The following is a 53,709-nucleotide window of genomic DNA, read 5'->3' on the forward strand; positions in this document are numbered from 1 at the left end:
CCAGGTCCCAGAGCGCGCGGTGGAAGGGCACGTACTGGTTGGCCTGGTCGTTCAGGGCGCGGCCGGTGGGGCCGAAGGGATAGGTGCCGCGCAGCGCCCAGGCCGAGCAGAAGGCGGCCGAGGTGAGCAGGAAGGCCAGCAGGGGACCGTACAGCCGCCGCGGTCGGCGGCGGCGCGGCGGATCGTCGTCGGGGGGCGGAGCGCCGATCCTGGTCTGCTCCGGTGCCACGGTCCCCAATGTCCTCTCCCTGCTGATCGACTCCCGCGCCCGCGCCGGGGCAGTCTGCAAGTCTAGGTCGCCGGGCGCCGCCGCCGGGGCGGCCCGGGGGTGGGCCGCCCCGGCGGGTGGGGCACGTCCTACTGGGTGGTGATCTGCCAGGCCGTGACGGCGACCGCGGAGACGGCCGCGAGCGTGGTCATGCTCGCCAGCGGCCAGCGGCCAGCGCGCCCGCTCAAGCGAGTCCAGCCGCGACTCGTGGTCGGCGACCGGGCGGTCCGTCTGTCGCTGCGCTGCACCAGCAGGGCCAGCGAGCCGTCGACCCGGGCGAAGCCCGCCTCCATGGTGCCGCGCAGGCGTTCCAGTTCCACGGCGACGGACAGCGGATCCGCCTGGTGCGCCTGGTGCGGGTCGCTCATGCACGGTCTCCCTCGTCGCGCGGGTCGCGCGGGGCGCGCGCGAGCAGGCCGCGCAGCTCGCGGTCGGCGTCGTAGGGCGGTTCGGTACGCAGTCAGCCCGGCAGCAGTGCCTGCACCCCGGGCACGGCCATCAGGCGGGTGAGGACGGCGGCGGCGAGCGCGCCGGCCACCCAGGGGAGCGTCGCCGGGATGCCGGAGGCGTCCACGGCGGCGGGCAGCAGGACGGCTATGGCCAGCGCGGTCTGTACGACCGTGCGAAGGGTGCGCTTCGCGGCTTCGGACATGGGGGACCTTCTTTCGTGTGGTGTTCGGGGGTGCGGACGGTTCAGCCGGAGCGCGGAACCTTGAGGGCGTCCCGGGGGGCGGGGGGGCAGGAAAGCGGTGGGGGTGGTGGAGCGGTGGGGAGCCGGATATCGGGCGCGCGTGCCGCGATGCCGCCGGGGGCTTCGCCCCGGGTCTCCCGGTCAGGGTTGACGCGGCCTTTCTGCCCGGGCGGGTGGCCGGGGTTCGGCGCGCTTCCCGGTCCGGAGGGGCGGTCAGGGTTGATGCGCGGGGCGCGGAGGCCGGGCGGGCGGGTCCGGCGCGGCTACGGGGTCTCGCCGGTGGGTCCGGCGCGGCTCTGGGGTCTCGCGGGCGGGGCCGGGCGGGTGCGCGCGGTTTCCGGGTTCGGGCGGGCGGGCTCGGCGCCATTTCCGGAGCCGGCCCGGGCGGCGGGCGCGGGGCGGGCCGGGGCGGGGCGGGCTCGGCGCGGCTCCGGGGTCCGAGCGGGCGCCCCGGGGCGTCAGCTCTGGGTGCCGTACATCATCAGCGGCTGCGCGTAGACGACTCCGGTGCCGGTGGTGACCTGGGCCTGGATCTCCACCTTGAGCAGGCTGCCGAAGCGCGCGTTGAAGTCCTCGGCGACCAGAGCCGTCCGGTCGAAGACCGCGCCGGTGGTCACCGGGTCGCCCCACTGGACGCCGTCGACGAGTACCCGGACCTGCCCGGTGGTGCCCGATCCGGCGGCGGTGTAGAGGTAGAGCCGCATCCGGGGCTGCCAGTGCGCGACGCCACCCGCGGCGGCACCACCGCCCGGGCCCGCGGCCCGCTGGCTCGGCGTCCCCGAGTCGCGCCGCGAGGTCTTCGTCAAGGTGGTCAGCCAGTTCCTGGAGCCCGAGGACGCGCAGGGTGACGCCCCCGCTGAGGTCTCCCCGGACGAGTCGGGCACCCCTCAGGCCCGCCGCGGGGCGAGGGACTGAGACCGCCGCCGGGCCCGCCCAAGATCGCGTCCGCTGATCCACTGGTGGCGGCGGGGTCCGGCGGTGCGTCCCGCTTGCGTCCGGGATGTTTTCGTGCTGGGCATTTGTTTTGACCTACCTCTGTGAGGTAGGTACGCTCTGACCTTGTGCCTGGGGTGTGCCTGGGCTCATGTGCGTGTCCATCAACCGCATGCGAGCCACATCAGACCCACCGCGATCCATGCGTTTCCGTGCTTGCGCGGAGGTCCGCCGGATCCGACACACCCGACCGCGTGGGTCGGCAAATGTTCCAGGTTAGCTTCACTACACGGCACACAGAAACCGGAGAAGTAGTGCCTACGATCCAGCAGCTGGTCCGGAAGGGCCGGCAGGACAAGGTCGAGAAGACTAAGACCCCCGCGCTTGAGGCTTCGCCCCAGCGTCGCGGCGTCTGCACGCGTGTGTTCACGACCACCCCGAAGAAGCCGAACTCGGCGCTGCGCAAGGTCGCGCGTGTGCGTCTGACCTCCGGCATCGAGGTCACCGCTTACATTCCGGGTGAGGGACACAACCTGCAGGAGCACTCGATCGTGCTCGTGCGTGGTGGCCGTGTGAAGGACCTGCCGGGTGTTCGTTACAAGATCATCCGCGGTGCGCTTGACACCCAGGCTGTCAAGAACCGCAAGCAGGCCCGCAGCCGCTACGGCGCCAAGAAGGAGAAGTAAGAATGCCTCGTAAGGGCCCCGCCCCGAAGCGCCCGGTCATCATCGACCCGGTCTACGCATCTCCTCTGGTGACGTCGCTCATCAACAAGATCCTCCTGAACGGCAAGCGCTCCACCGCCGAGCGCATCGTCTACGGCGCCATGGAAGGCCTCCGCGAGAAGACCGGCAACGACCCGGTCATCACGCTGAAGCGCGCGCTGGAGAACGTCAAGCCGGCCCTTGAGGTCAAGTCCCGCCGTGTCGGTGGCGCGACCTACCAGGTCCCGGTCGAGGTCAAGCCGGGCCGCCAGTCCACCCTCGCGCTGCGCTGGCTCGTGGGTTACTCCCGCGCCCGCCGCGAGAAGACCATGACCGAGCGCCTCATGAACGAGCTGCTCGACGCCTCCAACGGTCTTGGCGCTGCCGTCAAGAAGCGCGAGGACACGCACAAGATGGCCGAGTCCAACAAGGCCTTCGCGCACTACCGCTGGTAGTCCCACCCCACATCGAGACCGAGAGAAGACCGAAGCCTTATGGCTACCACTTCGCTTGACCTGGCCAAGGTGCGCAACATCGGCATCATGGCTCACATCGACGCGGGCAAGACGACCACCACCGAGCGGATCCTGTTCTACACCGGTGTGTCGTACAAGATCGGTGAAGTCCACGACGGCGCTGCCACGATGGACTGGATGGAGCAGGAGCAGGAGCGCGGCATCACGATCACGTCCGCCGCGACGACCTGCCACTGGCCGCTCGAAGACGTCGACCACACCATCAACATCATCGACACCCCGGGTCACGTCGACTTCACGGTCGAGGTGGAGCGTTCGCTCCGCGTCCTCGACGGTGCCGTCACCGTGTTCGACGGTGTCGCCGGTGTGGAGCCGCAGTCCGAGACGGTCTGGCGTCAGGCCGACCGTTACGGCGTCCCGCGGATCTGCTTCGTCAACAAGCTGGACCGCACCGGCGCCGAGTTCCACCGCTGTGTCGACATGATCAAGGACCGCCTCGGTGCGGTTCCGATCGTCATGCAGCTCCCCATCGGCGCCGAGATGGACTTCCAGGGCGTTGTCGACCTGGTCACCATGAAGGCGTTCGTCTGGTCCGCCGAGGCGACCAAGGGCGAGATGTACGACATCGTCGACATCCCCGACACGCACACCGAGGCCGCTGAAGAGTGGCGCGGGAAGCTCATCGAGGCCGTCGCCGAGAACGACGACGAGATCATGGAGCTGTACCTCGGCGGCGAAGAGCCGTCCGTGGAGCAGCTGCACGCCGCCGTCCGCCGCATCATCATCGGCTCCGGCAAGGGCCAGGGCGCCACGATCACCGCGGTGTTCTGTGGCACGGCGTTCAAGAACAAGGGTGTTCAGCCCCTGCTCGACGCCGTCGTGCGCTACCTCCCCTCGCCCCTGGACATCGAGGCCATCGAAGGCCACGACGTCAAGGACCCCGAGGTCGTCGTGAAGCGCAAGCCTTCCGACGAGGAGCCCCTCGCGGCGCTCGCGTTCAAGATCATGAGCGACCCGCACCTCGGCAAGCTCACCTTCGTCCGGGTTTACTCGGGCCGCCTGGAGGCCGGCACTGCGGTGCTGAACTCCGTCAAGGGCAAGAAGGAGCGCATCGGCAAGATCTACCGCATGCACGCCAACAAGCGTGAAGAGATCGACGCGGTGGGCGCCGGTGACATCGTCGCCGTCATGGGCCTGAAGCAGACCACCACCGGTGAGACGCTGTGTGACGACAAGGCACCCGTGATCCTGGAGTCCATGGACTTCCCGGCTCCGGTCATCCAGGTCGCCATCGAGCCCAAGTCCAAGGGTGACCAGGAGAAGCTGGGTGTCGCCATCCAGCGTCTCGCGGAGGAGGACCCCTCCTTCCACGTTCACTCGGACGAGGAGACCGGCCAGACCATCCTCGGCGGTATGGGCGAGCTGCACCTTGAGGTGCTGGTCGACCGTATGAAGCGCGAGTTCAAGGTCGAGGCCAACGTCGGTAAGCCGCAGGTCGCGTACCGTGAGACGATCCGTAAGTCCGTCGAGCGTCACGACTACACCCACAAGAAGCAGACCGGTGGTACCGGTCAGTTCGCCAAGGTGCAGATCGCGATCGAGCCGATCACCGAGTCGGACGGCCCGGCGTACGAGTTCGTGAACAAGGTCACCGGTGGCCGCATCCCGAAGGAGTACATCCCTTCGGTCGACGCGGGTGCGCAGGAAGCCATGCAGTTCGGCATCCTCGCCGGCTACGAGATGACTGGCGTCCGCGTCATTCTTCTCGACGGTGGCTACCACGAGGTCGACTCCTCCGAGCTCGCCTTCAAGATCGCCGGTTCGCAGGCCTTCAAGGAGGCCGCGCGCAAGGCCAACCCCGTACTGCTTGAGCCGATGATGGCCGTCGAGGTCACCACGCCCGAGGACTACATGGGTGACGTCATCGGCGACATCAACTCCCGCCGTGGCCAGATCCAGGCCATGGAGGAGCGTCACGGCGCTCGCGTCGTGAAGGGCCTCGTGCCTCTTTCGGAGATGTTCGGCTACGTCGGAGACCTCCGCAGCAAGACCTCGGGTCGCGCCAGCTACTCGATGCAGTTCGACTCCTACGCCGAGGTTCCCCGGAACGTCGCTGAGGAGATCATCGCGAAGGCCAAGGGCGAGTAACTCTTCCGAGTACACGCTTTAGGCTTGTCACCGGAGCCTCTGGGGCAACAGGAGCAACCCTCCCGTCGCCCCCGGGGAACCGGCTATCCAGCAAAGATCACCTGGCGCCGATGAGCAAGGCGTACAGAACCACTCTCCAGGAGGACCCCCGTGGCGAAGGCGAAGTTCGAGCGGACTAAGCCGCACGTCAACATCGGCACCATCGGTCACATTGACCACGGTAAGACGACCCTCACGGCCGCCATTACCAAGGTGCTGCATGACGCGTACCCGGACCTGAACGAGGCCTCGGCCTTCGACCAGATCGACAAGGCTCCTGAGGAGCGCCAGCGCGGTATCACCATCTCCATCGCGCACGTCGAGTACCAGACCGAAGCGCGTCACTACGCCCACGTCGACTGCCCCGGTCACGCGGACTACATCAAGAACATGATCACCGGTGCCGCGCAGATGGACGGTGCCATCCTCGTGGTCGCCGCCACTGACGGCCCGATGCCGCAGACCAAGGAGCACGTGCTCCTGGCCCGCCAGGTCGGCGTCCCCTACATCGTCGTCGCCCTGAACAAGGCCGACATGGTGGACGACGAGGAGATCCTTGAGCTCGTCGAGCTCGAGGTCCGTGAGCTGCTCTCCGAGTACGAGTTCCCGGGCGACGACCTTCCGGTCGTCCGCGTCTCCGCGCTGAAGGCCCTTGAGGGCGACAAGGAGTGGGGCGAGAAGCTTCTCGGCCTCATGGCTGCCGTCGACGAGGCCATCCCGACCCCGCCGCGTGACACCGAGAAGCCGTTCCTCATGCCCGTCGAGGACGTCTTCACGATCACCGGTCGCGGTACGGTCGTCACCGGCCGTATCGAGCGTGGTGTCCTGAAGGTCAACGAGACCGTCGACATCATCGGTATCAAGGAAGAGAAGACCACCACCACGGTCACCGGTATCGAGATGTTCCGCAAGCTCCTCGACGAGGGCCAGGCGGGCGAGAACGTCGGTCTGCTCCTCCGTGGCATCAAGCGCGAGGACGTCGAGCGCGGCCAGGTCATCATCAAGCCCGGCTCGGTCACGCCGCACACCGAGTTCGAGGCCCAGGCCTACATCCTGTCGAAGGACGAGGGTGGCCGTCACACCCCGTTCTTCAACAACTACCGCCCGCAGTTCTACTTCCGTACCACGGACGTGACCGGCGTCGTGACCCTCCCGCAGGGCACCGAGATGGTCATGCCGGGCGACAACACCGAGATGTCGGTCGCGCTGATCCAGCCGGTCGCCATGGAGGAGGGCCTGAAGTTCGCCATCCGTGAGGGTGGTCGTACCGTGGGCGCCGGCCAGGTCACCAAGATCACGAAGTAATTCGTGTTCTGACCTGGTAGCCCGTCCACCGGGCACCAAGTTCCACTGAAGGGCCCCGTCCCACCGCTCCGGCGGTGGGGCGGGGCCCTTCGGCGTGCGTGTCCCCACCCCCGGCTCCTTCTCCCGGGTCGGCCGCCTCGCCACGGGGGGTACGGAAAAGGGCCGCACCCCGACGGGTGCGGCCCTTTCTGCTCTGCTCCGGCGCGCTCAGCCCGCGCGCAGCGACTCGGTGAATTCCTTGCAGACGGCGTAGTCCGGCAGCAGGTCCGACGCGATGGCGTCCTGCAGCGACGGGGCGGCCTCGTCGCGGGCGGACAGCAGCGGGACGTCGGCCGGCCAGTCGATGCCCAGGTCCGGGTCCAGCGGGTGGACCGAGTGCTCGCCGGTCGGGTTGTACGTCTCCGAGCAGAGGTACGAGAGCGTGGCGTCGTCGGTCAGCGCGCAGAAGCCGTGACCGAGGCCCTCGGAGAGGTAGACCGCGCGGCGGTCCTCGTCGTCCAGCCGGACGCCCTCCCACCGGCCGAAGGTCGGCGAGCCCACGCGCAGGTCCACGATGACGTCGAGGACGGCGCCGCGCACGCAGGTCACGTACTTGGCCTGGCCGCGCGGCACGTCGGCGAAGTGGATGCCGCGGACCACGCCGCGCGAGGAGACCGAGAGATTGGCCTGCGCCAGGTTCAGCGGGTGTCCGACGACCTCGGCCAGCCGGTCGAAGCGGTACCACTCCGTGAACAGGCCTCGCGGGTCCCCGTGCAGCTGCGGGGTGATTTCGAAGGCGCCCTCGATGGACAGCTCACGGAACTTCATCGTGCCTCCTCCTCGTCGAGCAGCGTCACCAGGTAGTCCCCGTAACCGCTCTTGAGCAGCGGCTCGGCGAGCGCGCGCAGCTGCGCGGAATCGATCAGGCCGGCCCGCCAGGCCGCCTCCTCGATGCACCCGATCTTGAAGCCCTGCCGCTCCTCGATGACGCGGACGAACTCGGAGGCCTGCACCATCGATACGAAGGTGCCGGTGTCGAGCCAGGCGGTTCCGCGGTCGAGGATGGTGACATTCAACTCGCCGGCCTGGAGGTACGCGTCGTTGACCGCGGTGATCTCCAGCTCGCCGCGGGCGCTGGGCTTCAGCTCGCGGGCTATCTCCACGACGCGGTTGTCGTAGAAGTAGAGGCCCGGTACCGCGTAACGGGACTTGGGCTTGGCCGGCTTCTCCTCGATGGATATCGCCTGGCCGTTCTCGTCGAACTCGACCACGCCGTACGCCGTCGGGTCCGCCACCGGGTACGCGAAGACCCGGCCGCCCTTGGAGTCGGTGTGCTGGGCGAGCCGGGTACCGAGGCCGCTGCCGTGGAAGATGTTGTCGCCGAGGATGAGTGCGACGGATTCGTCGCCGATGAAGTCGGCGCCGAGCACGAAGGCCTGGGCGATGCCCTCCGGACGCTCCTGGACGGCGTATTCGAGCTTGAGACCGAACTGCGAACCGTCGCCGAGCAGTCGCTCGAACTGGTCGCGGTCGTCCGGGGTGGTGATGATCAGGATTTCGCTGATCCCCGCCATCACCAGGGTGGAGAGCGGGTAGTAGATCATCGGCTTGTCGAAGACGGGCAGCAGCTGCTTCGAAACGGCCCGGGTCAACGGCCAGAGTCGCGATCCGGTGCCACCGGCCAAAAGGATTCCACGCATGGGGAGCACCCTATGCGAGAGGGCGCGGGGGAGCCGAGCCACGGGAATGTGACGTTCAGCGGGCCGCTAGACTCTTCGTATTATGCGCATCCTCGTGACCGGCGGCGCCGGCTTCATCGGTTCAGAATTCGTCCGCCAGCAGCTCGGCGCGGACGCCACGGCTCAGATCACGGTCTTCGACAAGCTGACCTACTCGGGCGTCGAGGCCAACCTGGCACCGGTCGCGGACCACCCCGGTTACGCCTTCGTCAAGGGCGACATCTGCGACGCCGAGGCCGTCGACCAGGTGATGCCCGGTCACGACGTGGTGGTGCACTTCGCCGCCGAGTCCCACGTGGACCGCTCGATCGCCGGCGCCGGACCGTTCGTCACGACCAACGTCCTGGGTACGCAGGTCCTGCTGGACTCCGCCCGCAAGCACGGGGTCGGCCGCTTCGTCCACATCTCCACCGACGAGGTCTACGGCTCGATCAGCGAAGGCTCCTGGACCGAGGAGTGGCCGCTGGTCCCCAACTCCCCGTACTCCGCCTCCAAGGCGTCCTCCGACCTGCTGGCGCTGGCCTACCACCGCACCCACGGCATGGACGTGGTGGTCACGCGCTGCTCCAACAACTACGGGCACTACCAGTTCCCGGAGAAGGTCATCCCGCTGTTCGTCTCGAACCTGATGGACGGCCGGAAGGTCCCGCTCTACGGCAACGGCGGCAACGTCCGCGACTGGCTCCACGTCTCCGACCACTGCCGCGGCATCGACCTCGTGATGCGCAAGGGCCGCGCCGGCGAGGTCTACAACATCGGCGGCGGCACCGAGCTCACCAACAAGGAGCTCACGGGCGTCCTGCTGGAAGCCGCGGGCCTGGGCTGGGACATGGTCGAACAGGTCGAGGACCGCAAGGGCCACGACCTGCGCTACTCCATCGACATCAGCAAGATCGGCTCCGAGCTGGGCTACGCCCCGCAGGTCACCTTCGAGGACGGCATCAAGGCCACCATCGACTGGTACCGCGAGAACCGTGCCTGGTGGGAGCCCCTGAAGGCGAAGGCGGCCCTGCAGAAGTGAGCGCCGACCCCGCCGCCGGGCGCTGGCTCGTCACCGGCGCCGCCGGAATGCTGGGCCAGGACGTCCTGACCGAGCTGAAGAAGGCCGGGATCGAAGCCGTCGGCCTCGGCCGCGCCGACCTCGACATCACCGACGCGGACGCCGTCCGGGCCGCCGTGGCGGGCATCGCCGTCGTCGTCAACTGCGCGGCATGGACCGACGTGGACGGCGCCGAGACGGCCGAGGAGGCCGCCACCGCCGTCAACGGCACGGGCGTTCGCGTCCTGGCCGCGGCCTGCGCGGCGGCCGGTGCGCGCCTGCTGCACGTCTCCACCGACTACGTGCTGCCCGGCGACGCCGCCCAGCCGTACCCGGAGGACGCCCCCACCGGCCCGGTCAACGCCTACGGGCGCTCAAAGCTCGTCGGCGAACGGGCCGTGGCCGAACTGCTGCCGCGGGACGGGTACGTCGTCCGGACGGCCTGGCTGTACGGCGAGCACGGGCCGAACTTCGTCGCCACCATGCTGAAGCTCGCCGCCCAGCGGGACACCCTGGACGTCGTCGACGACCAGCACGGCCAGCCCACCTGGTCGTACGCGCTCGCCCGCCGCCTGGTCGAACTCGGCCTGGCCGCGCTCGCCGGCCGCGCCCCCGGCGGCGTCTACCACGGCACCGCGAGCGGCCGCACCACCTGGTGCGGGCTGGCCCGCGAGACCTACCGGCTCAGCGGCCTGGACCCCGAGCGCATCCGCCCGACCACCTCCGCCGCCTTCGTACGCCCCGCCGTGCGCCCCGCGTTCAGCGTGCTGGCCCACGACCGCTGGGCCGAGGCGGGCCTGGAGCCGCTGGCCGACTGGCGCGAGCAGCTCGCCGAGGCCCTGCGAGCCCCCGCCTTCACCGCACTGGCCGTCCCGGCCCGGGACGGCACCGCGGGATGAGGACCCTGCTGACCAAGCTCACCGCGGCGCTGCCGCCGGGCACCGTCGCGGTGGCCGGCGGCACCGTCGTGCTCGGCGCGGCCTCGTACGTCCACCTGGGCGTGGCCGGGCACAGCCTGGCCGGGCAGGGCATGGAGATGGCGAACGTCTCGGTGCTCTGGACGGTCGTGATGTCCATCGGCATCGGCGTGTTCTTCCCCATCGAGCAGGAGCTGACCCGGATCGTCTCCGCCCGTGTGGTGCTGGGCCAGGGCGCCGCCCCCGTGCTGCGCCGCGCCACCCTGCTCACCGCCGGGATCCTGGGCGCGACCCTGCTCGTACTGGGGCTGGGCGCGGGCCCGATCGCCGATCTGCTGTTCCAGGGCGACCGCGCCCTGGTGGCCGCGCTCGGCGGCGCCTTCACCGGCATGGCCGTCTGCTACCTCACCCGCGGTGTGCTCGCCGGCCTCGGCCGCTTCGGCGCGTACGGAACCCAGCTGGCCGTCGACGGCGGGCTGCGCATCCTGCTCGCCTTCGGCTGCGCGGTGTTCGGACTGCACTCGGCGCTCGCCTTCAGTCTGGTCCTGGCCATCGCGCCCGTCGCCGCGACCCTCGTCACGCTGCCCGCGCTGCTGCGCGCGGTCGGCCCCGGCGAGCCGGTCGCCTGGCGGGAGTTGTGCGGCGGGCTCGGTCTGCTCGTCTGCTCGACCCTGCTGTCCCAGGTCGTCGTCAACGCGGCGGTCATCAGCACCAAGCTGCTGGCTCCCGCCGACAGCGTGCTGATCGCGGCACTGCTGAGCGCGCTGGTGCTGGCCCGGGTGCCGCTCTTCGTCTTCGGCTCGCTCCAGGCATCGCTGCTGAGCGGCCTCACCACCGCCTTCACGGCCGGGGACCGGGCCGCGTTCTGGGCGATGCTGCGCCGGATCGGCATGGTCGTCGGAGCGCTCGGGCTGCTCGGCGGCCTGCCCGCCACCGTGCTCGGCCCGTGGCTGATCGAGGTCCTCTTCAAGGCGCAGCCGGCACTGGGCTGCCTCGACTTCTTCCTGTTGTCCGCGGGCACCGTGGCGTACATGTTCGCGATGGTCCTCGGACAGGCGCTCATGGTATTCAAGCGGCACAACCTGCAACTGCTCTGCTGGGCCGTGGGTACCGCGGTGCTGATGGGCATCACCTTCATGCCGGGTGAGGTGGCCGTACGTGTGATCGTGGCCTACGCTCTCGGCTCCGTCGCCACCGTGCTGGCTATGCTGACAGCGCTGAGGCTGAACTTCCCCCGGGCGGCCGCCGCCGGCACCGAAGGACCCGGGCACACGGGCGTCGCAAGCCGGCCGGTCGCCGGTGCGGTCGGAGACTGACCATGCGGGCCCACGACGTCACACCGATCACCGCGCACGCAGACGTGCCACATTCCGCTGGAGCTACCGTGTCCCAATACGACGATGTCTGGCTGGTCATACCGGCCTATAACGAGGGCCAGGTGATCGCCGGCGTGGTCGAGGGGGCCCGCAAGACGTTCCCCAACATCGTCGTCGTCGACGACGGCAGCACGGACGACTCGGCCGAGCACATAGCCTCCACCGGCGCCCACTTGGTGCGCCACCCGGTCAACCTCGGCCAGGGCGCCGCCCTGCAGACCGGCCTCACGTACGCGCTCGCCCAGCCCGGTGCCCGGTACTTCGCCACCTTCGACGCGGACGGCCAGCACCAGACCAAGGACGTCGAGACGATGGTCGCGGTGCTGCGCGCCGACGAGGCCGACGTGGTCCTCGGCTCCCGCTTCATCGAGCAGAACGGCCAGGTGCCGTGGATCAAGCAGGTGGTGCTGCGTACGGCCGCCGCCGTCAGCCCGACCGCCCGCAAGCTCAAGCTCACCGACGCGCACAACGGACTGCGCGTACTGAGCCGCAAGGCCGCCGAGCAGCTGAACATCACCATGAACGGCATGGCCCACGCCTCCGAGATCGTCGGCTACCTGGCGGGCTCCGGCCTGCGGGTCACCGAGGTCCCCGTGGACATCCTGTACACCGACTACTCACGCGCCAAGGGTCAGTCCCTGATCAACGGCGTCAACATCCTTTTTGACATTTCGCTGCGGGAGCGTGGGCGTCGATGAAGTACTTCTGGATCCAGCTGCTGCTGATCGTGGGCTCGGTGTCCATGGCACTGATGTTCATACGGACCTGGGGACAGGCGAAGAACCGGGCCTGGAAGCGCATCGCCTTCTCCGTGTTCGTCGTCGTCAACGTGTACGCCGTGCTCCGCCCGACCGACGTCACCTGGGTCGCCCAGCAGCTCGGCGTCGGCCGCGGCACCGACCTGGTGCTGTACGTGATGGTGCTGGCGATGGGCTTCCTCACCCTCAACACCTTCCTGCGCTTCCGCTCGCTGGAGAAGAAGATCACTGACCTCGCCCGGACGGTGGCCATCAACGAGGGCGTGCGGCACAACGACGAGCGCCTCGGCGCGGAGGTCGTCGCCCCGCTCGCGCCCTCCAAGCCCGCATCCGAGGCTGCCTCCGGGCCGGTGTCCAAGGCCGAGTCCCAGCCCGAGTCCGCGTCCGAATCCGTGAAGGCCTGACGCCCGTGGTGACCTTCGACTTCATGCTCCCCTACTACGGGGACGTGCGGCTGATGCAGGACGCCGTGCGCAGCGTCCTGGCGCAGACCGACCCGGACTTCCGGCTCGTCGTGATCGACGACGGCCGCGAGCCCGAGGTACCGGGCTGGTTCGAGCAGCTCGCCGACGAGCGGGTCCACTACACCCGCAACGAGCGCAACCTCGGCATCACCAAGAACTTCCAGAAGTGCGTACGGCTCTCCGAGGCCGACTACGTCGTCATCATGGGCTGCGACGACCTGCTGCACCCGCACTACCTGGAGACCGTCCGCGGGATCATCAAGGACAGCCCGGCCATCGGCATGGTCCAGCCCGGCGTCGAGGTGATCGACGGCGACGGCCGGGTGACGCAGGGGCTCGCGGACAACACCAAGAAGCGGCTGTACTCCCCGCAGGTCAAGGGACGCAGGGAGATGGGCGGTGAGGAGCTGGCCGCCAGCGTGCTGCGCGGGAACTGGCTCTACTTCCCGTCGATCGCCTGGCGCGGCGAGGCGCTGCGCGAGGTGAACTTCCGCGACGACTACTCGGTGATCCAGGACCTCGCGCTCGTGATCGACCTGCTGGAGGAGGGGGAGCGGATGGTGATCGACAACTCCACCACCGTCTTCCAGTACCGCCGGCACGCCGTCAGCGAGTCCTCGGTCCAGGCCTTCTCCGGTACCCGCTTCACCGAGGCGGAGCGGTACTTCTCCGCGGTGGCCCGGCGCATGGACGCCCGCGGATGGCCCAAGGCGGCCCGTGCGGCGCGCTTCCACAGCGCCTCACGCCTGCACGCGCTCACGATGCTCCCCGGCGCGCTGCGCCGCGGACAGCGCGAGGGCGCCCGCACCCTGGCCCGGCACGCCTTCACACCGGGGCAGAGCTGAGCCGTCCCGCAGCGACGTGAACGGCCCGCCACGGCCACTGGACAGCGGTGACATCCGCGACGGAAATGGACTGAGATGACACACCTGGCCCCCGAGGCCGTCGGAGAGGCCGGCCCGGCGCACCGCGGGACCGAGACGCCGCCGGCCGCGCCGGCCGAGCCCGTCTCCCGCAGCCGCGCGTGGACCTCCCGGCGCTGGGTGCTCGCCCTCGCCGAGGTCGTGGTCAGCGTCGCGGCGGCCCTCGGCTTCACGCTGCTGTCCACGCACATCAGCGCCAACCCGATGAACCGCATCGGCCAGGTGAGCGGCCTCGCCAAGATCCAGCAGTACGTGGCCTTCCTCGGCCTGCCGCTGCTCGCCCTGCTGCTGTACACCGCGTACCGGGGCACACCGCGCCGCCACCAGCTGGTGAAGCGCCTGGTCTGCGCCGCCCTGGCCGGCCTGTCCACCGCCGTGGTGGCGGCCGGCGTGGTCGTCGCCCTGCGCGGCACGCCCTGGCCGCTGGGCGGTCAGGAGGGCGACCCGGGCGTCCTCATCGCCATGGCCAACTCGTTCATGCACGGCGAGAGCATGTCCGGCATCTACCCGCCCGGCTTCCCGGCGCTGATGGCGCTGTGGTCCGAGATCCGCTACGGCGGGGTCGGCGGGGCCGGCTTCGCCCTGCACGACCTGCAGATCCTCTTCAGCGCCCTGGTCGGCCCCATGGCCTACCTCGCCTGGCGGCTGCTGCTGCGGCCGTTCTGGGCGCTGCTGATCGCCGTTCCGTCGGCCGTGCTCTTCCTCGACCCGATCCGCCCCTACAGCCACGTCGTCATGATCGTGCTGCTGCCGCTGCTCGGCTTCTGCCTGCGCGAGATGCGCCGCCCCGGCGGGCGCTCCGTACGCTCCCAGCTGCTGCGCGGCGCGGGCCTCGGGCTGATCTTCGGGATGCTGTTCCTCTGGTACTCCGGCTGGTACGTATGGGCCGCGCCCGGTGTCGGCGTGCTCGCGCTGTTCCTCTTCCCCTGGCGCGGCGGCCCCGCGGTGGTGAAGCGGGCCCTCGCCTTCGTCGGCGCCGTCCTGGTGACCGCCGGGATCGTGGGCGCTCCGCTGCTCTACCAGATGCTCCGCCTCGGCGCGCAGACCCCGGACCGCTACGCCTACCTCTCCGTGTACGCGGACCCCGCCTACGTCATGGGCTGGGCCTCGGACCGGTCCGGGAAGACGACGTACCTGGACTGGCCGGTGGCGGGGGAGATGGCCGGGCAGAGCGGCTTCGCGCTGCTGCTGCTCTTCGGCGTGGGCCTCGGTGTGGGGCTGGGCATGCGGCACGTCATGGTCCGCACCGCGGCGGCCACCCTGGCCGGCGCGTGGCTGGCCCGGTTCTGGTTCGCCTCGCACATGGCGCACGAGAAGTCCGTACAGCTCTACCCGCGCACCACCTGGATCATCATGTACTGCCTGATGATCCTGGCTGTGCTGGGCATGATGGCGGTGGTCCAGCGCGGCAGCGGCTGGGTCGAGCGCTCGCTGCGGCCGCGCGCCGCGCAGGGGGCCGAAGGCGCCGCCCCGGTCATTCCGCGGCGGGTGGTCCGGCAGCTCGCGGCCGGCATGGTGTGCGTCACCGCGCTGTTCGCCACGATGGGGGCGTCCTGGTCGGTGAACCGGTACATGCCGGCGCACGAGTCCGGAAACACCATGGGCATCGACGCCTGGCGGGCGCACACCATCAAGAAGGCCGACGGCAGTTGCCCGCGCTACTCCCCGGTCAAGGAGTGCGCGGACATCAGGATCAAGGACTGGAAGCAGGAAGAGGACCGCGGCTACATCTGGTGCGCCGGATTGCTGGCCAAGGACTGGCCCCACGTCTGCGGCCGCAAGGCGAACTTCAAGGACGACGAGTAGAACCCCGTCCCGGACCGGTGCGGCTCAGTCCGCACCGGGTGGGACCGGGCGTTCTCCCGGCTGGGTGCGGTGAGGTTTGACCACGCAGCGTGGCCGGGTATTGTCTTCGCCCCGATTGGCGCAGTACGCACCTCGTGTGGCAGACTGTTCAAGTTGCTCGGTTGAGTGCCGATGCTGCGCGCCTCCCGCCGGGAGGACCGGAAGCGAGTCCCACAGTACTCGTCGTCCTTAATCTGCCTTTCGGGGCAGCAATGAGGGCGGACGTACGGGAATCTTCTGGGAAGTGTCAGCGAGGCGTTCACCAGGCGCTCGGTGGGTGTTTCTCCCCCGCAGCGCGGTCTTGGGACCGCACCCCTTGGAGAGGGAATTTCCGTGTGGGAATTTTCTGTAGAGGAAGTGCGACACGCCCGACCGCGTGGGTCGGAGGAGGAGCCGCGGGATCCGTTCCGCAGCCAGCCGGGAGCCAGAGCGTTTCCACATAGAGACAGGACTACGGAGTAGCCATGGCGGGACAGAAGATCCGCATCCGGCTCAAGGCCTACGACCACGAGGTCATCGATTCCTCGGCGAAGAAGATCGTCGAGACGGTGACGCGAACTGGTGCGTCGGTCGCGGGCCCGGTGCCGCTGCCCACTGAGAAGAACGTGTACTGCGTCATCAAGTCGCCGCACAAGTACAAGGACTCGCGCGAGCACTTCGAGATGCGCACGCACAAGCGCCTGATCGACATCCTCGACCCGACGCCCAAGACCGTTGACTCGCTGATGCGCCTGGACCTTCCGGCCGGCGTTGACATCGAGATCAAGCTCTGAGAGGCACGGAGAAGATGGCAAAGCAGATCAAGGGCGTCCTGGGCGAGAAGCTCGGCATGACCCAGGTCTGGGACGAGAACAACCGTGTCGTCCCGGTGACCGTGGTCAAGGCCGGGCCCTGCGTTGTTACCCAGGTCCGTACCAACGACATCGACGGCTACGAGTCGGTCCAGATCGCCTTCGGCGAGATCGACCCGCGCAAGGTGAACAAGCCCCTCAAGGGCCACTTCGCCAAGGCCGACGTGACCCCCCGCCGCCACCTGGTGGAGCTCCGCACCTCCGACGCCAGCGAGTACACGCTCGGCCAGGAGATCACTGCTGAGGTGTTCGAGTCCGGCGTCAAGGTCGACGTCACGGGCAACAGCAAGGGCAAGGGCTTCGCCGGTGTCATGAAGCGGCACAACTTCCGGGGCCTCGGCGCCGGTCACGGTGTGCAGCGCAAGCACCGCTCCCCCGGTTCGATCGGTGGCTGCGCCACCCCTGGGCGTGTCTTCAAGGGCATGCGCATGGCCGGTCGCATGGGCAACGAGCGCGTCACCACCCAGAACCTGACCATCCACGCGGTCGACGCGGAGAAGGGCCTGCTCCTCATCAAGGGCGCGGTCCCCGGTCCCAACGGCGGCCTCGTCCTGGTCCGTACCGCGGCCAAGGGGGCTTGAGGTAATGAGCACCATTGACATCCTTTCGCCGGCAGGCGACAAGGCCGGTACCGTCGAGCTCCCCGCGGAGATCTTCGACGCGAAGACCAGCGTTCCGCTGATCCACCAGGTCGTTGTCGCCCAGCTGGCAGCTGCCCGTCAGGGCACGCACAAGACCAAGCGTCGCGGCGAAGTCCGTGGTGGTGGCCGCAAGCCTTACCGCCAGAAGGGCACCGGCCGCGCCCGTCAGGGTTCGACCCGCGCTCCGCAGTTCGTCGGCGGCGGCGTCGTCCACGGCCCGCAGCCGCGTGACTACTCGCAGCGGACCCCCAAGAAGATGAAGGCCGCCGCTCTGCGCGGTGCGCTTTCGGACCGCGCGCGTCACTCCCGCATCCACGTCGTCACCGGCGTGGTCGAGGGTGCCGCCTCCACGAAGGCAGCCAAGACGCTGTTCGGCAAGATCTCGGAGCGCAAGAACCTGCTCCTGGTCGTCGACCGCGCCGACGAGGCCGCGTGGCTGTCCGCCCGCAACCTGCCCCAGGTTCACATCCTGGAGCCGGGCCAGCTGAACACGTACGACGTGATCGTCTCTGACGACGTGGTCTTCACTCAGGCCGCTTTCGAGTCCTTCGTGTCTGGCGCGCCTTCTGGCCGGAACGATGAGACCGAAGGGAGCGACGCCTGATGTCTGAGGCGACCGTTACCAGCAAGACCTTCACTGACCCGCGCGACCTGCTGATCAAGCCGGTTGTCTCGGAGAAGAGCTACGCGCTGCTGGACGAGAACAAGTACACGTTCATCGTCGCGCCCGGCGCCAACAAGACCCAGATCAAGCAGGCCGTGGAAGCGGTCTTCTCGGTCAAGGTCACCGGGGTCAACACGATCAACCGTCAGGGTAAGCGCAAGCGCACCAAGACCGGTTTCGGCAAGCGCGCGAACACCAAGCGCGCCATCGTGACCCTCGCTGAGGGCGACCGAATCGACATCTTCGGCGGCCAGGCCTCCTAACGGAGTCCTGAGTCGTCCGGAATCGGACGAGGACTGAGAAATGGGTATCCGCAAGTACAAGCCGACGACCCCGGGCCGTCGTGGCTCCAGCGTCGCCGACTTTGTCGAGATCACGCGGTCCACGCCGGAGAAGTCGCTGGTTCGCCCGCTGCACAGCAAGGGCGGCCGTAACAACACCGGTCGGATCACCGTTCGCCACCAGGGTGGTGGACACAAGCGCGCCTACCGCGTGATCGACTTCCGTCGTCACGACAAGGACGGCGTGCCGGCCAAGGTCGCGCACATCGAGTACGACCCGAACCGCACCGCGCGCATCGCGCTGCTGCACTACGCCGACGGCGAGAAGCGCTACATCATCGCGCCGCGCGGCCTGCAGCAGGGTGACCGGATTGAGAACGGCCCGACGGCCGACATCAAGCCCGGCAACAACCTGGCGCTGCGCAACATCCCGGTCGGTACGACGATCCACGCGATCGAGCTGCGTCCCGGCGGCGGTGCGAAGTTCGCCCGCTCCGCGGGTGCGTCCGTGCAGCTGCTGGCGAAGGAGGGCACCATGGCCCACCTTCGTATGCCGTCCGGCGAGATCCGTCTCGTCGACGCCCGCTGCCGCGCCACGGTCGGCGAGGTCGGCAACGCCGAGCAGTCGAACATCAACTGGGGCAAGGCCGGCCGCATGCGCTGGAAGGGCGTTCGCCCGTCCGTCCGCGGTGTCGCGATGAACCCGGTTGACCACCCGCACGGTGGTGGTGAGGGCAAGACCAGTGGTGGTCGCCACCCGGTCTCCCCGTGGGGTCAGAAGGAGGGTCGTACTCGCTCGCCGAAGAAGGCTTCGAGCAAGTACATCGTCCGCCGCCGCAAGACGAACAAGAAGCGCTAGGAGCGGGTTTAGATGCCGCGCAGTCTCAAGAAGGGGCCCTTCGTCGACGACCACCTCGTAAAGAAGGTGGACGTCCAAAACGAAGCCGGCACCAAGAACGTCATCAAGACCTGGTCCCGTCGCTCGATGATCATCCCCAGCATGCTGGGTCACACCATCGCGGTGCACAACGGCAAGACCCACGTCCCGGTGTTCGTCACCGAGTCGATGGTCGGCCACAAGCTCGGCGAGTTCTCGCCGACTCGCACCTTCCGCGGCCACGTCAAGGACGACCGGAAGTCGAAGCGCCGCTAAAGGCGGGGTGGTTACGACTATGACTTACACCGAAGGGACAACCATGGAAGCCAGGGCCCAGGCGCGGTACATCCGCGTCACGCCCATGAAGGCCCGCCGAGTGGTGGACCTTATCCGTGGCATGGATGCCACGGAGGCTCAGGCGGTCCTGCGTTTCGCCCCGCAGGCCGCGAGCGTGCCGGTCGGCAAGGTGCTTGACAGCGCCATTGCCAACGCCGCACACAACTACAACCACCCGGACGCCACTTCGCTGTTCATCAGCGAGGCGTTCGTGGACGAGGGCCCGACCCTGAAGCGGTTCCGTCCGCGTGCGCAGGGCCGTGCCTACCGGATCCGCAAGCGGACCAGCCACATCACCGTGGTCGTCAGCAGCAAGGAAGGTTCCCGGTAATGGGCCAGAAGGTAAACCCGCACGGGTTCCGGCTCGGCATCACCACCGACTTCAAGTCGCGTTGGTACGCCGACAAGCTGTACAAGGACTACGTCAAGGAAGACGTCGCCATCCGTCGGATGATGACGTCCGGCATGGAGCGCGCCGGCATCTCGAAGGTTGAGATCGAGCGCACCCGTGACCGCGTGCGTGTGGACATCCACACCGCTCGTCCGGGCATCGTCATCGGCCGCCGTGGCGCCGAGGCCGACCGCATCCGCGGTGACCTCGAAAAGCTCACGGGCAAGCAGGTCCAGCTGAACATCCTCGAGGTCAAGAACCCCGAGCTCGACGCTCAGCTGGTTGCTCAGGCCGTTGCCGAGCAGCTCTCCTCCCGCGTCTCCTTCCGTCGCGCCATGCGTAAGAGCATGCAGGGCACGATGAAGGCCGGCGCCAAGGGCATCAAGATCCAGTGTGGCGGCCGTCTCGGCGGCGCCGAGATGTCCCGGTCCGAGTTCTACCGCGAGGGCCGTGTGCCGCTGCACACGCTGCGCGCGAACGTGGACTACGGCTTCTTCGAGGCCAAGACCACCTTCGGCCGCATCGGCGTGAAGGTCTGGATCTACAAGGGCGACGTCAAGAACATCGCCGAGGTTCGCGCCGAGAACGCTGCGGCCCGTGCGGGTAACCGCCCGGCCCGTGGCGCGCAGGGCGCTGGCGACCGTCCCGCCGGCCGTGGTGGCCGCGGTGGCGAGCGCGGCGGCCGTGGTGGCCGCAAGCCGCAGCAGGCTGCTGGTGCCGAGGCCCCCAAGGCCGACGCTCCCGCCGCCGCTCCGGCCGAGAGCACCGGAACGGAGGCCTGACCGACATGCTGATCCCTCGTAGGGTCAAGCACCGCAAGCAGCACCACCCGAAGCGCCGCGGTATGGCCAAGGGCGGTACTGAGGTCTCGTTCGGCGAGTACGGCATCCAGGCGCTCACCCCGGCCTACGTGACGAACCGCCAGATCGAGGCGGCTCGTATCGCGATGACCCGCCACATCAAGCGTGGCGGCAAGGTCTGGATCAACATCTACCCGGACCGTCCGCTGACGAAGAAGCCCGCCGAGACCCGCATGGGTTCCGGTAAGGGTTCTCCTGAGTGGTGGATCGCGAACGTGCACCCGGGCCGGGTCATGTTCGAGCTGTCCTACCCGAACGAGAAGATTGCTCGTGAGGCGCTCACCCGCGCTGCTCACAAGCTTCCGATGAAGTGCCGGATTGTTCGGCGCGAGGCAGGTGAGTCGTGATGGCGACGGGAACCAAGGCGTCCGAGCTGCGAGAGCTCGGCAACGAGGAGCTCGTTGGCAAGCTGCGCGAGGCCAAGGAAGAGCTGTTCAAGCTGCGCTTCCAGGCGGCCACGGGCCAGCTCGAAAACAACGGCCGGCTCAAGTCCGTCCGTAAGGACATCGCTCGCATCTACACCCTGATGCACGAGCGTGAGCTCGGTATCGAGACGGTGGAGAGCGCCTGATGAGCGAGAACAACGTGACTGAGAACAAGACCGACCGCGGTTTCCGCAAGACCCGTGAGGGTCTGGTCGTCAGCGACAAGATGGACAAGACCGTCGTCGTCGCCGTCGAGGACCGCGTGAAGCACGCCCTGTACGGCAAGGTCATCCGCCGTACGAACAAGCTCAAGGCTCACGACGAGCAGAACTCTGCCGGCGTCGGCGACCGCGTCCTCATCATGGAGACGCGTCCGCTGTCGGCGAGCAAGCGCTGGCGCATCGTCGAGATCCTCGAAAAGGCCAAGTAAGTATCTGAGGCCCCGGGCAACAAGTCCGGGGGCCCCTCAGGTTCGTTCCGCCAGGCTCGGTGGGGGCCCAGCTCCTCGGAGTGAAGCCCCCGCCGGGAACCGGCAGACAATCAGGAGATAGACGTGATCCAGCAGGAGTCGCGACTGCGTGTCGCCGACAACACTGGTGCCAAGGAGATCCTTTGCATCCGTGTTCTCGGTGGCTCCGGTCGCCGCTACGCGGGCATCGGTGACGTCATCGTTGCCACCGTCAAGGACGCGATCCCCGGTGGCAACGTGAAGAAGGGTGACGTCGTCAAGGCGGTCATCGTTCGCACCGTGAAGGAGCGCCGCCGCCAGGACGGCTCGTACATCCGCTTCGACGAGAACGCCGCCGTCATTCTGAAGAACGACGGCGACCCTCGCGGCACCCGTATCTTCGGCCCGGTGGGCCGTGAGCTGCGCGAGAAGAAGTTCATGAAGATCATCTCGCTCGCGCCGGAGGTGCTGTAAGCATGAAGATCAAGAAGGGCGACCTGGTCCAGGTCATCACCGGTAAGGACAAGGGCAAGCAGGGCAAGGTCATCGTTGCCTTCCCCGCTGAGAACCGCGTCCTCGTCGAGGGTGTCAACCGGGTCAAGAAGCACACCAAGGCCGGCCAGACCGCTGGTGGCTCGCAGACCGGTGGCATCGTGATCACCGAGGCGCCGATCCACGTCAGCAACGTTCAGCTGGTTGTGGAGAAGGACGGCCAGAAGGTCGTTACCCGCGTCGGTTTCCGCTTCGACGACGAGGGCAACAAGATCCGCGTTGCCAAGCGGACGGGTGAGGACATCTGATGGCTACCACTCCGCGTCTCAAGACGAAGTACCGCGAGGACATCGCGGGCAAGCTGCGTGAAGAGTTCTCCTACGAGAACGTCATGCAGATTCCCGGCCTCGTGAAGATCGTGGTCAACATGGGTGTGGGCGACGCCGCCCGCGACTCCAAGCTGATCGACGGCGCCATCCGCGACCTGACGACGATCACCGGTCAGAAGCCGGCCGTCACGAAGGCCCGCAAGTCCATCGCGCAGTTCAAGCTGCGCGAGGGTCAGCCGATCGGCTGCCACGTCACCCTCCGTGGTGACCGCATGTGGGAGTTCCTGGACCGTACGCTGTCGCTCGCGCTTCCGCGTATCCGTGACTTCCGTGGTCTGTCGCCGAAGCAGTTCGACGGCCGTGGCAACTACACCTTCGGTCTCACGGAGCAGGTCATGTTCCACGAGATCGACCAGGACAAGATCGACCGTACCCGGGGTATGGACATCACCGTGGTCACCACGGCGACCAACGACGACGAGGGCCGCGCCCTCCTTCGTCACCTCGGCTTCCCCTTCAAGGAGGCGTAAGCGAGATGGCGAAGAAGGCTCTCATCGCGAAGGCTGCCCGTAAGCCCAAGTTCGGTGTGCGTGCGTACACCCGCTGCCAGCGCTGCGGTCGCCCCCACTCCGTGTACCGCAAGTTCGGCCTGTGCCGCGTGTGCCTTCGTGAGATGGCTCACCGTGGCGAGCTGCCGGGCGTGACCAAGAGCTCCTGGTAATTCCCCTCGGTCCTCAGGGACTTGGGAACCTCCAGAGACTCTCGGTAAGCATCTGGTCGGTGGGTGCCCTGCTCCGCATGCCGTAGGCTTGTGGGGTTGGGCGTCCGCCGTCCATAACGACTTACTACGCCGTAGGTCCCCGCACCGCACCCGTCCCGCCACTGAGTGGGGAGAGGGATGGCGCATACAGGAAACCCCGGCGAGAGAGGCCGAAGGCCACTTCATGACCATGACTGACCCGATCGCAGACATGCTCACGCGTCTGCGTAACGCTAACTCGGCGTACCACGACACCGTCGTGATGCCGCACAGCAAGATCAAGTCGCACATCGCGGAGATCCTCAAGCAAGAGGGCTTCATCACCGGCTGGAAGGTCGAGGACGCCGAGGTCGGCAAGAACCTCGTCCTCGAGCTGAAGTTCGGGCCGAACCGTGAGCGCTCCATCGCGGGCATCAAGCGGATCTCCAAGCCCGGTCTGCGCGTGTACGCGAAGTCCACCAACCTGCCGAAGGTCCTCGGCGGCCTGGGCGTGGCGATCATCTCCACGTCCCACGGTCTCCTGACCGGCCAGCAGGCAGGCAAGAAGGGCGTAGGTGGGGAAGTCCTCGCCTACGTCTGGTAGTCGGGAAAGGAAGGAAAGCTCATGTCGCGAATCGGCAAGCTCCCCATCCAGGTTCCCGCCGGTGTGGACGTCACCATCGATGGCCGCACGGTCGCGGTGAAGGGCCCCAAGGGTTCCCTCTCGCACACCGTCGCTGCGCCCATCGCCGTCGTGAAGGACGAGGACGGCGTTCTGAACGTCACCCGCCCGAACGACGAGCGTCAGAACAAGGCCCTGCACGGCCTGTCCCGCACGCTGGTGGCGAACATGATCACCGGTGTGACCACGGGATACGTCAAGGCTCTTGAGATCAGCGGTGTCGGTTACCGCGTGGCCGCGAAGGGCTCCAACCTGGAGTTCCAGCTCGGCTACAGCCACCCGATCCTGGTGGAGGCGCCCGAGGGCATCTCCTTCAAGGTCGAGTCGCCGACCAAGTTCTCGGTCGAGGGCATCGACAAGCAGAAGGTCGGCGAGGTCGCCGCCAACATCCGCAAGCTGCGGAAGCCCGACCCGTACAAGGCCAAGGGTGTCAAGTACGCCGGCGAAGTCATCCGCCGCAAGGTCGGAAAGGCTGGTAAGTAGCCATGGCATACGGTGTAAAGATCGCCAAGGGCGACGCGTACAAGCGTGCCGCCAAGGCCCGCCGCCACATCCGCATCCGCAAGAACGTCTCGGGTACGGCGGAGCGTCCGCGCCTCGTCGTGACGCGTTCCAACCGCAACATCGTTGCTCAGGTCATCGACGACCTCCAGGGTCACACCCTGGCGTCCGCGTCGACCCTGGACGCTTCGATCCGCGGTGGCGAAGGCGACAAGAGCGCCCAGGCCCAGCAGGTCGGCGCACTCGTCGCCGAGCGTGCGAAGGCTGCCGGCGTGGAGACCGTCGTGTTCGACCGCGGTGGCAACCGATACGCCGGGCGCATTGCCGCTCTGGCTGACGCCGCCCGCGAAGCCGGGCTGAAGTTCTAAGCCCCGGTTCCGGGACTCACGGACGTAACAGAGAGAGGTAATCCAATGGCTGGACCCCAGCGCCGCGGAAGCGGTGCCGGTGGCGGCGAGCGGCGGGACCGGAAGGGTCGCGACGGTGGCCCTGCCGCCGAGAAGACCGCCTACGTTGAGCGCGTCGTCGCGATCAACCGCGTCGCCAAGGTTGTCAAGGGTGGTCGCCGCTTCAGCTTCACCGCGCTGGTCGTGGTGGGCGACGGTGACGGCACTGTAGGTGTCGGTTACGGCAAGGCCAAGGAAGTTCCCGCGGCCATCGCCAAGGGTGTCGAGGAAGCCAAGAAGAACTTCTTCAAGGTTCCGCGCATCCAGGGCACCATCCCTCACCCGATCACGGGCGAGCGTGCCGCGGGCGTCGTGCTCCTGAAGCCGGCTTCCCCCGGTACCGGTGTTATCGCCGGTGGCCCGGTGCGCGCCGTTCTGGAGTGCGCCGGCGTTCACGACATCCTGTCGAAGTCGCTTGGCTCGTCCAACGCGATCAACATCGTGCACGCGACCGTGGCGGCCCTCAAGGGCCTGCAGCGTCCCGAGGAGATCGCGGCCCGCCGCGGTCTGCCCCTTGAGGACGTCGCCCCCGCGGCTCTGCTTCGTGCACGTGCTGGGGCGGGTGCGTAATGGCTCGCCTCAAGATCACGCAGACGAAGTCGTACATCGGCAGCAAGCAGAACCACCGTGACACTCTGCGTTCGCTCGGGCTCAAGCGCCTGAACGACGTGGTCGTCAAGGAGGACCGCCCCGAGTTCCGCGGAATGGTGCAGACCGTCCGCCACCTCGTGACGGTTGAGGAGGTTGACTAATCATGGCTGAGAACAGCCCGCTGAAGGCCCACAACCTCCGTCCCGCCCCCGGCGCCAAGACCGCGAAGACCCGTGTCGGTCGTGGTGAGGCGTCGAAGGGTAAGACGGCCGGTCGTGGTACGAAGGGCCAGAAGGCCCGTTACCAGGTTCCGGAGCGCTTCGAGGGCGGGCAGATGCCCCTCCACATGCGTCTCCCGAAGCTCAAGGGCTTCAAGAACCCCTTCCGCACCGAGTACCAGGTCGTGAACCTGGACAAGCTCGGCGCTCTCTACCCCGAGGGTGGAGAGGTCACGGTGGCCGACCTGGTCGCCAAGGGCGCGGTGCGCAAGAACAGCCTCGTCAAGGTCCTGGGCCAGGGCGAGATCTCCGTGGCGCTGCAGGTTTCGGTTGACGCCGTTTCCGGCTCCGCCAAGGAGAAGATTGCCGCCGCCGGCGGCACTGTCACCGAGCTCGTCTAAGACGAATAAAGTGACTAAATAGCTCGAAACCCGACCGGGGATGCCTCACATATGGGGCATCCCCGGTTGGTCGTTCCACGGGGGGCGCAGTCGCCGGTAAGGTGGCCTGCACCTTTGGTTGTACGTATTCGTCGATCCCTCAGACCGTCACCTCTGACGCAGTAGCGCGGGGGTCGCAGGAGGCACCGTGCTCACCGCGTTCGCCCGGGCGTTCAAGACGCCCGACCTGCGCAAGAAGCTGCTCTTCACGCTCGGCATCATCGTGCTGTTCCGGCTCGGGTCTCATATCCCGGTACCCGGCGTGAGCTACAAGAACGTTCAGATCTGTGTCGAAGGGGCCGGGGCGAGCAATAGCCTCTTCGGTCTCGTCAACATGTTCAGCGGCGGTGCGCTGCTGCAGATCACGATCTTCGCGCTCGGCATCATGCCGTACATCACGGCGAGCATCATCCTGCAGCTGCTGACCGTGGTCATCCCGAAGCTGGAGACCCTCAAGAAAGAGGGCCAGTCCGGCACGGCGAAGATCACTCAGTACACGCGCTATCTGACGGTCGCACTCGCGATCCTGCAGGGCACGGGCCTCGTGGCCACTGCCCGCAGCGGCGCCCTGTTCCAGGGCTGCCAGGTCGCCAACCAGATCGTCCCGAACCGGTCGATCTTCACCACCGTCGTCATGGTCGTCACCATGACCGCCGGTACCTGTGTCGTGATGTGGCTCGGTGAGCTCATCACCGACCGCGGCATCGGCAACGGTATGTCGATCCTGATGTTCATCTCGATCGCCGCCGGCTTCATCGGCGCCCTGTGGACCATCAAGGAGCAGGGCAAGATCGCCGACGGCTGGGTCGAGTTCGGCGTCGTCATGCTCGTCGGACTCGCGATGGTGGGTCTGGTGGTCTTCGTTGAGCAGGCGCAGCGCCGGATTCCCGTCCAGTACGCGAAGCGCATGATCGGTCGCCGCGCCTACGGCGGCACCTCGACCTACATCCCGCTCAAGGTGAACCAGGCGGGCATCATCCCCGTCATCTTCGCCTCGTCGCTGCTGTACATCCCGGCGCTCGTCGTGCAGTTCAGCGGTTCCACCGCCGGCTGGGCCACCTGGATCAACAAGCACTTCGTCAAGGGCGACCACCCGTACTACATCGCGGTGTACTTCCTCCTGATCGTCTTCTTCGCGTTCTTCTACGTGGCGATTTCCTTCAACCCCGAGGAAGTTGCAGACAACATGAAGAAGTATGGTGGGTTCATCCCGGGTATCCGCGCCGGTCGACCTACCGCCGAGTATCTGAGTTACGTACTCAACCGGATCACCTGGCCGGGGTCGCTGTACCTGGGTCTCATCGCTCTTGTGCCGACGATGGCGTTGGCCGGCTTCGGAGCGAACCAGAACTTCCCGTTCGGCGGGACGAGCATCCTGATCATCGTGGGTGTGGGTCTGGAAACCGTGAAGCAGATCGAGAGCCAGCTCCAGCAGCGTAATTACGAAGGGTTCCTCCGCTGATGCGAATCGTCCTCGTCGGACCGCCCGGTGCGGGCAAGGGAACGCAGGCCGCGTTCCTTGCCAGGAACCTGTCGATCCCGCACATCTCCACGGGCGACCTGTTCCGGGCCAACATCAGCCAGAACACCGAGCTCGGCCGGCGCGCCAAGGCCTTCATGGACGCCGGTGACCTCGTCCCCGACGAGGTGACCATCGGCATGGCCAAGGACCGCATGGAGCAGCCCGACGCCGCGGGCGGCTTCCTGCTCGACGGCTTCCCGCGGAACGTGGCCCAGGCCGAAGCCCTCGACGTGATGCTCCAGGCCGAGGGCATGAAGCTCGACGCCGTCCTGGACCTGGAGGTCGAGGAGGACGAGGTCGTCAAGCGGATCGCCGGTCGGCGCACCTGCCGCAACGACTCCTCCCACGTCTTCCACGTGACGTACGCCCCGCCGAAGACCGACGGTGTCTGCGACACCTGCGGCGGAGAGCTGTACCAGCGCGGCGACGACTCCGAGGGCACGGTCCGCAACCGGCTGGAGGTCTACCACACGCAGACCGAGCCGATCATCGACTACTACAAGGCCCAGGGCCTGCTGGTGACCATCCCGGCCCTCGGCGAGGTCGCGGACGTCACGCAGCGCGCGATGGAAGCCCTCAAGAAGTAGTCACCCTTCGTGGCGCGCACGCGGCCGCGGTGCCCCTCGGGGCGCCGCGGCCGTCTGCGTGGCGCGGGTTCGCTCGACATCAGCCGATAATTGGGAACCACGGCGGAGAGCACCACCTCCGCGAGAGCGGCGGCGGCCGAGCCGCACAAGACGGAGGCAGGTTCATGGTCCAGATCAAGACGCCCGAGCAGATCGCCAAGATGCGCGAGGCGGGGCTGGTGGTCGCCGCCATCCACGCGGCGACCCGTGAGGCGGCCGTGCCGGGTGCCACGACGCGGGATCTGGACATGGTCGCCCGCAAGGTCATCGCCGACGCCGGTGCCAAGTCGAACTTCCTCGGCTACGGCGGCTTCCCCGCGACGATCTGCACCTCGGTGAACGAGGTCGTGGTCCACGGCATCCCGGACGACAAGACGGTGCTCAAGGACGGCGACATCATCTCGATCGACGCCGGCGCGATCGTCGACGGCTGGCACGGCGACGCCGCCTACACCGCCTTCGTGGGCTCTGGACACGCCCCTGAGCTGCTGGAGCTCTCCCGGGTGACCGAGGAGTCCATGTGGGCCGGTATCGCCGCCATGAAGCTCGGCAACCGCCTCGTGGACATCTCCAAGGCGATCGAGCAGTACATCCGCCGCCAGCCGCGGCCCTCGACCGGCAAGTACGGGATCATCGAGGACTACGGCGGCCACGGCATCGGGTCCGAGATGCACATGGACCCGCACCTGCTGAACTACGTCTCGCGCAAGCGGGGCAAGGGGATCAAGCTGGTCCCCGGCGTGTGCCTGGCCATCGAGCCGATGGTTTCCCTGGGCACCGCGCAGACGGAGGTCCTGGCGGACGACTGGACGGTCGTCACCACGGACGGCACCTGGTCCTCGCACTGGGAGCACTCCATCGCGCTGACCGAGGCCGGTCCCATCGTCCTGACCAGCCCGGACTGCGGCAAGGCGAAGCTGGCGGAGTACGGGGTCACCACGGCCCCGGACCCGCTGGCGTAATGATCTACAATGCGGGGCAAACTTTCCGGATTCGTCTTTCAGGGAGCCCTGACGTAGACTGACTCGTCGGCTCTCGTGCACATCCATGCCTGGGAGCCGATCAAGGTAGCCGATTCGAAAGGCGAAGCGTGGCCAAGAAGCAAGGTGCCATCGAAATCGAGGGCACCGTGATCGAGTCCCTCCCGAACGCGATGTTCAAGGTGGAACTGCAGAACGGTCACAAGGTCCTCGCGCACATCAGCGGCAAGATGCGGATGCACTACATCCGCATCCTCCCGGATGACCGGGTCGTGGTGGAGCTCTCCCCGTACGACCTGACGCGTGGCCGGATCGTCTACCGATACAAGTAGATCTTGTCTCTACTCCCGCCCGGACATTCCGTCCCGGCGCGGGTGGTGGCACTGACCCGGAGAACCTCACCCACATGAAGGTCAAGCCGAGCGTCAAGAAGATCTGCGACAAGTGCAAGGTGATCCGCCGTCACGGTCGGGTCATGGTCATCTGCGACAACCTGCGCCACAAGCAGCGCCAGGGCTGACGCACGCCGACCGACCTGCACTCCGCAGTTCTTCGCGCGACGTAAGAAAACGTACATACGCAGAACCCGCCCAGCCCTGAACGGGGCCGGCGGCACCTCCGGCGGGGGCCGGGGACCCGGACGTACCATCACCCACTTCGGGTGGTCGGCGGTCGGGAACGGTTCTGCGGAAGACCCCCGAACACACAGGAGCCATTGAATGGCACGCGTTTCCGGTGTTGACATCCCGCGCGAAAAGCGTGTGGAGATCGCACTTACCTACGTCTTCGGTGTCGGTCGCACCCGGTCCAAGGAAATCCTTGAGGCCACCGGTGTGAACCCGAACACCCGCGTTCGTGACCTGGCCGAAGAGGACCTCGTCAAGATCCGCGAGTACGTGGACGCCAACCTCCGCACCGAGGGTGACCTCCGCCGCGAGATCCAGGGCGACATCCGCCGCAAGATCGAGATCCAGTGCTACCAGGGCATCCGCCACCGTCGTGGCCTGCCCGTGCACGGTCAGCGCACCAGCACGAACGCCCGTACCCGCAAGGGTCCGCGTCGCGCGATCGCCGGTAAGAAGAAGCCGGGCAAGAAGTAGTCCTGTTCAGCGGTCTTGCGCTGTAGGACCGACCACCTCCCGTAGGAGATTTAGATGCCCCCCAAGGGTCGTCAGGGCGCTGCCAAGAAGGTGCGCCGCAAGGAAAAGAAGAACGTCGCTCATGGGCACGCCCACATCAAGAGCACGTTCAACAACACCATCGTGTCGATCACGGACCCCTCGGGCAACGTGATCTCCTGGGCCTCCGCCGGCCACGTCGGCTTCAAGGGCTCGCGCAAGTCCACCCCCTTCGCCGCGCAGATGGCCGCCGAGTCGGCCGCCCGCCGCGCGCAGGAGCACGGCATGCGCAAGGTCGACGTCTTCGTCAAGGGTCCGGGCTCCGGCCGCGAGACCGCGATCCGCTCCCTCCAGGCCACCGGCCTTGAGGTCGGCTCGATCCAGGACGTCACCCCCACCCCGCACAACGGCTGCCGTCCGCCGAAGCGCCGCCGCGTCTGACGCGTGGCGCCTGGCGTACTCGTACGCCGTGCGTTCTTGAGGTTCCGGGCGGCACGACCCCCTTCCGGGGACGTGTCGCCCGTACCCTTGCAATAGCCGTACTCCGGTACGGCGTCCCGTCGGGCGTCAAATAGTGGGCGTCCACGAATGAAGGAACACAGACATGCTGATCGCTCAGCGTCCCTCGCTGACCGAAGAGGTCGTCGACGAATACCGCTCGCGGTTCGTGATCGAGCCGCTGGAGCCGGGCTTCGGCTACACCCTCGGTAACTCCCTGCGCCGCACGCTCCTCTCCTCCATCCCGGGTGCCGCCGTCACCAGCATCCGCGTGGACGGCGTCCTGCACGAGTTCACCACCGTGCCGGGTGTCAAGGAGGACGTCACCGACCTCATCCTCAACATCAAGCAGCTGGTCGTCTCCTCGGAGCACGACGAGCCGGTCGTGATGTACCTGCGCAAGCAGGGTCCCGGCCTGGTCACCGCTGCCGACATCGCGCCCCCGGCCGGTGTCGAGGTGCACAACCCGGACCTCGTCCTGGCCACGCTCAACGGCAAGGGCAAGCTGGAGATGGAGCTGACCGTCGAGCGCGGTCGCGGCTACGTCTCCGCCGTCCAGAACAAGCAGCTGGGCCAGGAGATCGGCCGCATCCCGGTCGACTCCATCTACAGCCCGGTCCTCAAGGTCACCTACAAGGTCGAGGCGACCCGAGTCGAGCAGCGCACCGACTTCGACAAGCTGATCGTCGACGTCGAGACCAAGCAGGCCATGCGCCCGCGCGACGCCATGGCGTCCGCCGGCAAGACCCTGGTCGAGCTGTTCGGCCTGGCGCGCGAGCTCAACATCGACGCCGAGGGCATCGACATGGGCCCGTCCCCGACGGACGCGGCGCTCGCCGCCGATCTCGCCCTGCCGATCGAGGAGCTTGAGCTCACCGTCCGGTCGTACAACTGCCTCAAGCGTGAGGGCATCCACTCCGTGGGTGAGCTCGTGGCCCGCTCCGAGGCGGACCTGCTCGACATCCGCAACTTCGGTGCGAAGTCGATCGACGAGGTCAAGGCGAAGCTCGCCGGCATGGGCCTGGCCCTCAAGGACAGCCCGCCCGGATTCGACCCGACCGCCGCTGCCGACGCCTTCGGCGCGGACGACGACGCCGACGCCGGTTTCGTCGAGACCGAGCAGTACTGATTCTTCCCGCCGCCGGCGGCCGGGGCTCTGGCCCGGGCCGCCGGCCGGGTTCGACCGCTCCGGCCCGCAAGGGCCTGACGTGACTTTCCCGGGGCAGCCGCTCCGGGGGAACTGACACCGGTACCTGACACGGCCGGTGCAGATATGAAGGAGTATCACCATGCCGCGTCCCGCAAAGGGTGCCCGTCTGGGCGGCAGCGCCGCGCACGAGAAGCACCTTCTCGCGAACCTCGCGAAGGCGCTCTTCGAGCACGGCCGCATCACCACCACCGAGGCCAAGGCCCGCCGCCTGCGTCCCTACGCCGAGCGTCTGGTCACCAAGTCCAAGAAGGGCGACATCCACAACCGTCGCCTGGTGCTGCAGACGATCACGGACAAGAGCATCGTGCACACGCTGTTCACCGAGATCGCCCCGCGCTACGAGAACCGCCCCGGTGGTTACACGCGCATCACCAAGATCGGCAACCGTCGTGGCGACAACGCCCCGATGGCCGTGATCGAGCTGGTCGAGGCCCTTACGGTCGCCCAGCAGGCCACCGGTGAGGCCGAGGCCGCCACCAAGCGCGCGGTCAAGGAGTCCGAGGCCGAGACCAAGGCCGAGACCACCGAGGCGCCCGCCGCCGAGGAGACCAAGGAGGCCTGATCCTCCGGGATCTCGTCTGCTTGAACGGCTCTGACGGGCCCGCCCCTTCCCGGGGCGGGCCCGTTCCGCGTTTCCCTGGCGTTTTCAAGGTTTCTGAGAGGATCGGTCACGTGAGTGACGAGGTGGGGCCCGGGCACGTCCGGGTGCGGCTGGACCTGTCGTACGACGGCAAGGACTTCTCCGGCTGGGCGAAGCAGCGCGTGCTGCGGACCGTGCAGGGCGAGCTGGAATCGGCTCTGCGGACCGTCATGCGGCTGTCCGAGCCGGTGGAGCTGACGGTGGCCGGGCGTACGGACGCGGGCGTGCACGCCCGCGGCCAGGTGGCGCAGTTCGACCTGCCCGCGGAGGTGTGGGCGGAGCACCACGACAAGCTCCTGCGGCGCCTCGCGGGCCGGCTGCCGCACGACGTACGGGTGTGGAGGGCAGCCGAGGCCCCGGAGGGCTTCAACGCGCGTTTCTCGGCCATCTGGCGCCGTTACGCCTACCGCGTGTCCGACCACCAGGCCGGGGTGGATCCGCTGCTCCGCGGCCACGTGCTGTGGCACCCGTGGCCGCTCGACGTGGACGCCATGAACGAGGCCGCCGCCGCGCTGGTCGGCGAGCACGACTTCGCCGCGTACTGCAAGAAGCGCGAGGGCGCCACGACCATCCGTACGCTCCAGCAGCTGAGCTGGGAGCGCGGCGAGGACGGGATCATCACCGCGACCGTCCGCGCCGACGCCTTCTGCCACAACATGGTCCGCTCCCTGGTGGGCGCGCTGCTGCACGTCGGGGACGGTCACCGGCCGGCCGACTGGCCCGGCCGGGTGCTGGCAGCGGGCGTACGGGACTCCTCCGTGCACGTGGTCAAGCCGCACGGGCTGACCCTGGAGGAGGTCGGCTACCCGGCGGACGAGCTGCTGGCCGCGCGCAGCGAGCAGGCGCGGAACATGCGGACGCTGCCGGGTGCGGGCTGCTGCTGACCGCCGGCCGTCCTCGATCCGCCGTTTATGGGTTTGGGCCCGGGCCTGACGGGCGGCGACAATGCCCGGCATGGGACATCTCGAAGCCGGCCACCTGGAGTACTACCTTCCCGACGGACGGGTCCTGCTCCCCGACGTCTCCTTCCGGGTGGGGGAGGGGGCGGTGGTCGCCCTCGTGGGGGCGAACGGGGCCGGCAAGACCACCCTGCTGAAGCTGATCTCCGGAGAGCTCCAGCCGCACGGCGGCGGGGTGAGCGTCAGTGGCGGGCTCGGCGTGATGTCGCAGTTCGTGGGTTCCGTGCGGGACGAGACGACCGTGCGGGACCTGCTGGTATCGGTGTCCCAGCCGCGGATCCGGGAGGCCGCGAAGGCCGTGGACCGCGCCGAGCACCTGATCCTCACGGTGGACGACCAGGCCGCCCAGATGGCGTACGCGCAGGCGCTCAGCGACTGGGCCGACGTGCGCGGGTACGAGGCGGAGACCCTCTGGGACGTCTGCACCACGGCCGCGCTGGGCATCCCGTACGACAGCGCGCAGTTCCGCGAGGTGCGCACGCTCTCCGGCGGTGAGCAGAAGCGGCTCGTCCTGGAGGCGCTGCTGCGCGGGCCGGACGAGGTGCTGCTGCTCGACGAGCCGGACAACTACCTGGACGTCCCGGGCAAGCGGTGGCTGGAGGAGCAGCTGAAGGCCACCCGCAAGACCGTGCTGTTCGTCTCGCACGACCGGGAGCTGCTGTCCCGCGCGGCCGAGAAGATCATCAGCCTGGAGCCGGGGCCGGCGGGTACGGACGTGTGGGTGCACGGTGCGGGCTTCGCGACCTACCACGACGCCCGCAAGGAGCGCTTCGCGCGCTTCGAGGAGCTCAAGCGGCGCTGGGACGAGGAGCACGCCCGCCTGAAGGCGCTGGTCCTGCGGCTGCGCAACCAGGCGGCCAGCAGCCCCGACATGGCCTCGCGGTACCGGGCGATGCAGACCCGCTTCCAGAAGTTCGAAGAGGCGGGTCCGCCGCCGGAGCCGCCGCGGGAGCAGGACATCCGGATGCGGCTCAAGGGCGGCCGTACGGGGGTGCGCGCCCTGACCGTCGAGAACCTGGAGCTGACCGGCCTGATGAAGCCGTTCTCGCTGGAGGTCTTCTACGGGGAGCGGGTCGCGGTGCTCGGCTCGAACGGCTCCGGGAAGTCGCACTTCCTGCGGCTGCTGGCCGGCGAGGACGTCAAGCACGCCGGCACGTGGAAGCTGGGCGCGCGGGTGATCCCCGGCCATTTCGCGCAGACGCACGCCCATCCCGAGCTGTTCGGCCGCACGCTGGTCGACATCCTGTGGTCGCAGAGCGCCAAGGACCGGGGCGCGGCCATGTCCGTACTGCGGCGCTACGAGCTGGAGCGCCAGGGCGACCAGCCCTTCGAGAAGCTCTCGGGAGGCCAGCAGGCGCGCTTCCAGATCCTGCTGCTGGAGCTGGCGGGGACCACGGCGCTGCTGCTGGACGAGCCGACGGACAACCTGGACCTGGAGTCGGCGGAGGCGCTGCAGGACGGCCTGGAGGTGTATGACGGCACCGTGCTGTGCGTCACGCACGACCGGTGGTTCGCGCGCACATTTGACCGTTACCTGGTCTTCGGTTCGGACGGCGTTGTGCGGGAGACTCAGGAACCCGTCTGGGACGAACGTAGAGTCGAGCGCAAGCGCTAGGGGGAGACCACCCCCTCGGCCGAGTGAGGGGGAGTCGTTGTGGGGCTGCGGCCTAGCATCTGGCTGATGAAGTGGGAGAAGCAGACGACCCGTGACCAGACCACCCGTGACCGGGCCGCCGGGAAGCGGGCCCCCGGGCAGCGGAGCTCCGGCAGCCGGCTGGTCGACTGGCTGCTGCTCCCGGCGCCCCGGTCCTGGCAGGCCGTATCGCTCGCGGTGATCCTCGGGATCGCCGTCTCCACGAGCCTGCGGGCGAACTGGGGCTCGGACAACGCCTTCGTCGTCAAGGCGGCCCAGACGCTCCTGGACGGCGGCTCACCGTACGAGGACAAGCGTTTCCTCTACCTGCCCAGCGCCGTGCTCATGGCCGTCCCGGAGGCGCTGCTGCCGCAGGCGGTGCTGCGCTGGGTCCTGCCTCTGGGCATGTCCGGGCTGCTGGGGACCGGCTGGTGGGCGGCGCTGAGGCTGTTCTCGGTGCCCCTGCGCTCACGTTTCGCCGTGGGCGGCTTCGCGCTCCTCGCCATCGGTTACAAGCCGTACGTGAACCTCGTCCTGATCGGGAACTGGACGGCCATCTCCGCCGCGGCCCTGCCCGTGGCCCTGCTGCTGGCGCACCGGCGGTCGTGGGGGGCGGCCGGGCTGGTGGTCGGGCTGGCGATCGCCTGCAAGCCGATGCTGGTGCCGATCGGGCTGCTGTTCCTGCTCGCGCGGCAGTGGCGGGGGCTGGCCGCGGCCGTGCTGGTACCGCTGGGGCTCTCGCTGGCGGGCGCGCTGATGATGCCGAGCCCGTCGCTGTTCTTCACCAAGACCCTGCCGTTCCTGCTCCAGGGGCAGGACTCGTACGCGCTGCCGTGGGACGCCTCGCCGATCGCGGTGCTGCCGCGGCTGGGGGTGCCCGAGCCGCTGGCGGTGCTGGTCGCGTTCGTGGGGGCCGGGGTGGGCCTGTGGGCGGCCTGGACGCGGTGGCGGGGTACGGACGCGGAGAGGAGCGGGGACGGCGACGGCGACGGCGGCGAGCTGAGGCTGGTGGAGACGGCCTGCATGGTGATGCTCGCCGCATTCCTGGTGTCCCGGCCCTCCTTCGACCACTACCTGCTGGTGGTGCTTCCGCTGCTGCTGGCCTCGGCGGTGCGGCCGGGCTCGATGCCGCGCTCGCCGTGGTTCTGGGCGGCGATGGGGCCCCAGGTGGCGGGTGTTCCTTGGCCCTCGGAGCTGGAGGCCAAGCGGCGGGCGTTCAAGGACTGCGCCACACTGTGCGGGCTCGCGATTCTGCTGGCGCGTCGTGCGCTGCGCCCGGGACGGGTTATTCTGGGGCCCGTAACAACTGCGGGGTCCCTACCCAGGACCGAACCGGAGTGCGCCGCGACGTCAGCAGAATCGGCATCGCGGACCGCGTTTTGACCCATACGGGTCTGCTTGGGTACTCTGCTGGTTTGTTATGCGTATTGGCTTGCTCATTCTCACGTGAAAGGGCCTTGCGCCGGTCCACCGGACCGATGACCAGCAGTTCACACGGGTTGCGTCCCCGATGTGAACGAGGGCTGTCGTGATCGTCCGTGGTGACCCTGTCAGGACCTTCCCATGGGGCTTGCGCCCTTGGGATACCACCACTGAAGAAGCGAAGGCATACGCGTGCGTACGTTCAGCCCCAAGCCCGGCGACATCTCGCGCCAGTGGCTCGTCATCGACGCCCAGGACGTTGTCCTCGGCCGTCTGGCGACCCAGGCCGCTGCCCTCCTGCGGGGTAAGCACAAGCCGACTTACGCCCCCCACATGGACATGGGCGACTTCGTCATCATCGTCAACGCCGACAAGGTTCACCTGTCCGGCAACAAGGCGTCCCAGAAGATGGCGTACCGCCACTCCGGCTACCCGGGCGGTCTCCGTTCGGTGCGCTACGACGACCTCCTGGCGAACAACCCGGAGAAGGCCGTGGAGAAGGCCGTCAAGGGCATGCTCCCCAAGAACACCCTGGGCCGTCAGATGCTCTCGAAGCTGAAGGTCTACTCGGGCGACCAGCACCCCCACGCTGCCCAGCAGCCGGTGCCGTTCGAGATCACCCAGGTCGCGCAGTAGTTCCGGCCACCCCCTAAGACGTAGAAAATTCTGAGGAGCATCGTGGCCGAGACCACCGCCGAGACGACCCCCGTCGACGAGTTCGAGGGCAACGTCGAGGAGTACACCAGCGAGTCTGAGGTCGCCGTCGAGGGCGACTACACCTCCGAGTCCCTTGCCGGCCGCTTCGGCGACCCCCAGCCGGCCGCCGGCCTGGGCCGTCGCAAGAACGCCATCGCCCGCGTCCGGATCGTTCCGGGCACCGGCAAGTGGAAGATCAACGGTCGCACCCTTGAGGACTACTTCCCCAACAAGGTGCACCAGCAGGAAGTCAACGAGCCGTTCAAGCTCCTTGAGCTGGACAACCGCTACGACATCATCGCCCGCATCGCGGGTGGCGGCGTCTCCGGCCAGGCCGGCGCCCTGCGCCTCGGTGTGGCCCGCGCGCTGAACGAGGCGGATGTCGACAACAACCGCCCGGCGCTGAAGAAGGCCGGCTTCCTTTCCCGCGACGACCGTGCGGTCGAGCGCAAGAAGGCCGGTCTCAAGAAGGCCCGTAAGGCTCCGCAGTACAGCAAGCGTTAATCTGCGCCTGCTGTTCTGCACGAAACCGCCCCGGCAGCACTCTCTGTGCTGCCGGGGCGGTTCGTTTACCGCCATAAGCGGCACATACCTGTCACATGCGGTCACAAGTGAAGCGTGAACTCGGGAGGACAACAGTGGGACGACTTTTCGGGACGGACGGTGTACGCGGCGTAGCCAACGCGGATCTGACGGCTGAGCTCGCGCTCGGCCTCTCCGTGGCGGCTGCCCACGTACTGGCCGAAGCGGGCTCTTTCGCGGGCCACCGGGCGACCGCCGTCGTCGGCCGCGACCCGCGGGCCTCCGGCGAGTTCCTGGAGGCCGCCGTCGTCGCGGGCCTCGCGAGCGCGGGCGTGGACGTCCTGCGCGTCGGTGTGCTGCCCACCCCGGCGGTGGCGTATCTCACCGGTGCGCTGGGCGCCGACCTCGGCGTGATGCTCTCCGCCAGCCACAACGCCATGCCCGACAACGGCATCAAGTTCTTCGCGCGGGGCGGCCACAAGCTCGCCGACGAGCTGGAGGACCGGATCGAAGCCGTCTACGAGGAGCACCGCACCGGCGCGCCCTGGGACCGGCCCACCGGCTCGGGCGTCGGCCGGGTCTCGGACTACGACGAGGGCTTCGACAAGTACGTCGCCCACCTCATCGGGGTCCTCCCCAACCGCCTCGAAGGCCTGAAGATCGTGCTGGACGAGGCGCACGGCGCCGCGGCCCGCGTCTCGCCCGAGGCCTTCACCCGCGCGGGCGCCGAGATCATCACGATCGGCGCCGAGCCCGACGGCCTGAACATCAACGACGGCTGCGGCTCCACCCACCTCGGCCTGCTCAAGCAGGCCGTGATCGAGCACGGCGCCGACTTCGGCATCGCGCACGACGGCGACGCCGACCGCTGCCTGGCGGTGGACGGCACCGGCGCGGAGGTCGACGGGGACCAGATCCTCGCGGTGCTGGCGCTGGCCATGCGCGAGGCGGGCCAGCTGCGCGAGAACACCGTGGTCGGCACCGTGATGTCGAACCTGGGCTTCAAGCTGGCCATGGAGGGCGAGGGGATCCAGGTCGTGCAGACCGGGGTCGGTGACCGCTACGTCCTGGAGTCGATGAAGCAGCACGGCTACGCGCTGGGCGGCGAGCAGTCCGGCCACGTGATCATCCTCGACCACGCGACGACCGGGGACGGCACGCTGACCGGTCTGCTGCTGGCGGCGCGGGTCGCGGCCACCGGCCGGTCCCTCGCGGAGCTGGCGGGCGTCATGCGGCGGCTGCCGCAGGTGCTGATCAACGTTCCCGACGTGGACAAGTCCCGGGTCACGACCTCGGCGGAGCTGGCCGCGGCGGTGGTCGAAGCCGAGCGCGAGCTGGGCACCACCGGACGGGTGCTGCTGCGTTCGTCCGGTACGGAGCCGCTCGTACGGGTGATGGTCGAGGCCGCCGACATCGAGCAGGCCCGCGCGGTCGCCGGGCGGCTCGCGGACGTCGTGAAGGCGGCGCTGGGCTAGACCGCCGGTCCCGGTCCCGAAGAGCGCCTCGGCCCCGCCGCCCCGGATGTCCGGGCGGCGGGGCCGAAGCGTTTCCGGCGCGGACGGGTGGTACCGCCCCGTCAGCAACACCTCTCCACAGGTCTGATGCGACCACCGACCGTCGAACTGGCGCCTGTGAAGACAGTCAGACTCACCGCGGCCGCCGGCTGAGCCCTGCTCGCCGCCGCCTGCGGCCCGTCCGGGACGAAGGCCGAGCACGCCACGGCTTCCCCGAGCCCGTCCACCGCACGCCCCGAGCCGCCCGCCGACAAGGGGCCCGAGTGCGCCGGCGACCCGGCCGCCAAGGGATTCCACGTCCTGCGCGGCGGCTTCGTCCAACTGCCCGGCGCCGGTCCGGTCCTGTACAAGGAGGCACAGGCGGACGGCACGTCCCGTACCGCCGTGCTGACGAACGGCACCGGTTCCGGTACGGCGCAGGCCGGAACCGAGTCCTGGACCGTGACGCCGGGCCAGCCCCTGACGGTCGGCAGTAGCGCGTTCACCGTCTCGCAGATCTGCACCTACCGGGTCGTACTCACGCCGAAGGACCACAAGAACGTGACCGGGTCGCCGCAGCCCAGCTCCGATGCCACCTGGCCGTCCCTGGTCGACGGGCGGTTCCGCCTGCGCTGGCACGTGCCGAACAACGAGTACGGCGGGCAGTACAGCGCCGTGGTCACCGAGATCGGTTCCGGCCCGCGCGCCGACATCAGCATCGCGAGCCGGGACGGCGGGGACGCCTTGTACCGGGACGCCAGGGTCGGTGACACCCTGGAGTTCGCCGGACGGCTCTGGAAGATGTCCGTGATCGAGGCCGGTGACGGCGATCCCGCCGGCAGCAACCCGAACTCCGGCTACGTGGACCTGCAGCTCATCGGCCCGGCCGGCGGCTGACGCGGAGGCCGCCGCGCACGGCTCCGCGGCGCATCGGCCCCCCGGGGCCTCGGTACCGCTGCCGAGCGGGTCCGGGCCAGGCCTCAGACCTTCGGCGTACGGGTCCGGCGGCCGGGCGGGGTGCGCCACAGCAGTTTCTGGATCACGAGCGTCAGGGTGCCGGCGAGCATGATCCCGGCCAGGTTCAGCAGCAGCTGCTCGGCGGAGCCCCACATCTGGCCCACGTCGCCGTAGCTGAGCGCCACGGCGGCGTTGGCGGCGGCCGGGACGGTGGTGACCGAGATCGCCACGCCGACCAGGGCCCCGGACTTCGCCGAGGTCAGCGACAGGACCCCGGCCGCGCCGGCCAGCACGGCCACGATGAAGGAGAACGGGTCCGGCTGCCAGATGAAACGCGTGTTGGGGCGGGGATTGTCCAGCATGCCCTGGTCGAACTGGCCGAGGGCGTCCATCAGCAGGCTGAACCCGGTGGTCGCCACGATGGCCGCCGCGAAGCCCGCCAGCAGGGCGATCAGGGAGCGTGCCGCCAGCCGGGGGGCGCGCTGGACCAGGCCGGTGCAGACCCCGGCGAGCGGGCCGAACTCCGGACCGACCGCCATCGCGCCCACGATCAGGACCGCGTTGTCGAGCACCACACCGCAGGCCGCGATCATCGTCGCGAGGATGATGAAGGCCAGATAGGTGACGGAGAGGGTGGACTCCTCGTGTGTCGCGTCCGTCAGCTGCTCCCAGATCACCGCGTCCGCGGGCTCACCCGGAGCGTCCTTGTCGGCCTGGTCGGCCGTCCTGGAGAGGGAGAGGTCGACGTTCTCGACGGCGATGGAGCCGAGCTCGTCCAGCTTGAGCGCGCGGAGCCCGGCGAGCAGTTCGCCGGCCGCCTCTCGCGCCACGTCACACAGCACGACGTCGCCGACGGGGTCGCGGGCGGCGCCCGTCAGGATGGCCAGGTGGGTGGTCCCGACCGTCTTCTCGACGAGCGCGACCACCTCGTCGGTGAGGCCGGCCGGGGTGATCATCCGCAGATGCAGCATGACCGCACCCTAGCCAACGCGTCCGCCCCGTCAGAGTTTGCGCAGGCTCAGCTTCTGCACCTTGTGGTCGGGGCCCTTGCGGACGACGAGGGTGGCGCGGCCGCGGGTGGGGGCCACGTTCTCCAGCAGGTTGGGCTTGTTGACCGTCCGCCACATCGTCTGCGCGTACTCCATGGCCTCCTCCTCGGAGACCTGGGTGTACTTGCGGAAGTAGGAGAAAGGATTCTGGAAGGCGGTCTCGCGCAGTTTCCGGAAGCGGCCCAGGTACCAGCGCTCGATGTCCTCGGGGCGCGCGTCCACGTACACGCTGAAGTCGAAGTAGTCCGCCAGAGCGACGCGGGTCCGCCCGTCCGTGCCCGGGAGGGCCGGCTGCAGGACGTTGAGGCCCTCGACGATGAGGATGTCCGGGCGGCGTACGACGAGCTCCTCGCCCTCGACGATGTCGTAGATCAGGTGCGAGTAGACCGGCGCCCTGACCTCGTCCTTGCCGGCCTTGATGTCCGCGACGAAGCGGGTGAGCGCGCGGCGGTCGTAGGACTCCGGGAAGCCCTTGCGCGAGGTCAGGCCGCGGCGCTGGAGCTCCTTCATCGGGTAGAGGAAGCCGTCGGTCGTGACGAGCTCCACCCGCGGGTGCTCGGGCCAGCGGGCGAGCAGGGCCTGGAGGAGACGGGCCACGGTGGACTTGCCGACGGCGACCGAGCCGGCGACCCCTATGACGAAGGGGGTGCCCTGCTGGGCGCCGTGCCCGTTGCCCGCGTCGCCGAGGAAGGTGTTGAGGGTGCCGCGGAGGTTGCTGGTGGCGCCGACGTAGAGATTGAGCAGGCGGGAGAGGGGGAGGTAGACGTCCCGGACCTCGTCGAGGTCGATGACGTCACCGAGGCCGCGCAGCCGCTCGACCTCGTCGGCGGTGAGGGGGAGCGGCGTCCGCTCGCGCAGGGCGCTCCACTCGGCGCGGGTGAGGTCGACGTAGGGGGAGGCGTCGGGGGCCCGGCGTGCTGCGTGCCCGGCCCGGCCGGTGCGCTCCATTGCGCTGTCCGGCGTGCTGCTTCGTGGCGGCGAAGTGATCACACCTGCCATTGTCGTGGCTGGAAGGCGGTTGTGGGTGGTGTGGTCGGTCACGTGCGGAGGCGGACGGGGCGGGGCGGGCGCGGGGCCCCGCGGGCGGACCGGGGCTGTTTTGCCGGGCGGGGTTGCACGCGGCCGCGTATCGATTTGCGGGGCTCTGGGGTCTCGCCAGGATCACGATTGCGGGGCCGGGCCGGAAAATGCCGGGTCGGGTGATCAAGCGGCACGTACATTGTCGATCACCGCTGCTCCGATGCGCACCGTGCTCCTGCCGGGCGCTGGCCGGGCTGCCCTGCCGCTGTTATTTTCCACGGGGAGACCTTTTCGTGCGCACCGCTCTTGTCCGTCGTACCGTCCTGACCGCGTCCGCGGTGTCCCTGGCCGTGCTGGCCACCGCCTGCGGCGGGTCGGGCAACACGGACCCGAAGGCCGCCCCCAGCGCCCCGGCGACGTCGGCGGCGCCAGCCGCCAAGGGCAAGACGGATGCCGAGGTGGCGCCTCTCGTCGTCACGCAGGCGGAGCTCCCGGACCAGGTGGTATCGGCTGAGGGCGCCGCCAAGGCCGCCGCGGTGGTGACCGAATCCGACAACGCCGCCTGCAAGCCGCTGGCACAGATCCAGTCCGCCCAGAAGATCGGTCCGGCCACCGGGATCGGCCGTACCGCCGCCAAGGTCAAGCCCAAGGAGCCGGCCGCCGGCGCTTCGGCTGAGGACAAGATCGAGGCCGGCCTGCTGGCGCTTGGCGGGGACCAGACCCTGGTCACCGTCTCTTCGTACGACGCCAAGGGCGCGGAGGAGGCCTTCGCCTCCGTCAAGGCCGCGGGCGCCGCGTGCGCCGGCGGGTACACGGTGACCTCCGGGGGCGAGAAGACCAAGCTCGATAGCGTCACCCAGGGTGCTGCCGTCACGGGCGGTGACGAGGCCGTGTCCTACACCGTGGTCATGGACCTGGAGGACGGGGACAAGTCCACCGGCCACCTCGTGGCGGTGCGCAAGGGCAATGCCCTGGCCACCTTCTACACCTGGGGCCTCAAGGCCGCTCTGCCCCAGGGCATCGTCGACGCGCAGGTCAAGAAGCTCGGCTGACCTGAGCCCTGCCCGCCCCGGCTCGCCTCCGCTCACCCCGGGCCCGCCCTCGTCTGACTCAGCCGAGGCTCAGCGGGGCCCGGCGGTCCACGGGCCGGTGGCCGGTCGAGTCGTTCGAACAGGCGTCAACCCCGCTCCGGCGTATTCGCCGGGGCGGGGTTTTCCCGTCTCCGGGTACCCGGCGGGCGGTCAACCACGGCGTACGCTGCGGCCTATGTGCGGAATTGTGGGTTACGTGGGAGCGCAGTCGGCGCTCGATGTGGTCATCGCCGGACTCAAGCGGCTGGAATACCGCGGCTACGACTCGGCCGGGGTCGCCGTGCTCAGCGAGGGGGAGCTCGCCGCCGTCAAGAAGGCCGGAAAGCTGGTCAACCTGGAGAAGGAACTGGTCGGGCATCCGCTGCCCTCCGGGTCCACCGGGCTCGGACACACCCGGTGGGCGACCCACGGCGGACCCACCGACGTCAACGCCCATCCCCACCTGGACAATTCCGGCCGGGTGGCCGTCGTGCACAACGGCATCATCGAGAACTTCGCCGTCCTGCGCGCGGAACTGTCCGAGCGCGGACACCGGTTGGAGTCCGAGACGGACACCGAGGTCGTGGCGCACCTGCTGGCCGAGCACTTCGCGGCCACCCGGGACCTGGCGGAGGCCATGCGGCAGGTGTGCCGGCGATTGGAGGGGGCGTTCACCTTGGTCGCCGTGCACGCCGACGAACCGGACGTGGTCGTCGGTGCGCGCCGGAACTCGCCCCTGGTGGTGGGCGTTGGAGAGGGTGAGAACTTCCTCGCCTCGGACGTGGCCGCGTTCATCGCCCACACCCGGTCCGCGATCGAGCTGGGGCAGGACCAGGTCGTCGAGCTCCGCCGCGAAGGGGTCTCGGTGACCAACTTCGACGGTTCGGTCGCGTCCGTGCGGGCGTACCACGTGGACTGGGACGCCTCGGCGGCCGAGAAGGGGGGTTATGACTACTTCATGCTCAAGGAGATCGCCGAGCAGCCGAAGGCTGTCGCCGACACCCTCCTGGGCAGGATCGACGCGAGCGGCTCGCTGACCCTGGACGAGGTGCGCATCCCCGTCTCGGTGCTCAGGGAGGTCGACAAGGTCGTGATCGTGGCGTGCGGTACGGCGTACCACGCGGCCATGATCGCGAAGCTGGCCATCGAGCACTGGACCCGTGTCCCGTGCGAGACGGAGCTGGCGAGCGAGTTCCGCTACCGCGACCCGATCCTGGACCAGCGGACGCTGGTGGTCGCGATCTCGCAGTCCGGCGAGACCATGGACACCCTGATGGCGCTGCGGCACGCGCGCGAGCAGGGGGCCAAGGTGCTGGCCATCTGCAATACGAACGGGTCGACGATCCCGCGCGAGTCGGACGCCGTGCTCTACACGCACGCCGGTCCCGAGGTGGCCGTCGCCTCGACCAAGGCGTTCCTGACGCAGCTGGTCGCCTGCTACCTGGTCGCGCTCTACCTCGGCCAGGTGCGCGGCACCAAGTGGGGCGACGAGATCGAGGCGGTGATCCGCGAGCTGTCGGACATCGCCGGCGCGGTGGACACCGTACTGGAGACGATGGAGCCGGTACGGGAGCTGGCGCGCTCGCTGGCGGACAAGAACACCGTGCTGTTCCTCGGCCGGCACGTCGGGTACCCGGTGGCGCTGGAGGGCGCGCTCAAGCTCAAGGAGCTGGCGTACATGCACGCCGAGGGCTTCGCGGCGGGCGAGCTCAAGCACGGGCCGATCGCCCTCATCGAGAAGGACCTGCCGGTGGTGGTGGTCGTGCCCTCGCCGCGGGGCCGGTCGGTCCTCCACGACAAGATCGTCTCCAATATCCAGGAGATCCGGGCGCGCGGCGCGCGGACCATCGTGATCGCGGAGGAGGGCGACGAGGCGGTCGTACCGTACGCCGACCACCTGATCCGGATCCCGGCCACGCCGACGCTGCTGCAACCGCTGGTGGCGACGGTGCCCTTGCAGGTGTTCGCCTGCGAGCTGGCGACCGCGCGGGGCAACGAGGTCGACCAGCCGCGTAACCTTGCCAAATCGGTGACGGTGGAGTGAGCGGAGCAGGCGGATCAGGCCGCCGGTCCACCGGCACGTAGGCGGCTGTGAAGTCAGCGGAAGAGTAAGGCTGTTGCTGTGATCATCGGCGTGGGTATCGACGTCGCGGAGATCGACCGGTTCGCCGCGGCGCTGGAGCGTACGCCGAATCTGGCGCAGCGGCTCTTCGTCGGCGAGGAGTTGACGCTGCCCAGCGGCGAGCGGCGCGGAATCGCCTCGCTCGCCGCGCGGTTCGCCGCCAAGGAGGCGCTGGCCAAGGCGCTCGGCGCGCCCGGCGGGATGCTGTGGACCGACGCCGAGGTGTACGTCGAAGCCAGCGGGCAGCCGAGGCTGCGGGTGTGCGGGACGGTCGAGGCCCGAGCGGTGGCCCTGGGCGTCAAGTCCTGGCACATCTCGCTGAGCCACGACGCGGGAGTCGCCTCCGCCGTGGTGATCGCCGAGGGTTAGGACGGGCTCGGGGGCCGTGTCGGGCAGGCTGGTCCCATGCGTACTGCTTACAGCGTGGAGACCGTACGGGTCGCCGAGCGGGAGTTGATGGCCGAGCTGCCCGCGGGCGCCCTGATGCGGCGGGCGGCGGCCGGGCTGGCCACCGTCTGCGCGGGGCTGCTGACCCGGCGGCGCGGAGGGGTGTACGGAGGGCGGGTCACGCTGCTCGTCGGGCCCGGGGACAACGGCGGCGACGCGCTGTACGCCGGGGCGCGCCTCGCCCGGCGCGGGGTCGCGGTGACGGCCGTGCCCATGGATCCGGAGCGGATGCACGCGGGCGGCCTCGCCGCACTGCGGGCGGCCGGCGGGCGGGTGGCCGAGCGGGTGCCGGCGGACCGGGTGGACCTCGTGGTGGACGGGCTGCTCGGGATCGGCGGGCGCGGCGGGCTGCGGCCGGCGGGGGCCGCGCTGGTGGACCAGCTCCCCGAGGGGGCTCCGGTGGTGGCGGTGGACCTGCCGAGCGGGGTGGACGCGGACACGGGCGAGGTTCCGGGGCGGGCCGTGGCGGCCGACGTGACGGTGACCTTCGGGGCGTACAAGCCCGGGCTGCTCATCGACCCCGGGGCCTCGCTGGCGGGCGCGGTGCACCTGGTGGACATCGGGCTGCGGTTGGCGGGTGCGGGTGGGGATACGGACGCGGATGCCGGGGCCCGGCCGGCGGCGGTGGTCGAGGCCTTGCAGCACGCCGACGTGGCGGGGCTGCTGCCCGTGCCGACGGCGTCCAGCGACAAGTACCGGCGGGGCGTGGTCGGGATCGTCGCCGGGTCCACGCAGTACCCGGGCGCGGCGGTGCTGGCCGTGGCGGGGGCCCTGCGGGGCGGCGCGGGCGCGGTGCGGTACGTAGGACCCGCGGCGGAGGCGGTGCTCGCGCGGTACCCCGAGACGCTGATCGGGGGCGGACGCGTGCAGGCGTGGGTGGTCGGGCCCGGACTGGGGGAGGGGCGCGCCGGACAGGTCACCGACCTGCTGGCCCAGGACGTCCCGGTCCTGGTCGACGCGGACGGACTGCGCGGGCTCGACGCCGGACTGCTGCGGGCCCGGTCGGCGCCGACCCTGCTGACCCCGCACGCGGGGGAGGCGGCGGCGCTGCTCGGGGCGTCGAGGGAGTCGGTGGAGGCGGGGCGGCTGTCCGCCGTGCGGACGCTGGCGGAGCGGTACGGGGCGGCGGTGCTGCTGAAGGGCTCGACGACGCTGGTGGCCTCCGGCCCGGCGGGCTCCCCCGTCCGGGTGAACCCGACCGGGACGCCCTGGCTGGCCACCGCCGGGAGCGGGGACGTGCTGTCGGGGCTGACGGGTGCGTTGCTGGCGGGCGGGCTGTCCGGGGCGGACGCGGGGGCGGTGGGCGCGTACCTGCACGGGCTGGCGGGGAGGCGGGCGGCGGCCGGAGCGCCGGTGCTCGCGCAGGAGGTGGCCGAGGCCCTGCCGGGGGCTTGGCGGGGGGTGTACGGGTGACCGTGCCGTGGGGTGGGCGGTGCGTGCGGGTGCGGCGCCGCTGCTGAGGCTCCGCCCCGGACCCCGCGCCTTAACCCCCCCCAGACTCCGTGCGGAGATGCCCCCTGGCGGGGCTGGAAGGCGCGCCTCAATCGCCGGCGGGGCTGAAAGGGCGCGCCTCAAACGCCGGCGGGGCTGGAAGGGGGCGCCTCAGTGCCGGAGGGCTGCTGGGACGCGCCGGCGGGGCTGGAAAGGCCGCCTCAATCGCCGGCCGGGCAGGAAAGGCTGGCCAGGGGCTCCAAGGTTAGGGGCGCCCAAGGTGGGGCTGAGCTGGGGGTGGGTGGGGGTTCTGAGAGACTGGGGGGGATGAACGACACACCGACGCGCGTGTACGCCGAGATCGATCTTGACGCCGTACGGGGGAACGTACGCGCACTGCGCGAGCGGGCGCCCCGGGCCGAGTTGATGGCCGTGGTCAAGGCGGACGCCTACGGGCACGGGGCTCTGGAGTGTGCGAAAGCCGCCCGGCAGGCCGGCGCCACCTGGCTCGGCACGGCCACCCCCGACGAGGCGCTCGCCCTGCGCGCCGCCGGGATCGGGGGCCGGATCATGTGCTGGCTGTGGACCCCCGGCGGGCCCTGGCGGGAGGCGGTCGAGGCCGACGTCGACGTCTCCGTGAGCGCGATGTGGGCGCTGGACGAGGTCCGCGCCGCCGCGCGCGCCGCCGGGCGTACCGCGCGCGTCCAGCTCAAGGCCGACACCGGGCTCGGCCGCGGCGGCTGCCAGCCCGCCGACTGGGCGGAACTGGTCGGGGCGGCCGTCGCCGCCGAGGCCGAGGGCACCGTCCGGGTCACCGGCGTCTGGTCGCACTTCGCGTGCGCCGACGAGCCCGGCCACCCCTCGATCCCGCTCCAGCTGGCCGCTTTCCGCGACATGCTCGCGTACGCCGAGAAGGAGGGCGTCGAGCCCGAGGTCCGGCACATCGCCAATTCGCCGGCCACCCTCACCCTGCCGGAGTCCCACTTCGACCTGGTGCGCTGCGGGCTCGCCGTCTACGGGGTCTCGCCCGCGCCCGAGCTCGGCACGCCCGCCCAGCTGGGCCTGCGCCCCGCCATGGCCCTCAAGGCCTCCCTGGCCCTGGTCAAGACCGTGCCCGCGGGCCACGGGGTGAGTTACGGGCACCACTACGTCACCGACCGCGAGACCCGTCTCGCGCTGGTCCCGGCCGGTTACGCCGACGGCATCCCGCGGCACGCCTCCGGGCGCGGCCCGGTGCTCGTCGCCGGCAAGCTGCGCCGGGTCGCCGGGCGCGTCGCCATGGACCAGTTCGTGGTCGATCTGGGCGAGGACACCGCCCGGGTCGGGGACGAAGCCGTGATCTTCGGCGATGCCGCGCGCGGCGAACCCACCGCCGAGGACTGGGCCCAGGCGGCGGACACCATCGCGTATGAGATCGTCACCCGTATCGGTAGTCGAGTGCCCCGGGTGTACCTGGGCGGCTGAGCGGAGCGAGGGCGGCGGCGTGGGCGGCGGCGTGGGCGAGAACTGGCGCAAGGCCGGCTGGGCCGGCGCCGCCATCGGCGTACTGGCCGCGGGCGCGGCCGCCGGTGTCGCGGTCGAACGGATCACCGTCGGGCGCGGCATGCGGATGAAGGCACGCCTCGCGCTGGACGCCGCCGGGGACTACGGCTCCCTGCGCGGGACCGAGGGAAGCTGCCGGGCCGAGGACGCCACCGAGCTCTACTACGAGGTGGACGAGACCGACCGCGTCGACCCGCTCCCGGCGGACGCCAAGAGGCGGCTGCGGCGCAAGGCCGCGGCCCCCGCACCGGCCACGGTCGTCTTCTGCCACGGCTACTGCCTCGGCCAGGACTCCTGGCACTTCCAGCGCGCCGCCCTGCGCGGAGTGGTCCGCTCCGTGTACTGGGACCAGCGCAGCCACGGCCGCAGCGGGCGCGGCCTCGCCCAGGCGAAGGGCGAGCCGGTGACCATCGAGCAGCTGGGGCGCGACCTGAAGGCCGTCATCGACGCCGCCGCGCCCGAGGGCCCGCTGATCCTCGTGGGTCACTCGATGGGCGGTATGACCATCATGGGCCTGGCCGAGCAGTTCCCCGACCTCGTGCGCGAGCGGGTCGCGGGCGTGGCCTTCGTCGGCACCTCCAGCGGCCGCCTGGACGAGGTCACGTACGGGCTGCCCGCCGTCGGGCTGGGCGCCGTACGCAGGCTGCTGCCGGGGGTGCTCAAGGCGCTCGGCACCCAGGTGGAGCTGGTGGAGAAGGGCCGCAGGGCCACCGCCGACCTCTTCGCGGGCATGATCAAGATGTACTCCTTCGGCTCCCGCGACGTGGATCCGGCCGTCGCCCGCTTCGCGGAGCGGCTCATCGAGGCCACCCCCATCGACGTGGTGGCCGAGTTCTACCCGGCCTTCCAGATCCACGACAAGGGCGCGGCGCTCCAGGCGCTCGCGGACATCCCCGTCACCGTCATCGCGGGCGACCGGGACATGATCACCCCGCTCGCGCACAGCGAAGCCATCAAGGACGCGCTGTCGGGCGCCGAGCTGGCCGTCCTGGAGTCCGCCGGGCACCTGATGATGCTGGAGCAGCCCGAGACCGTGACACGGCTGCTGACGGAGCTGCTGGAGCGCGCCGGGGTGGTGCCCGCAGCGACTACCGTGGGGCCACATGGAAGAAGTACCGCTGGAAGCGCGGCGCGGCCAGGCGCCGGCAGCTGAGGCCGGATTCCCGGCCGAGACCCTGATCACCGTCGAATCGCCCGCCGCGATGCAGGAGTTGGGCCGCAGGATCGCCGGCCTGCTGCGCCCGGGCGATCTCGTCCTGCTGACCGGCGAGCTGGGGGCGGGCAAGACCACCCTGACCCGCGGCCTCGGTGAGGGGCTGGGCGTGCGCGGAGCCGTGACCTCGCCGACCTTCGTGATCGCCCGTGTGCACCCCCCGCTGGGTGCGGGGCCGGCGCTGGTGCACGTGGACGCCTACCGCCTGGGCGGCGGGCTGGAGGAGATGGAGGACCTGGACCTCGACGTCTCGCTGCCCGAGTCCGTGGTCGTCGTGGAATGGGGCGACGGCAAGGTGGAGGAGCTCTCCGACGACCGCCTGCACGTGGTGATCGGGCGGGCCGTGGGCCACGAGCAGGTCCTGGACGACGTACGGCAGGTCGCGGTGCGCGGTGTCGGGGCGCGCTGGGCCGCCGCGGCCGGGCTCGACGAACTGGCCGCCGCCCTCCCGGGGTAAACGTACCGACAACTCGTCGGGAAGATATTGCGCTGGTGGCGGCCCGCGTGGTCCCATGGTACCGAGCGTTTCTTAGGTATGCCTAAGTTCGGCGTCCCGGGCCCAGGAGGCAGTCATGTCGGCACCAGCAGGAGCACAGCGCGAACCACGCCCGTCCGCCGTGTCGATGCGGGCGCTGCTCGCCGCTGGCGTGGCCGCCACCGCCGTCTCGACGCCGCCCGCGCGGGCGCACGTACCGGATGCCGACGAGCCCGCCGAGGCCGGCCGCGCGGGGCTCGGCGGGAACGGCGCACAGGCCGCCCCGGAAACCGAAGCGGCCTGACGGGACCGGTGTCCCCCGTGCGGGTTTGGCGTACGGGGTCCTCCGTACGGGTGAGAGTGAGCCGTACGGCCGGGACCTCAGGGAAGGACGACGACCTTCGAGTTGATCGTCGCGAAGGCCCACATGGCGTCGGCGTCGGCCCGCGACATGCGCACGCCGCCGGTCCTCATGTTCGGATCGGGCGCGGGCGTCGCGCCGTCCACGCGGGCGCTGAAGCCGACCGCCACGCCCTCCGTGACGGCGAACCGCACGACGTGCTCGATCGGCACCCCGTCCGAGCCGGTGACCGCGCCCGAGCGCGAACCGACCGTGTAGGTCCCGGGCTTGGGGTGCACCGTGCTCGGCACCACCGGGAACGACTTCGGCTCCTGCCCGGCCTCGCCCACCAGCCACACCCGCTTCTGGCTCACGGAGTACACGACGCGCACCCCGGTGCCGGAGCCGGGCGGTACGGGCGCCGGCTTGGCCGGGTCCTGCTGGGCGGCGGGCTGGCTCGGCGCGACGACCGGGGCCTGCGGGGCCGCCTGCGCGGGGGGCGCCGGCGCGGTCGCGGAGGCCTGGTAGCCGAGGAAGCCGACCGCGGCGAGTGCCGCCACGGTGAGCCCGGCCACGATTCCCGAGCTGCTGCGTGCCACCTTGCTCCACCTCTCCGCGCCTGTCCCGCGCCGCCTGGTGGGCACCTCGCGGGTACCCCGGTCGAAAGGTAGCAGCCGGGGTGCGTCCAGACCGGCCGCGAAGGGCCGGCGGGTGGGAGTCGTAGGCTGTTCGCGTGCTCCTGCTCGCTGTAGATACCGCCACGCCCGCCGTCACCGTCGCCCTGTACGACGGCGAGACCGTCCTCGCCGAGTCGCATCAGGTCGACGCCCGCCGCCACGGGGAGCTGTTGCTGCCCTCCGTGGACCGGGTCCTCGCCGAGGCCGGGCTGAAGCTCGATGCCGTCACCGGCATCGTCGTCGGAGTCGGCCCCGGCCCCTACACCGGGCTGCGCGTCGGCCTCGTGACCGCCGCCACCTTCGCCGCCGTGCTCGGCGTGCCCGTGCACGGCCTGTGCACCCTCGACGGCCTCGCGTACGCCGCGGGGACCGCCGGGATCGAGGGGCCCTTCGTCGTCGCCACCGACGCACGGCGCAAGGAGGTCTACTGGGCGCGGTACGAGGACCCCCGCACGCGCGTCGGCGAGCCCGCCGTGGACCGCCCCTCCGACATCGCCGAGCAGGTCGCCGGGCTGCCCGCGGTGGGCCAGGGCGCCTTCCTGTACCCCGGGGTGTTCCCGGACGCGCGGGCGCCCGAGCACCAGTCGGCCGCCGCGCTGGCCGCGCTGGCCGCCGAACGGCTGGCGGCCGGGGTGCCGTTCGAGAACGCCGAGGGTCTGAACCCGGCCCCCCTCTACCTGCGCCGCCCCGACGCGCAGGTGCCCAAGAACTACAAGGTGGTCACCCCGCAGTGACGGCCGCCGCTGACCTCGTCGTGCTGCGCGAGATGCGCTGGTGGGACATCGGGCCCGTGCTGGAGCTGGAGCGGGAGCTCTTCCCCGAGGACGCCTGGTCCGCCGGCATGTTCTGGTCCGAGCTCGCCCACGCCCGCGGGCCGCGGGCCACCCGCCGCTACGTGGTCGCCGAGGACGGGACCGGCCGGCTGGTCGGCTACGCCGGGCTGGCCGCCGCCGGCGACCTGGCCGACGTACAGACCATCGCGGCCGCCCGCGACCAGTGGGGCACCGGGCTCGGCGCCCGGCTCCTGACCGACCTCCTGCGCGCCGCCAGCGCCTTCGAATGCGCCGAGGTGCTGCTGGAGGTGCGCGTGGACAACACCCGTGCCCAGAAGCTCTACGAGCGCTTCGGATTCGAGCCCATCGGCTTCCGCCGCGGCTACTACCAGCCCGGGAACGCCGACGCGCTCGTCATGCGACTGACCGACCCCGCACAAGCTAGAAGTGAGAGCAGTGAGAGCAATGGCTGACGAACCGCTCGTCCTCGGCATCGAGACCTCCTGCGACGAGACCGGCGTCGGCATCGTCCGGGGCACCACCCTGCTGGCGGACGCCATCGCGTCGAGCGTCGACGAGCACGCGCGCTTCGGCGGGGTCGTGCCCGAGGTCGCCTCCCGGGCGCACCTGGAGGCGATGGTCCCGACCATCGAGCGCGCCCTGAAGGAGGCCGGGGTCAGCGCCCGCGACCTCGACGGCATCGCCGTCACGGCCGGGCCCGGACTGGCGGGGGCCCTGCTGGTCGGCGTCTCGGCGGCCAAGGCCTACGCGTACGCGCTGGGCAAGCCGCTCTACGGCGTGAACCACCTCGCCTCGCACATCTGCGTGGACCAGCTGGAGCACGGGCCGCTGCCCGAGCCGACGATGGCGCTGCTGGTCTCCGGCGGGCACTCCTCGCTGCTGCTGGCTCCCGACATCACCTCCGACGTACGCCCGCTCGGCGCGACCATCGACGACGCGGCGGGCGAGGCCTTCGACAAGATCGCCCGCGTACTCCAGCTGGGCTTCCCCGGCGGTCCGGTCATCGACCGGCTCGCGCGCGAGGGCGACCCCAAGGCCATCAACTTTCCGCGCGGCCTCACGGGCCCGCGCGACGCGGCGTACGACTTCTCCTTCTCCGGGCTCAAGACGGCCGTCGCCCGCTGGATCGAAGCCAAGCGGAACGCCGGCGAGGAGGTGCCCGTGCGCGATGTGGCGGCGTCCTTCCAGGAGGCCGTGGTCGACGTGCTGACGCGCAAGGCCATCCGGGCGTGCAAGGACGAGGGCGTCGACCACCTGATGATCGGCGGCGGGGTGGCGGCCAACTCCCGCCTGCGGTCCCTCGCGCAGGAGCGGTGCGACGACGCCGGGATCATCCTGCGGGTGCCGCGGCCGAAGCTCTGCACCGACAACGGCGCGATGGTGGCGGCGCTGGGCGCGGAGATGGTCAAGCGGAACCGGCCCGCCTCGGACTGGAAC

General features: G+C 69.6%; 67 protein-coding genes and 1 pseudogene (2 of these 68 running past the window's edge). 59 read left to right on the forward strand and 9 right to left on the reverse strand.

Going from position 1 to position 53,709, the window contains the following annotated elements; genetic code table 11:
* The 4 genes and pseudogenes from ACWDX7_RS00540 to ACWDX7_RS00555 form a co-directional block, all read right to left on the reverse strand.
* Positions 1-229 carry the 5' portion of a YfhO family protein gene (locus ACWDX7_RS00540; protein ID WP_451488976.1) on the reverse strand. 2,240 nt of this gene lie to the left of the window's left edge, so the window shows 229 of its 2,469 coding nt (coding positions 1-229); it begins with the start codon at positions 227-229; its stop codon lies beyond the left edge, outside the window.
* A gap of 128 nt (positions 230-357) precedes the next feature.
* Positions 358-636: pseudogene (locus ACWDX7_RS00545) on the reverse strand (hypothetical protein).
* 92 nt (positions 637-728) lie between these two features.
* Positions 729-920, reverse strand: coding sequence for a hypothetical protein (locus ACWDX7_RS00550; protein ID WP_451488975.1), 192 nt, complete (start codon positions 918-920; stop codon positions 729-731).
* A gap of 497 nt (positions 921-1,417) precedes the next feature.
* The gene (locus tag ACWDX7_RS00555) at positions 1,418-1,765 is read right to left on the reverse strand and encodes a hypothetical protein (protein ID WP_451488974.1); all 348 of its coding nucleotides are present in this window, start codon (positions 1,763-1,765) and stop codon (positions 1,418-1,420) included.
* A gap of 441 nt (positions 1,766-2,206) precedes the next feature.
* Here ACWDX7_RS00555 and rpsL point away from each other — a divergent pair, with 441 nt between their 5' ends.
* The 4 genes from rpsL to tuf all read left to right on the forward strand — a co-directional run bounded on the left by rpsL (position 2,207) and on the right by tuf (position 6,564).
* A complete protein-coding gene (rpsL, locus tag ACWDX7_RS00560) occupies positions 2,207-2,578 on the forward strand; it encodes a 30S ribosomal protein S12 (protein WP_007265893.1) in 372 nt (123 codons plus the stop codon).
* 2 nt (positions 2,579-2,580) lie between these two features.
* On the forward strand, positions 2,581-3,051 hold the full coding sequence (rpsG, locus tag ACWDX7_RS00565; RefSeq protein ID WP_451488973.1) for a 30S ribosomal protein S7: 471 nt from the start codon (positions 2,581-2,583) through the stop codon (positions 3,049-3,051).
* 39 nt (positions 3,052-3,090) lie between these two features.
* Complete coding sequence (gene fusA / locus ACWDX7_RS00570; protein WP_451488972.1) at positions 3,091-5,220, forward strand: elongation factor G; 2,130 nt, start codon at positions 3,091-3,093, stop codon at positions 5,218-5,220.
* A 150-nt stretch (positions 5,221-5,370) separates the two neighbouring features.
* Positions 5,371-6,564, forward strand: a complete 1,194-nt coding sequence (tuf, locus tag ACWDX7_RS00575) for an elongation factor Tu (RefSeq protein ID WP_030298186.1) — start codon at positions 5,371-5,373, stop codon at positions 6,562-6,564.
* Positions 6,565-6,771: 207 nt separating this feature from the next.
* Here tuf and rfbC read toward each other — a convergent pair whose 3' ends face one another.
* Both rfbC and rfbA read right to left on the reverse strand, forming a co-directional pair.
* On the reverse strand, positions 6,772-7,371 hold the full coding sequence (gene rfbC / locus ACWDX7_RS00580) for a dTDP-4-dehydrorhamnose 3,5-epimerase (protein ID WP_451488971.1): 600 nt from the start codon (positions 7,369-7,371) through the stop codon (positions 6,772-6,774).
* Positions 7,368-8,243, reverse strand: a complete 876-nt coding sequence (rfbA, locus tag ACWDX7_RS00585; protein WP_451488970.1) for a glucose-1-phosphate thymidylyltransferase RfbA — start codon at positions 8,241-8,243, stop codon at positions 7,368-7,370. The genes rfbC and rfbA overlap by 4 nt, the downstream gene beginning before the upstream one ends.
* Before the next feature lie 82 nt (positions 8,244-8,325).
* Between rfbA and rfbB the strand changes: the two genes are divergently transcribed.
* From rfbB to ACWDX7_RS00805, 44 genes are all read left to right on the forward strand, one after another.
* Positions 8,326-9,303, forward strand: coding sequence for a dTDP-glucose 4,6-dehydratase (gene rfbB, locus ACWDX7_RS00590; RefSeq protein WP_451488969.1), 978 nt, complete (start codon positions 8,326-8,328; stop codon positions 9,301-9,303).
* On the forward strand, positions 9,300-10,220 hold the full coding sequence (rfbD, locus tag ACWDX7_RS00595) for a dTDP-4-dehydrorhamnose reductase (RefSeq protein ID WP_451488968.1): 921 nt from the start codon (positions 9,300-9,302) through the stop codon (positions 10,218-10,220). The genes rfbB and rfbD overlap by 4 nt, the downstream gene beginning before the upstream one ends.
* On the forward strand, positions 10,217-11,554 hold the full coding sequence (locus tag ACWDX7_RS00600; protein ID WP_451488967.1) for a hypothetical protein: 1,338 nt from the start codon (positions 10,217-10,219) through the stop codon (positions 11,552-11,554). The genes rfbD and ACWDX7_RS00600 overlap by 4 nt, the downstream gene beginning before the upstream one ends.
* 68 nt (positions 11,555-11,622) lie before the next feature.
* Positions 11,623-12,312, forward strand: coding sequence for a glycosyltransferase family 2 protein (locus ACWDX7_RS00605; RefSeq protein ID WP_451488966.1), 690 nt, complete (start codon positions 11,623-11,625; stop codon positions 12,310-12,312).
* Entirely contained in the window at positions 12,309-12,776 is a 468-nt protein-coding gene (locus ACWDX7_RS00610; RefSeq protein WP_451488965.1) for a DUF2304 family protein, read from the forward strand. The genes ACWDX7_RS00605 and ACWDX7_RS00610 overlap by 4 nt, the downstream gene beginning before the upstream one ends.
* Positions 12,777-12,781: 5 nt before the next feature.
* Complete coding sequence (locus tag ACWDX7_RS00615) at positions 12,782-13,681, forward strand: glycosyltransferase family 2 protein (RefSeq protein WP_451488964.1); 900 nt, start codon at positions 12,782-12,784, stop codon at positions 13,679-13,681.
* A 75-nt stretch (positions 13,682-13,756) separates the two neighbouring features.
* Positions 13,757-15,565: a hypothetical protein gene (locus ACWDX7_RS00620; protein WP_451488963.1), complete on the forward strand. Its 1,809-nt coding sequence runs from the start codon at positions 13,757-13,759 to the stop codon at positions 15,563-15,565.
* Between the two features lie 503 nt (positions 15,566-16,068).
* Complete coding sequence (gene rpsJ, locus ACWDX7_RS00625; protein ID WP_003948644.1) at positions 16,069-16,377, forward strand: 30S ribosomal protein S10; 309 nt, start codon at positions 16,069-16,071, stop codon at positions 16,375-16,377.
* 14 nt (positions 16,378-16,391) lie between these two features.
* A complete protein-coding gene (gene rplC, locus ACWDX7_RS00630) occupies positions 16,392-17,036 on the forward strand; it encodes a 50S ribosomal protein L3 (RefSeq protein ID WP_007265899.1) in 645 nt (214 codons plus the stop codon).
* Positions 17,037-17,040: 4 nt separating this feature from the next.
* A complete protein-coding gene (rplD, locus tag ACWDX7_RS00635; protein ID WP_281204233.1) occupies positions 17,041-17,700 on the forward strand; it encodes a 50S ribosomal protein L4 in 660 nt (219 codons plus the stop codon).
* Positions 17,700-18,023, forward strand: a complete 324-nt coding sequence (gene rplW, locus ACWDX7_RS00640) for a 50S ribosomal protein L23 (RefSeq protein WP_037792012.1) — start codon at positions 17,700-17,702, stop codon at positions 18,021-18,023. Before rplD ends, rplW begins: the two co-directional genes overlap by 1 nt.
* A gap of 40 nt (positions 18,024-18,063) precedes the next feature.
* Positions 18,064-18,900: a 50S ribosomal protein L2 gene (rplB, locus tag ACWDX7_RS00645; RefSeq protein WP_136213227.1), complete on the forward strand. Its 837-nt coding sequence runs from the start codon at positions 18,064-18,066 to the stop codon at positions 18,898-18,900.
* 12 nt (positions 18,901-18,912) lie between these two features.
* Complete coding sequence (rpsS, locus tag ACWDX7_RS00650) at positions 18,913-19,194, forward strand: 30S ribosomal protein S19 (RefSeq protein WP_008739713.1); 282 nt, start codon at positions 18,913-18,915, stop codon at positions 19,192-19,194.
* Between the two features lie 43 nt (positions 19,195-19,237).
* Positions 19,238-19,585 carry a 50S ribosomal protein L22 gene (rplV, locus tag ACWDX7_RS00655; RefSeq protein ID WP_266938741.1) on the forward strand — a complete coding sequence of 116 codons (348 nt, stop codon included), beginning with the start codon at positions 19,238-19,240 and terminating at the stop codon, positions 19,583-19,585.
* Complete coding sequence (rpsC, locus tag ACWDX7_RS00660; protein WP_008739710.1) at positions 19,585-20,427, forward strand: 30S ribosomal protein S3; 843 nt, start codon at positions 19,585-19,587, stop codon at positions 20,425-20,427. Before rplV ends, rpsC begins: the two co-directional genes overlap by 1 nt.
* Before the next feature lie 5 nt (positions 20,428-20,432).
* A complete protein-coding gene (rplP, locus tag ACWDX7_RS00665; RefSeq protein WP_030026326.1) occupies positions 20,433-20,852 on the forward strand; it encodes a 50S ribosomal protein L16 in 420 nt (139 codons plus the stop codon).
* Positions 20,852-21,076: a 50S ribosomal protein L29 gene (gene rpmC / locus ACWDX7_RS00670; protein WP_008739703.1), complete on the forward strand. Its 225-nt coding sequence runs from the start codon at positions 20,852-20,854 to the stop codon at positions 21,074-21,076. Before rplP ends, rpmC begins: the two co-directional genes overlap by 1 nt.
* Positions 21,076-21,360, forward strand: a complete 285-nt coding sequence (gene rpsQ / locus ACWDX7_RS00675; RefSeq protein ID WP_451488962.1) for a 30S ribosomal protein S17 — start codon at positions 21,076-21,078, stop codon at positions 21,358-21,360. The genes rpmC and rpsQ overlap by 1 nt, the downstream gene beginning before the upstream one ends.
* Before the next feature lie 123 nt (positions 21,361-21,483).
* Entirely contained in the window at positions 21,484-21,852 is a 369-nt protein-coding gene (rplN, locus tag ACWDX7_RS00680; RefSeq protein WP_003956455.1) for a 50S ribosomal protein L14, read from the forward strand.
* Between the two features lie 2 nt (positions 21,853-21,854).
* Entirely contained in the window at positions 21,855-22,178 is a 324-nt protein-coding gene (gene rplX, locus ACWDX7_RS00685; RefSeq protein WP_073912889.1) for a 50S ribosomal protein L24, read from the forward strand.
* Complete coding sequence (gene rplE / locus ACWDX7_RS00690) at positions 22,178-22,729, forward strand: 50S ribosomal protein L5 (protein WP_030298216.1); 552 nt, start codon at positions 22,178-22,180, stop codon at positions 22,727-22,729. The genes rplX and rplE overlap by 1 nt, the downstream gene beginning before the upstream one ends.
* Before the next feature lie 5 nt (positions 22,730-22,734).
* Entirely contained in the window at positions 22,735-22,920 is a 186-nt protein-coding gene (locus ACWDX7_RS00695; protein WP_003956452.1) for a type Z 30S ribosomal protein S14, read from the forward strand.
* A gap of 223 nt (positions 22,921-23,143) precedes the next feature.
* Positions 23,144-23,542, forward strand: coding sequence for a 30S ribosomal protein S8 (gene rpsH / locus ACWDX7_RS00700; RefSeq protein WP_007265911.1), 399 nt, complete (start codon positions 23,144-23,146; stop codon positions 23,540-23,542).
* Between the two features lie 21 nt (positions 23,543-23,563).
* Positions 23,564-24,103 (forward strand): 50S ribosomal protein L6, encoded by a 540-nt coding sequence (rplF, locus tag ACWDX7_RS00705; protein ID WP_355410231.1) that lies wholly within the window; start codon positions 23,564-23,566, stop codon positions 24,101-24,103.
* 2 nt (positions 24,104-24,105) lie between these two features.
* Positions 24,106-24,489, forward strand: a complete 384-nt coding sequence (gene rplR / locus ACWDX7_RS00710) for a 50S ribosomal protein L18 (protein WP_266785543.1) — start codon at positions 24,106-24,108, stop codon at positions 24,487-24,489.
* Positions 24,490-24,534: 45 nt separating this feature from the next.
* Positions 24,535-25,137 carry a 30S ribosomal protein S5 gene (gene rpsE / locus ACWDX7_RS00715; protein WP_053682615.1) on the forward strand — a complete coding sequence of 201 codons (603 nt, stop codon included), beginning with the start codon at positions 24,535-24,537 and terminating at the stop codon, positions 25,135-25,137.
* Complete coding sequence (gene rpmD, locus ACWDX7_RS00720; protein ID WP_053682614.1) at positions 25,137-25,319, forward strand: 50S ribosomal protein L30; 183 nt, start codon at positions 25,137-25,139, stop codon at positions 25,317-25,319. The genes rpsE and rpmD overlap by 1 nt, the downstream gene beginning before the upstream one ends.
* A 2-nt stretch (positions 25,320-25,321) precedes the next feature.
* Positions 25,322-25,777 (forward strand): 50S ribosomal protein L15, encoded by a 456-nt coding sequence (gene rplO, locus ACWDX7_RS00725; protein WP_355410232.1) that lies wholly within the window; start codon positions 25,322-25,324, stop codon positions 25,775-25,777.
* 187 nt (positions 25,778-25,964) lie between these two features.
* Complete coding sequence (gene secY / locus ACWDX7_RS00730) at positions 25,965-27,278, forward strand: preprotein translocase subunit SecY (protein WP_451488961.1); 1,314 nt, start codon at positions 25,965-25,967, stop codon at positions 27,276-27,278.
* Complete coding sequence (locus tag ACWDX7_RS00735) at positions 27,278-27,925, forward strand: adenylate kinase (protein ID WP_451488960.1); 648 nt, start codon at positions 27,278-27,280, stop codon at positions 27,923-27,925. The genes secY and ACWDX7_RS00735 overlap by 1 nt, the downstream gene beginning before the upstream one ends.
* 164 nt (positions 27,926-28,089) lie before the next feature.
* The gene (gene map / locus ACWDX7_RS00740; protein ID WP_451488959.1) at positions 28,090-28,926 is read left to right on the forward strand and encodes a type I methionyl aminopeptidase; all 837 of its coding nucleotides are present in this window, start codon (positions 28,090-28,092) and stop codon (positions 28,924-28,926) included.
* 128 nt (positions 28,927-29,054) lie between these two features.
* Complete coding sequence (infA, locus tag ACWDX7_RS00745) at positions 29,055-29,276, forward strand: translation initiation factor IF-1 (RefSeq protein ID WP_003956442.1); 222 nt, start codon at positions 29,055-29,057, stop codon at positions 29,274-29,276.
* 74 nt (positions 29,277-29,350) lie between these two features.
* Positions 29,351-29,464, forward strand: a complete 114-nt coding sequence (gene rpmJ / locus ACWDX7_RS00750) for a 50S ribosomal protein L36 (protein ID WP_003956441.1) — start codon at positions 29,351-29,353, stop codon at positions 29,462-29,464.
* A gap of 199 nt (positions 29,465-29,663) precedes the next feature.
* Positions 29,664-30,044: a 30S ribosomal protein S13 gene (gene rpsM / locus ACWDX7_RS00755; RefSeq protein ID WP_451488958.1), complete on the forward strand. Its 381-nt coding sequence runs from the start codon at positions 29,664-29,666 to the stop codon at positions 30,042-30,044.
* Positions 30,045-30,098: 54 nt separating this feature from the next.
* Positions 30,099-30,503, forward strand: coding sequence for a 30S ribosomal protein S11 (gene rpsK, locus ACWDX7_RS00760; RefSeq protein ID WP_003956432.1), 405 nt, complete (start codon positions 30,099-30,101; stop codon positions 30,501-30,503).
* 163 nt (positions 30,504-30,666) lie between these two features.
* Positions 30,667-31,689 (forward strand): DNA-directed RNA polymerase subunit alpha, encoded by a 1,023-nt coding sequence (locus ACWDX7_RS00765; RefSeq protein WP_164264460.1) that lies wholly within the window; start codon positions 30,667-30,669, stop codon positions 31,687-31,689.
* Between the two features lie 160 nt (positions 31,690-31,849).
* Positions 31,850-32,332: a 50S ribosomal protein L17 gene (gene rplQ, locus ACWDX7_RS00770; RefSeq protein WP_451488957.1), complete on the forward strand. Its 483-nt coding sequence runs from the start codon at positions 31,850-31,852 to the stop codon at positions 32,330-32,332.
* Positions 32,333-32,442: 110 nt separating this feature from the next.
* Entirely contained in the window at positions 32,443-33,294 is an 852-nt protein-coding gene (gene truA, locus ACWDX7_RS00775) for a tRNA pseudouridine(38-40) synthase TruA (protein WP_451488956.1), read from the forward strand.
* A 70-nt stretch (positions 33,295-33,364) separates the two neighbouring features.
* Positions 33,365-34,984, forward strand: a complete 1,620-nt coding sequence (locus ACWDX7_RS00780) for an ATP-binding cassette domain-containing protein (RefSeq protein ID WP_451488955.1) — start codon at positions 33,365-33,367, stop codon at positions 34,982-34,984.
* Positions 34,985-35,050: 66 nt separating this feature from the next.
* Positions 35,051-36,385, forward strand: coding sequence for a glycosyltransferase family 87 protein (locus tag ACWDX7_RS00785; protein ID WP_451488954.1), 1,335 nt, complete (start codon positions 35,051-35,053; stop codon positions 36,383-36,385).
* A gap of 231 nt (positions 36,386-36,616) precedes the next feature.
* Positions 36,617-37,060 (forward strand): 50S ribosomal protein L13, encoded by a 444-nt coding sequence (gene rplM, locus ACWDX7_RS00790; protein WP_393746931.1) that lies wholly within the window; start codon positions 36,617-36,619, stop codon positions 37,058-37,060.
* Between the two features lie 42 nt (positions 37,061-37,102).
* Complete coding sequence (rpsI, locus tag ACWDX7_RS00795) at positions 37,103-37,624, forward strand: 30S ribosomal protein S9 (RefSeq protein WP_451488953.1); 522 nt, start codon at positions 37,103-37,105, stop codon at positions 37,622-37,624.
* Between the two features lie 134 nt (positions 37,625-37,758).
* Entirely contained in the window at positions 37,759-39,117 is a 1,359-nt protein-coding gene (gene glmM / locus ACWDX7_RS00800) for a phosphoglucosamine mutase (protein ID WP_451488952.1), read from the forward strand.
* Positions 39,118-39,540: 423 nt separating this feature from the next.
* Complete coding sequence (locus tag ACWDX7_RS00805) at positions 39,541-40,032, forward strand: hypothetical protein (RefSeq protein WP_451488951.1); 492 nt, start codon at positions 39,541-39,543, stop codon at positions 40,030-40,032.
* A gap of 83 nt (positions 40,033-40,115) precedes the next feature.
* Here ACWDX7_RS00805 and ACWDX7_RS00810 read toward each other — a convergent pair whose 3' ends face one another.
* Together ACWDX7_RS00810 and coaA are read right to left on the reverse strand one after the other, a co-directional pair.
* Positions 40,116-41,063, reverse strand: a complete 948-nt coding sequence (locus ACWDX7_RS00810; protein WP_451488950.1) for a DUF389 domain-containing protein — start codon at positions 41,061-41,063, stop codon at positions 40,116-40,118.
* Positions 41,064-41,093: 30 nt separating this feature from the next.
* Positions 41,094-42,089, reverse strand: coding sequence for a type I pantothenate kinase (gene coaA, locus ACWDX7_RS00815; protein ID WP_451489150.1), 996 nt, complete (start codon positions 42,087-42,089; stop codon positions 41,094-41,096).
* 365 nt (positions 42,090-42,454) lie between these two features.
* Here coaA and ACWDX7_RS00820 point away from each other — a divergent pair, with 365 nt between their 5' ends.
* From ACWDX7_RS00820 to ACWDX7_RS00855, 8 genes are all read left to right on the forward strand, one after another.
* The gene (locus tag ACWDX7_RS00820; protein WP_451488949.1) at positions 42,455-43,213 is read left to right on the forward strand and encodes a hypothetical protein; all 759 of its coding nucleotides are present in this window, start codon (positions 42,455-42,457) and stop codon (positions 43,211-43,213) included.
* A 214-nt stretch (positions 43,214-43,427) separates the two neighbouring features.
* Positions 43,428-45,275, forward strand: coding sequence for a glutamine--fructose-6-phosphate transaminase (isomerizing) (gene glmS / locus ACWDX7_RS00825; RefSeq protein WP_451488948.1), 1,848 nt, complete (start codon positions 43,428-43,430; stop codon positions 45,273-45,275).
* Between the two features lie 78 nt (positions 45,276-45,353).
* On the forward strand, positions 45,354-45,722 hold the full coding sequence (locus ACWDX7_RS00830; RefSeq protein WP_451488947.1) for a holo-ACP synthase: 369 nt from the start codon (positions 45,354-45,356) through the stop codon (positions 45,720-45,722).
* 36 nt (positions 45,723-45,758) lie between these two features.
* Entirely contained in the window at positions 45,759-47,213 is a 1,455-nt protein-coding gene (locus ACWDX7_RS00835; RefSeq protein WP_451488946.1) for an NAD(P)H-hydrate dehydratase, read from the forward strand.
* Positions 47,214-47,558: 345 nt separating this feature from the next.
* The gene (gene alr / locus ACWDX7_RS00840; protein ID WP_451488945.1) at positions 47,559-48,695 is read left to right on the forward strand and encodes an alanine racemase; all 1,137 of its coding nucleotides are present in this window, start codon (positions 47,559-47,561) and stop codon (positions 48,693-48,695) included.
* Positions 48,640-49,926 (forward strand): alpha/beta fold hydrolase, encoded by a 1,287-nt coding sequence (locus tag ACWDX7_RS00845; protein ID WP_451488944.1) that lies wholly within the window; start codon positions 48,640-48,642, stop codon positions 49,924-49,926. The genes alr and ACWDX7_RS00845 overlap by 56 nt, the downstream gene beginning before the upstream one ends.
* A complete protein-coding gene (tsaE, locus tag ACWDX7_RS00850) occupies positions 49,877-50,443 on the forward strand; it encodes a tRNA (adenosine(37)-N6)-threonylcarbamoyltransferase complex ATPase subunit type 1 TsaE (protein WP_451488943.1) in 567 nt (188 codons plus the stop codon). Before ACWDX7_RS00845 ends, tsaE begins: the two co-directional genes overlap by 50 nt.
* 115 nt (positions 50,444-50,558) lie before the next feature.
* Complete coding sequence (locus ACWDX7_RS00855; RefSeq protein ID WP_451488942.1) at positions 50,559-50,765, forward strand: hypothetical protein; 207 nt, start codon at positions 50,559-50,561, stop codon at positions 50,763-50,765.
* Between the two features lie 77 nt (positions 50,766-50,842).
* On the opposite strand, the gene ACWDX7_RS00860 is transcribed toward ACWDX7_RS00855, so the two are convergent.
* Positions 50,843-51,400 (reverse strand): L,D-transpeptidase, encoded by a 558-nt coding sequence (locus ACWDX7_RS00860; RefSeq protein WP_451488941.1) that lies wholly within the window; start codon positions 51,398-51,400, stop codon positions 50,843-50,845.
* A gap of 134 nt (positions 51,401-51,534) precedes the next feature.
* Here ACWDX7_RS00860 and tsaB point away from each other — a divergent pair, with 134 nt between their 5' ends.
* The 3 genes in view from tsaB to tsaD are tightly spaced (at most 32 nt apart) and all read left to right on the forward strand, a layout consistent with a single transcriptional unit that may run on beyond the window.
* A complete protein-coding gene (tsaB, locus tag ACWDX7_RS00865; RefSeq protein ID WP_451488940.1) occupies positions 51,535-52,212 on the forward strand; it encodes a tRNA (adenosine(37)-N6)-threonylcarbamoyltransferase complex dimerization subunit type 1 TsaB in 678 nt (225 codons plus the stop codon).
* 32 nt (positions 52,213-52,244) lie between these two features.
* Positions 52,245-52,724 carry a ribosomal protein S18-alanine N-acetyltransferase gene (rimI, locus tag ACWDX7_RS00870; protein WP_451489149.1) on the forward strand — a complete coding sequence of 160 codons (480 nt, stop codon included), beginning with the start codon at positions 52,245-52,247 and terminating at the stop codon, positions 52,722-52,724.
* A protein-coding gene (tsaD, locus tag ACWDX7_RS00875) for a tRNA (adenosine(37)-N6)-threonylcarbamoyltransferase complex transferase subunit TsaD (RefSeq protein ID WP_451488939.1) crosses the window boundary here: on the forward strand, positions 52,717-53,709 show its 5' portion. Its footprint extends 162 nt past the window's final position; only the first 993 of its 1,155 coding nucleotides appear in the window; it begins with the start codon at positions 52,717-52,719; its stop codon lies off the right edge, out of view. Before rimI ends, tsaD begins: the two co-directional genes overlap by 8 nt.

Source organism: Streptomyces sp. NPDC003034 (genome assembly GCF_053591375.1).

What these genes read in the sequence shown, in the direction of transcription:
- rpsJ (WP_003948644.1), top strand. Translation starts at nt 16,069, where the DNA reads ATGGCGGGACAGAAGATCCGCATCCGGCTCAAGGCCTACGACCACGAG.
- rplC (WP_007265899.1), top strand. Translation starts at nt 16,392, where the DNA reads ATGGCAAAGCAGATCAAGGGCGTCCTGGGCGAGAAGCTCGGCATGACC.
- glmS (WP_451488948.1), top strand. Translation starts at nt 43,428, where the DNA reads ATGTGCGGAATTGTGGGTTACGTGGGAGCGCAGTCGGCGCTCGATGTG.
- rfbB (WP_451488969.1), top strand. Translation starts at nt 8,326, where the DNA reads ATGCGCATCCTCGTGACCGGCGGCGCCGGCTTCATCGGTTCAGAATTC.
- rplX (WP_073912889.1), top strand. Translation starts at nt 21,855, where the DNA reads ATGAAGATCAAGAAGGGCGACCTGGTCCAGGTCATCACCGGTAAGGAC.
- rpsK (WP_003956432.1), top strand. Translation starts at nt 30,099, where the DNA reads ATGCCCCCCAAGGGTCGTCAGGGCGCTGCCAAGAAGGTGCGCCGCAAG.
- ACWDX7_RS00610 (WP_451488965.1), top strand. Translation starts at nt 12,309, where the DNA reads ATGAAGTACTTCTGGATCCAGCTGCTGCTGATCGTGGGCTCGGTGTCC.
- rplW (WP_037792012.1), top strand. Translation starts at nt 17,700, where the DNA reads ATGTCTGAGGCGACCGTTACCAGCAAGACCTTCACTGACCCGCGCGAC.
- ACWDX7_RS00845 (WP_451488944.1), top strand. Translation starts at nt 48,640, where the DNA reads ATGAGATCGTCACCCGTATCGGTAGTCGAGTGCCCCGGGTGTACCTGG.
- rimI (WP_451489149.1), top strand. Translation starts at nt 52,245, where the DNA reads ATGCGCTGGTGGGACATCGGGCCCGTGCTGGAGCTGGAGCGGGAGCTC.
- ACWDX7_RS00835 (WP_451488946.1), top strand. Translation starts at nt 45,759, where the DNA reads ATGCGTACTGCTTACAGCGTGGAGACCGTACGGGTCGCCGAGCGGGAG.
- rplF (WP_355410231.1), top strand. Translation starts at nt 23,564, where the DNA reads ATGTCGCGAATCGGCAAGCTCCCCATCCAGGTTCCCGCCGGTGTGGAC.
- fusA (WP_451488972.1), top strand. Translation starts at nt 3,091, where the DNA reads ATGGCTACCACTTCGCTTGACCTGGCCAAGGTGCGCAACATCGGCATC.
- ACWDX7_RS00620 (WP_451488963.1), top strand. Translation starts at nt 13,757, where the DNA reads ATGACACACCTGGCCCCCGAGGCCGTCGGAGAGGCCGGCCCGGCGCAC.
- rplD (WP_281204233.1), top strand. Translation starts at nt 17,041, where the DNA reads ATGAGCACCATTGACATCCTTTCGCCGGCAGGCGACAAGGCCGGTACC.
- rpmC (WP_008739703.1), top strand. Translation starts at nt 20,852, where the DNA reads ATGGCGACGGGAACCAAGGCGTCCGAGCTGCGAGAGCTCGGCAACGAG.
- rfbA (WP_451488970.1), bottom strand. Translation starts at nt 8,243, where the DNA reads ATGCGTGGAATCCTTTTGGCCGGTGGCACCGGATCGCGACTCTGGCCG.
- ACWDX7_RS00765 (WP_164264460.1), top strand. Translation starts at nt 30,667, where the DNA reads ATGCTGATCGCTCAGCGTCCCTCGCTGACCGAAGAGGTCGTCGACGAA.
- rplR (WP_266785543.1), top strand. Translation starts at nt 24,106, where the DNA reads ATGGCATACGGTGTAAAGATCGCCAAGGGCGACGCGTACAAGCGTGCC.
- map (WP_451488959.1), top strand. Translation starts at nt 28,090, where the DNA reads ATGGTCCAGATCAAGACGCCCGAGCAGATCGCCAAGATGCGCGAGGCG.
- rfbC (WP_451488971.1), bottom strand. Translation starts at nt 7,371, where the DNA reads ATGAAGTTCCGTGAGCTGTCCATCGAGGGCGCCTTCGAAATCACCCCG.
- rplV (WP_266938741.1), top strand. Translation starts at nt 19,238, where the DNA reads ATGGAAGCCAGGGCCCAGGCGCGGTACATCCGCGTCACGCCCATGAAG.
- rpsQ (WP_451488962.1), top strand. Translation starts at nt 21,076, where the DNA reads ATGAGCGAGAACAACGTGACTGAGAACAAGACCGACCGCGGTTTCCGC.
- rpsG (WP_451488973.1), top strand. Translation starts at nt 2,581, where the DNA reads ATGCCTCGTAAGGGCCCCGCCCCGAAGCGCCCGGTCATCATCGACCCG.
- rplP (WP_030026326.1), top strand. Translation starts at nt 20,433, where the DNA reads ATGCTGATCCCTCGTAGGGTCAAGCACCGCAAGCAGCACCACCCGAAG.
- ACWDX7_RS00780 (WP_451488955.1), top strand. Translation starts at nt 33,365, where the DNA reads ATGGGACATCTCGAAGCCGGCCACCTGGAGTACTACCTTCCCGACGGA.
- ACWDX7_RS00735 (WP_451488960.1), top strand. Translation starts at nt 27,278, where the DNA reads ATGCGAATCGTCCTCGTCGGACCGCCCGGTGCGGGCAAGGGAACGCAG.
- ACWDX7_RS00810 (WP_451488950.1), bottom strand. Translation starts at nt 41,063, where the DNA reads ATGCTGCATCTGCGGATGATCACCCCGGCCGGCCTCACCGACGAGGTG.
- rplO (WP_355410232.1), top strand. Translation starts at nt 25,322, where the DNA reads ATGGCTGAGAACAGCCCGCTGAAGGCCCACAACCTCCGTCCCGCCCCC.
- rpmD (WP_053682614.1), top strand. Translation starts at nt 25,137, where the DNA reads ATGGCTCGCCTCAAGATCACGCAGACGAAGTCGTACATCGGCAGCAAG.
- ACWDX7_RS00695 (WP_003956452.1), top strand. Translation starts at nt 22,735, where the DNA reads ATGGCGAAGAAGGCTCTCATCGCGAAGGCTGCCCGTAAGCCCAAGTTC.
- rpsS (WP_008739713.1), top strand. Translation starts at nt 18,913, where the DNA reads ATGCCGCGCAGTCTCAAGAAGGGGCCCTTCGTCGACGACCACCTCGTA.
- ACWDX7_RS00785 (WP_451488954.1), top strand. Translation starts at nt 35,051, where the DNA reads ATGAAGTGGGAGAAGCAGACGACCCGTGACCAGACCACCCGTGACCGG.
- ACWDX7_RS00855 (WP_451488942.1), top strand. Translation starts at nt 50,559, where the DNA reads ATGTCGGCACCAGCAGGAGCACAGCGCGAACCACGCCCGTCCGCCGTG.
- ACWDX7_RS00600 (WP_451488967.1), top strand. Translation starts at nt 10,217, where the DNA reads ATGAGGACCCTGCTGACCAAGCTCACCGCGGCGCTGCCGCCGGGCACC.
- coaA (WP_451489150.1), bottom strand. Translation starts at nt 42,089, where the DNA reads ATGGAGCGCACCGGCCGGGCCGGGCACGCAGCACGCCGGGCCCCCGAC.
- rpsC (WP_008739710.1), top strand. Translation starts at nt 19,585, where the DNA reads ATGGGCCAGAAGGTAAACCCGCACGGGTTCCGGCTCGGCATCACCACC.
- rpmJ (WP_003956441.1), top strand. Translation starts at nt 29,351, where the DNA reads ATGAAGGTCAAGCCGAGCGTCAAGAAGATCTGCGACAAGTGCAAGGTG.
- rplE (WP_030298216.1), top strand. Translation starts at nt 22,178, where the DNA reads ATGGCTACCACTCCGCGTCTCAAGACGAAGTACCGCGAGGACATCGCG.
- rpsE (WP_053682615.1), top strand. Translation starts at nt 24,535, where the DNA reads ATGGCTGGACCCCAGCGCCGCGGAAGCGGTGCCGGTGGCGGCGAGCGG.
- rpsM (WP_451488958.1), top strand. Translation starts at nt 29,664, where the DNA reads ATGGCACGCGTTTCCGGTGTTGACATCCCGCGCGAAAAGCGTGTGGAG.
- tsaE (WP_451488943.1), top strand. Translation starts at nt 49,877, where the DNA reads ATGGAAGAAGTACCGCTGGAAGCGCGGCGCGGCCAGGCGCCGGCAGCT.
- rplB (WP_136213227.1), top strand. Translation starts at nt 18,064, where the DNA reads ATGGGTATCCGCAAGTACAAGCCGACGACCCCGGGCCGTCGTGGCTCC.
- ACWDX7_RS00550 (WP_451488975.1), bottom strand. Translation starts at nt 920, where the DNA reads ATGTCCGAAGCCGCGAAGCGCACCCTTCGCACGGTCGTACAGACCGCG.
- alr (WP_451488945.1), top strand. Translation starts at nt 47,559, where the DNA reads ATGAACGACACACCGACGCGCGTGTACGCCGAGATCGATCTTGACGCC.
- rplQ (WP_451488957.1), top strand. Translation starts at nt 31,850, where the DNA reads ATGCCGCGTCCCGCAAAGGGTGCCCGTCTGGGCGGCAGCGCCGCGCAC.
- rpsH (WP_007265911.1), top strand. Translation starts at nt 23,144, where the DNA reads ATGACCATGACTGACCCGATCGCAGACATGCTCACGCGTCTGCGTAAC.